Raw genomic sequence first — 53,462 nt, forward strand, 5'->3', positions numbered from 1 at the left:
CCGCTACAACACGATCCGGCGGCACTCCCGGCTCGGCCAGCTCAGCCCGATCGACTATGAGAAGACGACAGATAGCCTGAGGTCTGCCGCCTGAAATCGGTGTCCTCGTTCGAGGGGGAAGCCCCGTCCGGCACGGTCAGTACGGTGAGCCGGGGTAAGTGCCAGGACCATCCGCCCTGCGCCGGATCGGCGGCGTCGCGCGGGGCCGCAAATCCGCACGACTCAGTCGTACCGCCGGCTGCTCCACCTCGGTCACTTTTATCTTTCCCGCCCAGGACGCCGGGAGAAGTAATTTCTGCCACACGGCAGCGCGTTCCAGCCAAATACCTGCACCGAACCCCGATGGCCACGTCGCGGGAAGATAGTTTGTGGCGCAGGTACTGACTACTGCTGTCGAGCTCATTGATGGAAGAAAGTGGTATCCATGAACAACACACTTCGCAATATTCTGATCTCAACGGCGCTTGCCGCTGCGGCTCTGTCCGGAACAGCGGTTTCCCTCTCCGCGGTTCAGCCGGGTGAGCAGGCCGTTATGATCAGCTCCGACGGTCACCCCGGAGCCACTCCCAATCCCAATGACTGGGTGTGAGACGACGCGATAAACCCTCTTCCTTGGCAGGACGCCGCCGTGCGCCCTGCCTTCCCCCCAGGGAGATGACCGCTCGCGACATCGGGATCAGCGGGACTCCGTGAGCAGATGCACGACACCGGCCGGGTTCTTGATCCAGTGGGTCCTGGAATCTAGGTTCTCCAGGGGCTCGACCTCGTCACACGGGTGGATACCGCTGGCGGCCAGTTTGCCCGCTGCCGCGTCCAGGTCATCGGTGTGGAGCTGCAGCCACAGGTCGGGCCGGCTGTAGTTGTCGACGCAGTCGAGCCACAGCGTGTTGGGCCCGAACCGCACCGCATGAGTTCTCGAGACGGTCGGAGCGTAGGAGACGTCCTCCTCCTTGACGTCGAAGCCCAGAGTGTCGCGGTAGAAGGCCACGGTGGCCTCGTACTGCGCCTTGGGAATCTTCATGGCGAGGTTCAGGCCGGCGGTGAATTCAGGCTTGCTCATTGGTGCGTGACTCCTCGTTCGTGTCGGTGGCGTCCAGAGCGCCTTCCAGCGCGGACAGCCGGTCATCCCATCGGTTGGCGAGTCTGGCCAGCCACACCTGGGCTGTTCTAATGGCGGCTGGTTCCAGCCGGTAGGGATGGCGGCGGCCGGTCGGTTCGCCGGGGCTGATCAGGCCCGCCTCAGCGAGCTGGCCGAGGTGCTTGGCGACCGCCTGGCGGCTGATCGGCAACCGCCGCGCCAGATCGGTGACGGTTGCGGGCCCGGCGCGGGCCAGTTCCTCCAGCAGCGCCCGCCGCGTGGGGTCGGTGAGCGCCGCGAACACCGCGACGGCCTGGCCCTCCACCTCAGGCGGTCGCATCGAGGTAGGTCTTCAGATCGACGAGCTCGGCGTCCCATCCCTGACTGTTGGCCTTGTGGGCGGACCGGGCCACGTCGGCGGCGGCCTGCGCGAACCCGCTCTCCACCAGGCGCAGCCGGGTGCCGTCCGGCACCGGCTCCAGGGTGAAGTCCACCAGCGTCCGGAGTGCGTCATCCTCCGGCAGGCCCTCGATCGCCCACCTGAACGCGAAACGGTGTGGCGGGTCGACCACCGCGATCGTGGCGACGGATTCCTGGCCCAGGTCGTCCCAGCGGAAGAACGCGCGCCCGCCGACCCGCAGATCCATCTCCGCCACCGAGCCGAACCACCGCGAGAGCCCTTCCGCGGTGGTCAGCGCCGCCCACACCCGCTCGACGGGATGCCGCAGCACCGTCACCCGTACGATCGCGTCCGAATCCATGCCCACCCTCCTTCGCAACCTCACGGTTGCCATCAATAGGCAACCTACAGGTTGCGATCGCCGCCCACAAGCCCCGGGCGGCGACTTCGCCTCGGCGTACGCGTGCCGCGCAGCCGGGTCATCCCAGGGACGAGGAGCAGGCATGGCGGGATCACCAGCACGAGCCCTGCCGCGCTCATGAGGACGGCTTGGTTCCCGGTCAGGGCCGTCAGCGGCCCGGTGAGCGCTTGGCCGAACGGCATGAGGCCGAAGGTACTGAGCCAGGCCAGGGAGCTGACCCGCCCGATCAACTGATCGGGCACCTCGCGGTACATCGCGACGTCCCAGCAGAGCGCATAGGTCTCCACACCGAACCCGGCCACGACATAGCAGCAGAACAGCACCCAGATCGAGGGGGCATGAACCAGGCCGAGAGGGACGAGGGCATACAACGCCATCGAGCACATGGCCACGACCCCCGGGCGCCGCGGCCGCCACGCCATCATCGTCACGCTGCTGATCAGCCCGCCGATGCCATAGCACGCCAAGGCCGTACCGTAGGCCGTGTAGGAACCGAAGGTGTCCCGGCTCAGCACCGGCAGGAGCACCTGAGTCGGCGCGATGACGAACATGAGGCTGACCGGCGAGAACAGGAGAAGGGCCGCCAGCCACGGCCGGCGCCCCGCGTCGGCGACCCCGGCCATCGCCTCCCTGAGCAGCGAACGGCGGGCAAACGGCGTCCGCGACGGCTCCGCGACCCGGCGGAAGGTGAGCGCGCTGCCGGCGAACATGAGCGCCGCCAGCGCGAAGGTGAGCCTCTCGCTTCCGCCGGCGAGGAGCGTGCCCAGCACCGGGCCGACGATGACTCCCATCCGCGTACAGATATTGATCAGAGCACGGCCGGACACCCGCTGGTCCTCGTCCAGTGTGCTGGACAGGATGGCGTTGAAGGCGGGGCGGATGAACGCCTCGGCCGCGCCGATCACGAACAGGACGCCGGCCAGCAGCCACACCCGGGAGTCGCGCCCGGCCACGACGATGGGGGTGCCGGCCGCGACGGCGTTGACGGCGAGCATGATGGTCAGGATGTGCCGTCGCGACAGGCGATCGGACCAGACTCCCCCGATCAGGAGCAGGCACAACGATGCGATGCCCTTGGCGGCGAGCACGACGCCGACCGCGGCCGCGTCGCCCCCGCTGCTGAGCACCGAGACGGTGACAGCGACCGCCAGGACCTGCTCGCCCATCACGAATCCGAGCTGCGCCGGCGCGATCAGCCGGAAGGCCGGACTGCGCAGTGCCGTCAGATCGACGCCCGACCTTGCGAATCGCACGACGTCAGCCTCCGTCCATCCCAGCTCGAGTGCCTCGTCTCCTCACGATCGCCACCAGCCTCACGGGTGGCAGCCTCTGATCGCCCAAAGCGGAAGATGTTCGCCCATGGCGCAGCTGGCCATGGCACGCGAGGGTGTCAGGTGACCTCGCGCGGTGCCGGGCGAGGTGCTCCGGCCGGTGCACACCTGTCGAGAAGCCGGTGCCGATCGGCTGCGGGAGCGTCACGTGGTACGCGCCGGAGGCCAGGTGCTCGCGTACCTTGGCCGCGATCGCCGCTGGGACGCCGCGGCCGGAACCTCTCGCGGTGCTGCGCTCCGCCACCCGGGCCGACGATCGCAGCCGTCTCGTCGCCGCCTTCCGCAGATGCGCCGAAGCCCGTCTCACCGGCGGGCGTGATCCATCCCCCGGCTGACGATCCGGACCCCGTTCTCGGCTCCGTACCGGAAGGCCGTCAGCGGCGCGCGGCCAGCGCGGCCCTCAACCCGCGCGGGGGTGAGCGCCTCCCGCACCCGCGGCTCCTCAGACCAGCTCCTCGCTTCCTTGCCTGTCCCCCACGGCGGCGCTCACGGCCTCCTTCGCGAACGCGACGGCCGCTTCGCCCGCCCCCTCCTCCCCCAGCACGGGGCCGCTCGCGTGCAAGCCGTCGATGATCAGCATGATCTTGTCGGCCAGCGTACGCGGATCCCGCGCTCCCGCCCGCTCGGCGAGGTCGCGCAGGTTGACCCGCATGGCGGTGTGGTAGTCCAGGATGACCCGGCGTGCCGGATGGCCGGGGTCGGGAAAGCTGGGCAGGCTGTTACGAAGAGGGCAGCCGCGGAACCCGGGGGCGGCGGCCCGCTCGGCCACCCCGCCGACGATGGCGATGAGCTGGCCCGCCGGATCCTCGCGCCACGGCCGGGTCACCTCCTCGGTCAGGGCGTCCCACTCCTGCCTGCAACGGTCAAGGTAGGCGACCACCAGGTCATCCTTGCTGGCGAACTCGCGATAGAGCAGGTTCTTGCCGCAGCCGCACTCGTCGATGATCTGCTGCAGCCCCACCCCGTCCGGGCCGTACTCGCGGAACAGACGGGACGCGACATTCAAGATGCGGTCGCGCGTCCCCGGATCGGGCTTTCGTGCCATCTTCCCCTCCCCTGTCGAGCATAGCGGACCGATAGGTCCATAAAACGTGCGCAATACGGCGGGCTTGACATTCCATCAGCCCAGCTTCAAGGATAGGGACTGCTCGGTCCGGGACCGATCGGTCCGCCGAATGATCCACAGCGGTTCCCACGCACCACGACAAGAGAAGATGGACATGAATACCCAGCAAGTAGCACTGAGCCCTGGTAGAGCGAACCTCACCTTGGCCACGCTGTTCCTCGGCATGTTCGTGCTGGGCAGCGCCGAACTGCTCGTCGTCGGCGTCCTCGATCTGATCGCCACCGACCTGCAGGTCTCCATCGCCACGGCCGGCACGCTGGTGACGGCGTACGCAGCGGGCCTGGCCGTCGGCGGCCCGATCCTGACCGCGCTGACCATCAAACTGAACCGGCGGTTCGTCCTGGTCGGCGCCCTCCTCCTGTTCACGCTGGCCAACCTGCTTCTGGTGCTGATCACCGACTACGGCCTGTTCCTCGCCGCACGGGTCGTCGCCGGAGCCCTGCAGGGCTTGTTCATCGGCGCCGCGTTCACCGCCGGTATCGCGGTCGTCCCACCGGAGCGCGTCGGCCGGGCCATATCCGTGGTCATCTCCGGCGTCGCGGTATCGGCCGCGCTGGGCTCGCCCCTGGGCACGCTGGTCGGCCAGGCGCTGGGCTGGCGCGGCTCGTTCACCGCGATCGTCGCGCTCACCGTGATCGCGCTGATCGCCACCCTCGCGCTGGTCCCGGCAGTACCCAGCACCGGCCGAGGCGCCGCCGGCCAGGCCAGGCACGCCTTCGCTCCCCGCGTGCTCGCCGTGCTGGGCCTGACCCTCCTCCTGTACGCCGCGCTGTACGCCGCCCTGACCTATGTGGTGCCGTTCCTGCAGGACGTCACCGGCGTCTCCGGCGCGCTGATCAGCGTGTTCCTCCTGGCCTACGGCGCGGCCACGGCGGCGGGCTCGTTCAGCGGCGGCCGGTTCGCCGACACCAACGCCGCGCGCACCCTCGTCGTCGGGACCGCCGGCGTCGCGCTCTCCCTGCTGGCGCTCTACCTCATCGGCGCGACCCCGGCCCTCGCGGCGCTGGCACTGCTGGCCTTGGGCCTGTTCGTCGGTGCCATGACGCCCTCGCTGCAGTACCGCGTGATGAGCCTCGCCGGCCCCGGCGGTGCACTCGCGCAGTCGCTGCCGGCCTCCGCGGTCAACGTAGGCATCGCGTTCGGCTCGGCCGCAGGTGGCATGGCGATCGGCAGCCACACCGCCTCGTCCGCGGTGCTCACGGGCCTGATCATCGCCGTGATCGTCTTCCCGGTCGCCTTGGCCACGAGCTTCCTGAAGCCGCCGGCGATCCAGAGCGCGCCTGCCACCGCGGAGCCCGCCCCCGAGCCTGCGTGACACACCGGCCGCAAGGGTGTCTTCCATCGACACCGTTCACTGAAGGACACCGTTGGTTCAGCGTCCGTGGTGAGCAGCCCACGTTCACCCTGGGGCGCCGCTGCTGAGCTCACGCGGCGCTCCGGCCGGATCACCCGCCCGCCGCACAGGACCGGCACGGGATACAGCTCGAGTTCCAGGGCGGTCACCACCGCGCAGGTTCCGCCACCGCCGCGCGTAGCGTACGAGCGCCGCCACGTCATCGACGTCCGCGGCCGCCACCGGCTGCCTGACGGTCAGATTCCACGCCGTGGCCCCCCTGTTCGAAGCCGTCGTCACCGAGCAGGAGCACGCGCCCCTTCAGGACTCCGCGCGGAGACCACGCGGTTCACGTGATGCGCAGGAGCGCGCCATGCCGTCGCCGAGGTCGAAGGACACCACCGTCGCCGGCCGCCTGCGCTCGGCGACACCCGACGCCAGGAAGTACGGGCGGCGCGGCCTGCCGGTGAAGGCGCAGATCATGGTGCTGGGCCTGGGGCGCGTGGCCAGCTGCGGTGCGGTCGACACCGGGGCCGGAGCGGGAGCGCGCCTGGTCCCGGACGCCCGCCCCGCGGCGGCCCGGGGGTGACCCGCACCCTCCGGAGCCGCAATGATCATCCTTGGCGCGGTACTGCCGGCCGAACAGCTCGCCGCCTGACCGAGACCTCAGGAACGCCCGATCGACGAAAGCGAGAACGAGATGCAGGACGACAACGAGCAGGCCACCCCCGAAGTGCGGGCACGCATCCAGGAGAGTTTCGAACGCCAAGGACTCATGCGCCACCTCGGCGCACAGCTGACCCACATCGGCCCCGGCCGCGTCGTCATCACCCTGCCCGCCCGGCCCGAGGTGACCCAGCAGGACGGCTACGTCCACGCCGGAGCCACCAGCGCCATCGCCGACAGCGCCGGCGGCTACGCCGCCTTCACCCTGTTCCCCGACGACACCGCGGTCCTGACCGTCGAATACAAGATCAACCTGCTGGCGCCCGCCATCGGCGACCACATCGAGGCCATCGGCACCGTCCTCAAACCCGGCCGCACCCTGACCGTCTGTCGGCTGGAGGTCTTCGCGGTCCACGACGGACGACGCACCCTCGTGGCCGCGGGCCAGCAGACCCTCATCCGCCTGCCCCGACGTCCCGCCCCCGGACAACAACGCTGAGCCCGGCCCGGCGTTTCCTCAGCGTGGCCCCCGTGAGACCTGGCCCGCGAAAGCGCAGATGCCCGAAAGGCGCTGTGCCAAGGTCGAGAGGCCGGGCGGTTCCGCCGTCGGGCAGGAAGGAGGCCGGCGATGACCGGGACCTGGGGCTGGGATCTGCTGATCGGGCTCGTGGGCGCGCTGCTGGTCACGTGGCTGGTGCTGATCGCGACGCTGGCGATCGTCCGGCCGCGCGGCGGGTTGCTGCGTGAGGCGCTGCGGCTGCTGCCCGACGTGCTGCGCCTGGTGCGCCGCCTGGCCGCCGATCCCGGGCTGCCGCGCGGTGTCCGCGTCCGGCTCGCCCTGCTGCTGGCCTATCTGGCCTTCCCGATCGATCTGGTGCCCGACTTCATCCCGGTCCTGGGCCATGCCGACGACGCCGTCATCGTGATCGCCGTGCTCCGCTCGGTGGTGCGCCGTTCCGGGCTTCAGGCCGTGCGCCGGCACTGGCCCGGCACCGACGACGGCTTTGTCGTCCTGGTTCGGCTGGCCGGGCTCGGCAAGCCACCGGCCGTTTCCTGATCACGCCGGACCGGTGGCGATGGCCCTCGGGAGTTGACCTTGACGCATGGGTCAAGGTCTAGCGTCGGGCGGATGACACGTACACGGGAAATCCGCCTGGTGAGCTCCGCGACGGCCGGCTCGGCCGCGGACCGCCTGGAGATCGTCGAAACCGTCCTGCCTGACCCGAAACCGGATCAAGTGCTGGTACGCAACCGGATGATGGCGCTGCGGGCGGCCATGGGGCTGCTCCTGGCAGGCGGCGTGCCGGGCATGCCCAGTTACCGGGTGGGAGAGACCCTGTGGGGGCCGGCCGTCGGGGAGGTGGTGGCGGGGGCATTACCGCCGGGCACGCTGGTGGCCCATCCGCTGGGCTGGCGCGAGTACGCCGTCCTCGACTCGGCGCAGGCGCGTGTCCTGCCCGCAGACGCCGATCCGGCGCTGCAGCTGTCGCAGGCCGAGCTGGCCCATGCCGCGCTGAGCCTCGCGCCGCTGCGTGCGGAGGAGACGGTGTTCGTCTCCAGCGCGGCCGGGTCCATCGGCACCATGGCGGGGCGGCTGGCCCGGCTCCTCGGCGCGGGCCGGGTGGTGGGCAGCGCCTCGGCGAGCAAGGTGGCGTGGCTGACCGGGCACGCGGGCTTCGACGCGGCCTTCGACCGCGGGGACGCCGATCTGGTCGCGGCGCTGCGCAGTGCCGCGCCGAAGGGAGTGGACGTCTATCTCGACCTGACAGGCGGCCCGCAGTTGCAGGCTGTGCTGGAGGCCGCCAATCCCGGCGCCAGGATCATGGCGATCGGCACCCTGGACTCCCAGGACCGGGCCACCGGGATCGATCTTCCGACACTGGTCGCCAAGCGGATCACGCTGCGCGGATTCACCCCGCGTGACCATCCTGAGGCGCTGGCGCGAGCCGGCCAGGAGATCGGCGAGTGGTCGCGGCGCGGCCTGCTGCCCGTCGCGCAGGCGGTGTTCGACGGGCTGGAGCAGGCTCCGACCGCGCTGACCGGACTTCTGGAGGGCGCGCACACCGGTACGGTCGTGGTGAGACTGTAGAAGTCGTGGTGAGGCTGTAGAAATGGAGGCTTACCGGTGCTGATCGGTCAGGCGGCACGGGCCGCGGGCATCACCACACGGGCGCTGCGCTACTACGAACAGCAGGGCCTGCTGGAGACCCGGCGCACCTCGGCCGGATACCGCGACTACAGCGAGACGGACATCGCGCGCGTGCGCAACATCCGCGAGCTGCTGAGGAGCGGGTTCACCGTGGAGGACATCCGCATGTTCGTCCCGCTGCTGGACCGGCCGGTGCCCCTCACCTTCACCGTCCTGGACGCCGGGATGTGCGAGGTGGCGCTGCGAGTGGCCCAGGATCGGCTGGCGGTCCTGAGCGAGCGGATCGAGCGGCTGACGGACCTGCACGCCCGGCTCGCCGCCCGCCTGCACGACCAGGGCGGCGAGCCGGGCGGACGGGCGCCGTACCCGCTGGACCTGGTGGGCTGCCGAACGCCGACCGGCTAGCGTCCGGCGCAGGCGTTGCGGGCCCTGGACGACGGTTTCGCGTCTACTCCCCACCACTGAAGGGCGCCAGGACGGCTTGGGAGGTGAGCAGGGTCCCGTCGCGGACGACGGTGACGCCGACCGCCGTGCCCTCCGCGTGCTCGCGGCAGAAGAGCCAGACGTCGCCGATGCCGAAGACCGGCGCGGCGTTCAGCCGGACCACGATGTCGCCCTGGCGCAGCGCGGCCTTGTCGCCGGGTCCGCCGGGCGTCACGCTCACCACCTCGGGGCCGGCCGGCGTGTCGATCAGGTGCAGCCCCAGGTCGGCCCTGAAGGTGTTCATCCGGTCGAGCTTGACGCCCGTGCGCAGGTAGAGGTGCAGCCCCGCCAGACTGTGCGTCCACCCCTGGCGGGTGCCGTCGAGATGCCCCTGCCACGCGTCGCCGTGGCCGAATCCGGCCTCCTCGATGCGCACCCGGGTGCCGCCGGCGGTCTCCTCGAAGCTCACCGTCGTCCGGCGCTCGCTCGGGACCGCCGCGGGCGGCTCCAGCCACACCAGCTTCCTGTGCTCTTCCACGTGGTCGATCAGCCAGGTCAGCTCGCCGTGACCGGGGATGGCGAAGCGGATCCGGCCGCCGGGCCGGATGTCGCACTCCACGACGGCGCCGAGCCAGGCTTCCAGGTATTCAGGCGTCGTGAACGCCTGCCAGGCCCGCTCGACCGGCAGGTCGAGTTGGAACGTCAGCTGAAAGACGTGACCCATGGCGATCTCCTGATCGATGCGTGCCGGGCCGGGCCGTGGACCGGATCTCGGCCGGGTCGTCCACGTGACCGCAGCGGGCGCACACCGTCTGCTGGACGATGCCGGCACCGCACACCGAGTGCGTGTAGAGCCTGGGCGGTTCCCCGTCGGTCGCCCACAGGTCGCCCCACTCCGAGAGCGCGACCAGCGCCGGCGCGAGCGCCCGCCCCTTGTCGGTCAGCAGGTACTCGTACAGCTCGGAGTGCTCGGAATACCTGTGGCGCCGCATGATCCCGGCCTCGACGAAACCGTCGAGGCGAGCCTTGAGGACATTGGTCGCGATGCCCAGGTTGCGTTGGAAGTCGCTGTAGCGGGTCGCCCCTCCGAACAGGGCGTCGCGAACGAGCAGCAGGCTCCAGCGTTCGCCGATGACCTCCAGGCTGCGTGCTATCGAGCACACCTGGGATTCGTAGGTCTTCCCCAGCATGCGCCCACCCTACTGGACAAGCTTGCATCATGAAAGCGTCCACGACTAGGGTGCCTTGCATGATGCAAGCTATCGAGGACATCTGGTCATCTCAGGCCATGAGCACCGGATCGGGCGGCGCCCGATGACCACGATCACGGGCAAGAACGTTCTGGTCACCGGCGCCAACCGGGGGATCGGGCAGGCACTGCTGGAGGAGGCGCTGCGCAGGGGCGCCCAGCAGGTGTACGCCGCCGCGCGTGAACCCTTCACCCACCCGGACGAGCGGGTCGTCCCCCTGGTCCTCGACGTGACCGACGCGGCGCAGACGGAGCAGGCCGTCCAGCGGGTGTCCGCACTCGACATCCTGGTCAACAACGCCGGAGTCGCACGCTACGACGATCTCAGCGACCGCGCCGTGCTCGAACAGCATCTGGCCGTCAACCTGTTCGGCCTCCACGGTGTGACGCAGGCCCTGCTGCCCTTGCTGGTCCGCTCGCGCGGCGCCATCGTCAACAATCTGGCGGTGGCCGCCCTGGCCCCGCTGCCGATCATCCCGGCCTACTCGATCTCGAAGGCGGCCGCGTTCTCCCTGACGCAGGCGCAGCGGATGCTCCTCGCCGGCCAGGGGGTGACCGTCCACGCCGTCCTCACCGGCCCGACCGACACCGACATGAGCCGAGGGTACGACGCCCCGAAGGCCTCGCCGGAATCGGTCGCGCGAGCCATCTTCGACGGCGTGGAGAAGGAGGAGGAGGACATCTTCCCCGACGCCATGTCGCAGACCATGGCCGCCGGTTGGCACAGCAGCCCGGCCAAGGCTCTGGAACGGGAGTACGCCGCCATCGCGGCGGCCGGACGCCCCGGGTCCTGAATCGGGCGAGCGGGCGGAATCTGCCGGGGCGATGTCCTCGTACGGAACGGGGTCCTGTACGAGGGTGCCGCCGTGCGGGCTCCGCTCGGATGCCCCGGGGAGAATTGTCGGTGGCGTCCGGCATGATTCGGTCCGTGACCGTACGCCTCACCACCGTCCTGACCGAGCAGGAGAGATCGGAGACGCTCGGCGAGGCGCGTGCGTGTGCTCTTGTCCGTCCCTGCCCGCGCCACGCCCTCAAGGAGCGTCCATGACAGCCGACCAGCCACTCACCTGCCCGACCTGCCACGGTGTGACCGCCGGCGCGAGCACCGCCGCCTACACGCCCTCCCGGGGCCGGCTGATCATCACCAACGGATACTGCCGAGGTGATTGCTCCGATCCCGCGCCCCGCTCCGCGGGTCGCGATCCTGCCCCGGACACGGTGCTTCCCGAGCTGACCACTGACCGGCCCGTGTCCGCGACGGCCTCAAGATCCGAGTGACGCGTCGTTCCCGTGCTTCCGCCGCCGTCCCGCAGCCTGCCGGGCGGCGAGTTTGCTTGTAGCGGAACCGGGACGATGTTCTGTCGAGCTTGACCCCACGTGCGACATCCTCCCCCTATGACCACATTCGCTCTCCAGGCCAATCTTCCTCAGGTCGACTCCTGGACTGACCTCGCACGACGGTGCGAGGCCGCGGGCTTCGACGCGTTGCTCGCCGCCGACCACCCGGGCGTCACTGCCTCGCCGTTCGTCGCGCTCGCGGCAGCCGCGTCGGTCACTTCGAGCATCGGTCTCGGGTCGTACGTCTCCAACGCGGGCATTCGCGAGCCGCTGCTCCTTGCCGCAGATGTCGCCACGCTGGACGTTCTCTCCCACGGGCGCGCCCGCCTCGGGCTGGGAGCCGGGCATACACCCGGGGAGTGGGACGCGGTCGGCCGCAGCCGTCCCGACGTCAGCGGCAGGGTGGCGCGGTGCACCGCCGTGGCCGAAGCCGTCATGGCGTTGCTCGACGGCGAGGAGGTCAACGTCGACACGCCGGAACTGGTGGCCCGGTCCGCGCGGCTGAGCGAGCCGAGGCCTGTTCAGAAGAGGATCCCGCTGACCGTCGGAGGGGCCAACTCCCGCCTCCTGCGCTGGGCGGGCGCGCACGCTGACGTCGTCGGCCTGACAGGCTTCGGGCGCACCCTCCCGGACGGGCACAGTCATGAGGTGCGCTGGCGCCCGCACGAGATCGAGGCGCAACTGGAACACGTCGCGAACGGTGCCGCGGGGCGCGACAACCCGCCGGCCTTCGAGGCGCTGGTGCAGCACGTCCACGTGACGGACGACGCCGGCGCCTCGGTCGCCGACATCGCCCGACGCACCGGGATCGCCGAGGCCGAGGTGCTGGCCTCGCCCTTCGTCCTCGCCGGCACGGAGCAGGAGATCCTTTCCGCCATCCGGGAGCACGAGCGGCGCTGGGGCGTCACCCGCTACGTGGTCCGCGTGGGAGCGCTGGACGCGATCTCCTCGCTCCTGCCCAAGCTGAGCACGGCGTCCTGATCCCCCTGCCGAGCATGACCCGATCGGCCGGCGGACGACCCGTTCGTCCGCCGGCCGGTCTCAGGTCATCCGGCTATTCGACGCCCAGGCGGAGTTTCGCGGCCCCCGCCTCCGCGAGAGCTTCGCTCGCCGATTGCCGGGTGGGCACGGGGAACGGGTGGCCGGGGACCGAAACGTCTTGCGCGGGCAGCGCGCCCGTGACGAGATAGTCCGAGCCCAGCTGATTGGCCGCCGGATTGGCCTGGGCGAAGGGGCCGGCGAAGACGCCGTGCTTGCCCGCGTTCACCTCGGTCACCAGCCGCGACGACGGCAGCAGCCCGCGCAGGGCCTTCGCGCCCTCGTGAGGGGTCGCCGGGTCGCCTTCGGAACTGAAGATCAGCATGGGGGGCAGTTTCGTCGCGTCAGGCAGCGCCCGCTGCTGGGCGGGAACCGGCCACGCCGCACACGCGGCGTTGTAGAAGGAGTTGTACCAGACGGCGTAGCCCGGGTATCTGCCCGCGTGTTCTTCCGCATCCCGCTCCCAGGTGGAGCGGTCGGCCGGCCAGGGAGAGTCCGTGCAGCTCACCGCGTTGAAGAGGGCCAGGAAGCTCTCGGTGCCCGGTCCTCCCATGTTCGGCATGAGCGTCTTGAGCAGAGTGTCATCGTCGCGCTTGACGAAGTCGCTGATCGCTTGCGTCAGTCTCTGCCAACCGCTTTCGGTGTACATGTGGTCGAAGGTCATGATGATGAACTCGGCCGGTCCCCCGTGCCCGCGAGGAGCGCGCCGCAGCTCGGCGATCACCGTGTCCCAGGCTGCCCGTACCTCGTCCTTGGTCGTCCCCAGGCCGAAGAAGTCGTCGTAGCGGGCGACCCACTCGAAGTAGGTGTCACGCCGCTTGTGCATCGCCGCGTTCTGACCCAGCACGGCCCAGCCCCGATAGGCCATCTCGACCGGGGTCGGGTCCACGGCACTGTCCAGGATGACGCGGTCCAGACGGTGGGGGTAGGCCGAGGCGTAGGCGATGCCCAGATAGGTGCCGTAGGAGTAGCCGAGGTAGCTGATCTTGTCCTCACCGAGCGCCTCGCGGAGGCGGTCCATGTCGCGGGCCACGGTCTTTCCGTTCAAGAACGGCAGCATGTCGCCGGCGTTCCGCCGGCAGGACTCCGCGAACGCGCCCAGCAGCTTCCACCAGTTCTGCCGCTCCGACACGGCGTCGGGGTCGGGGAGCGGCGAGCTCCAGATGGCGGGATCACCGCAGGAGATCGGTGTGGAGTGCGCCACGCCACGGGGGTCCATCCCGATGACGTCGTACATCTCCAGGACAGGCGCGGGGATGCGGGTCTGGCCGGTGGACGACGGCAGGGTCAGCCTGCCGGCGTAGTCGGCGGCGCCCTGGCCGGGCCCTCCGGGATTCAAGAACAGCACACCCCGGCGCTTGGCCGGATTCGTCGCCTTCGCCCTCGACACGGTCACACTCACCTGCTCCCCGAAGGGGCGGCTGTGATCCAGCGGCACCTGCAGCGTCGCGCAGTCGAGATGAGGGTAGGCGCCGGCCAGGTCCTGCGGGCACGCGCCGAACCGCAGGCTCTCCTTCGTCTCTTCAACGAGCGACGCAAGCGAGGGGCTGCCGCTCATGGCGGTGCACAGTGCGATGACTCCGGCGAGCAGGGAGATACGTCTCATACGATTCCCAATCGACGTGCTGAAACTCCGGCATTATGCGTTTCTTCATGGCCACAGATCTGACAACCATCTGTCAGGCCCGCCGCGTGAGCAAGATCTCCCGCGCGTTCCTGGCAGATATGCGGTGACAATTGGCGCTCATCGTGCTCGTCGCCGGTCACGGGGAGATGCCATGCTGTCCGAGGCTGCAGACTCCACACTCAGGAAAATGCGAATTCCGGCGGCACAGCACAATCGACCGCTGTCGCCGCTGGTAAGTTCCAGCCGTCCTGTTCGTCATGACAAACGGAGCATGGATTTGTCGAAACGACAGTTAGTGGCACTGGCAACGGGAATCCTGCTGAGCACGGCCCTGCCCGGCGCCGCATCCGCGGGCGCCGGGACCCCGGTCGGCAACAGCGCTGGCGAACCGCGATTCTCTTACGCCGAGGCCATCCGCGAGACCGTTTACGTCGAGGCGCCGGTCGACGGCGACCGCGACGGACGCAACGATCGAATCGTCGCGGACATCATCCGCCCCAAGGAGACCGGGTCCGGTCTCAAGGTGCCGGTCATCTTCCAGGCGAGCCCGTACTTCGCGCCCGAAGCGGGTTCGAGCGCGCAGGCTCACGACAGGCGCTACCGGCCCGGCCCGAAGGACGATTACAAGGACCCCGAGGACGACGGCGTCCCGACCCGGTTCCCGGAGTACTACGACAACTACTTCGTGCCACGCGGCTACGCCGTGGTGCAGGTGGACATGCCGGGCACCCGCTATTCCGAAGGATGCGCGACGGTCGACGGCAAAGAGGTGATCCTGGGCGTAAAGGCTGCCCTGGACTGGCTGGACGGCCGGGCGAAGGCGACGGACAAGGCCGGCCGGCAGGTGGAGGCCACGTGGGACACCGGCAGGGTCGGCATGGTGGGCCGCTCACACCGCGGCATCCTGGCCAACATGGTGGCCACCATGGACGTGCCCAACCTGAAGACGATCGTACCGATCGCCACCTTCGGCAGCTGGTATCCCTACCTGCGCACCGGTGGCCTGCCCCGGTTCGTCGACTACCCGCGCTGGACCGCCCGGGCGGACGGCAACACCTCCAAACTGGACCCGCAGCGGTGTGCCGCCATCTACGACGAGATCCCCGCGCAGACCGACGAGGAGAACGGCACCTACACGTCGTGGTTCGCCGAGCGTGACTACCACGCCGCCGCCGCGAAGATCAAGGCCAGTGTCTTCATGGTGCACGGCCTCAACGACTGGAACGTCACCCCGGACACGGGTCTGGACTGGTGGAAGGCGGTCAGCACGGCCGGCGTGCCGAGCAGGCTCATGCTCACCGAGAAGGCGCACGTCGACCCGATCGACTCGCACCGCACGCACTGGCTGCCGCAGATCCACCGCTGGCTCGACCACTGGTTGCTCGGCATCGACAACGGCATCATGAAGGAGCCGAAGGTCCAGGTCGAGCGCACTCCCGACAGGTGGGAAACGTACGGTTCCTGGCCGGTCGCGAACGCGACGAAGAAGCTGTGGCTGAACGGGATGAGCGAGACTCTTCCCCCCGGTGCGCGGTACGCCTCCATCGACGAGAAGTACGAGCAGCGGGAAAGTGACATCGTGTCCGACCCCGAGCGCCAGTCCTCCACCAGGCTGGCTCTTCTGGGCCGGCCGCTGACCGAGGACCTGCGCATCAGCGGGACGGCCGAGGTGTCACTGACGGTGAAGGCCAGCGCGTCGGGCACCCCCCTGTCGGCGTTCCTGGTGGACTACGGCACCGACTCCTACACCATCGCCGACGAGGACACCTACAGCACCGGAATCAAGGAGACGACCGGCTCGGAGTGCATCGGGCGGGGTACCTCCTCCGACACCGGCTGCTATCCCGTCTACGAGCACGACGTCCAGACCCGGCCGTTCGAGATCGTGTCCAAGGTGACGATCGACACCGAAAACCGGGAGACCTTCCTCCAGGATGTGCCGGTCAGGCCGGACACGTTCTACACCTACAAGCTGAAGCTGAAGCCGGACGACTACGTGTTCAGGTCAGGGCACCGCCTCGGCCTGGTCGTCGCGGGCACGAACTGCACGATCATGGAGGTCCCTGGCACCGACTGGTGTTCGTACGCTCCCGAGCCGGGCAACGAGCCCTGGCCCCGGACCGTCTTCGACGTCGACATCAGCAAGAGCTTCATCACCTTGCCGGTGGTCGTGAAGTAATCGAGACCGCGCCAGGATCGCCCCCGTTCCCCGCCACAGGGGAACGGGGGCGATCCCTGTGACCTGCCGCTGATCGGGTGGACGCAGCCCCGCTCAGCGCTTGATGCAGGTGTAGGCGCCGTACACCGGCCCGCGGAACTTCACGGCCACGATCTCGAAACCGGCGGCGGCCAGCATCGGCTCCAGCAGCCACCGGAAGGTGCTGTGCTCCGTGCGGATGTGCTCGATGTAGTCGTCTCGCGTATAGCCCGCGCCCGGATCGGCGGAGGCGCCGTCGAGCCAGCGTTCGAACACCTCCTCCGCCTGTGACGGATGGAAGTCATAGATCAGATCGCACAGCCTCAGCACCCCGCCGGGCCGCAGCATCCGGGCGATCCGCTCCAGCGCGAGCGTCTTCCAGAAGTCCGGCAACTGGTGCAGGGCATGGCGCGAGAACACGCCGTCCGCCAGCGGGGCCGCGTGCTCGTAGCTCAAGAATCCCGCCTGCACGCATTCGAGATTCGACAGCGCGTTATCGGCGGCCCGCTGACGCAGCCGTTCCACCATGGCGGCCGAGACATCGACCGCCACGACCCGCCCGAACCGGGTGGCCGCCGCCAGCGCGAACTGCCCCGTCCCGGATCCGAGATCCACCACGGTCGCGTCATCGGCCAGGCCGTGATCGGCGAAGACCGCCAGATCCTCTGCGGGATCGGGATACCCCTGTTTACGGTCGAAGCCGGCGACGAACGCCGGGTCGAGGTGTTCCGGGCCCGCGTGCACCAGCTCGTCGAGCATCCATGACTCATTCATGCACCGAGTCTCTCCCAGCCGAAACCACGCCCGCCATCCATTTATCGCGTTTTCTCAAACATGCCGGATTCCGCCGGCAGCGAAGAAATGTTGACGCATAACACGAAGATCTGATCGGATAAACTTCATGCGAATTGCTGTCATCGGCGGGACCGAATTCATCGGGCGTCACCTGGTCGAAACCCTGGCCGCGCGCGGCGACGAAGTGGTGGTGATTCATCGAGGACGCACCGAGCCGGCCGATCTCGTGGAATGTGCTCATATTCACGTGGACCGCCGGGATTTCTCGACGGTCGCCGGCCAGGTGAAAGCATTCGGCCCGGACGCCGTGGTCGACACCATCGCGCTCACCCGCGGCGATGTGGACGCGGTTCTGTCCTATCTACCGGACGTTCATCTGGTCGTGCTCTCCAGCATGGACGTCTACCGCTCTTATGAGTTGTATCTGGCGGCCGACGACACACCGATGCCGGTCCCGCTCACCGAAGAAAGTCCGCTGCGCCACAGCCGCTACCCCTATCGTGGCACCGACAGGGAGGCGGACGACTACCACTACGAAAAGCTGGACGTCGAACCGGCCTACCTGGCACGTAACGGCACCGCGCTCCGGCTGGCGATGATCTACGGCCCGCGCGACCCCCAGCAACGCGAGGAGTTCGTGCTGCGACGGGTGCGGGCGAAGCGCACGCGCATTCCGGCCGGTCCCGGCGCCACGCTGCTTCCCCGGCTCCACGTCGACGACGCCGTGGCGGCCATGCTCCTCGCGCTGGACCGGCCGGCGGTCAGTGCCGGGGAGGTGTTCAACGTCGGTGAAGCGGCGACCTTCACCATCCGGGGCTGGATGCGGTCGATCCTCGCCGCGGCCGGGCACGAAGCCGAACTGGTGGACGTGCCGGACGACCTGCTGCCCGATGACCTCGACGTCACCCGCAAGACCGTCCAGCATCTGCTGGTGAGCAGCCAGAAGGCGCGGTCCCTCCTGGGTTTCGAGCCGGCCGATCCTGCCGTCGCCATCACCCGGTCCGTGCGCTGGCACCTGGAGCATCCTCCCGCGACCGCGAACACCGGCTTCGCCGCCGACGACAGGGCTCTGGCGCTGGTCGATGAACGAGCCTGAGCGAGCGTCAGCGTACGCGAACGCCGGCGCGGAAGACCGCGCGAACGTCGAGCAGGGAGGCGGGGTCGCGAAGGGGATCGCCGCCCACGACGACGAAATCGGCATCGGCGCCGGCACTGATCCGGCCCTTGCGTCCCTCGACGCCGCAGGCGATCGCCGCCTGGCTGGTCATCGCGGCCAAGGACGCCGCCGGCGGCAAGCCCAGGTTCCTCAACTCCTCGACGCTGTGCGGCAGGACGTCGTGCGGCTTCGACGGAAAGATGCCGGCGTCCGTGCCGACGACCACCCGGCCGCCCAACCTGACCAGCTCGCGATGCACCTTCCGCCTGCTGTCGAGCCGGGGTTCGAGATGTTGCCGCACCTCCAGCGGCAGAGTCCCGCGGGTGCCCAGCGTCAGGCTCAGGAAGGCGCCGCTACCGGCCAGACGTTCCACCAACGCGGCGTCCTCGTCGATCCCCTTCTCGCCCGAGAAGCTGACGTGCTCCAAGGTGTCCACCCCGGCGGCGAGGGCGTCCGTGATCGCCTCGTTGCCATGGGCGTGCGCGGCCACCGGCAGGCCCAGACGGTGAGCCTCGTCGGCGACGATCCGCAGGTCCTCCTGGCCGTACTGCGAGAGGTACGCGCGTGAGCCCCGCGTCATCTGGCCGCCGCTCGCCATGATCTTGACTACCGCGCAGCCGCGGTCGTGCCGTTCGCGGACGGCGTCGATCAGTTGGCCGCGGCCTTCCGCCTCGCCGTTCATGAAGTGGCAGTGCCCGCCGAACGTGGTGATCGGCGGCCCCGCGGCAAGGATCTCGGGCCCGGCCTCCGGAGTCCTGAGGGTCTCCTCCGCCACTGTCAGCGCGAGGAAATCCCGGGCGCCGAGATCCCGGACCGTGGTGATCCCCGCAAGCAGTGCCGTGCGTGCCGCTGCCCGCATGCCCGTCAGCATCCGCTCGTCGTCCGCCGCGACGAACGACGCCACGGGGTCGTTCCCGGAGTCGAAGGCCAGGTGCGTGTGGGTGTCGATGAGACCCGGCAGAAGGCACGCATCCGCGCCCAGGTCGACCACATACCTGTCTGACGGGCGTGAACCCGTCCGGTCCACCGCCGTGATCCGGCCTCCCCGCACATGCACCGTCGCCGGCCCCGACCTCGTGAACCCGTCGAACATCGAACCGGCGTGGACGGCGAATTCACCCGCCACCCCCTGAGGCGGGGCGACCGCGTCCGGGCGACCATGACGACTCACTTCGACTCCCTTTCAGCGAGTTGAGCCGGGCGAATCGGCCGCGCGTGGCTCACGTCACCCGTGGCGGAGGGACGGCATCCGCCATTCTGCTCGCCGTGCCGCTGACCTGCGGCGGCGGCCTGGCAGCCGGTGGCCGGATTGGCAGTAAAAGTGCTGTTATCGGCAGCACCGCTACTGTCGCTCCCCGGACCGGGCCTCCATGCTGTCATCGACATTTTCCACCTGAGAGGGCGACTCATGAGCGACCTTCCGGCCAGCAGGACAGCGTCGTACGTCGTCCTGTACGAGGGATACGGCAGCGACGGCGTGGCGAGCACGGTCGGATACGTCCAGGACGGCGAGATCCGCCTGGTGACCGATCCGGGCATGGTCAAGAACCGTTCGCTCATTCTCGATCCGCTGCGGGCGATGGGCGTGGAGCCCGAGTCCGTGAGCGACGTCGTCTTCAGCCATCATCATCCCGACCACACGCTGAACGCGGCGTTGTTCCCGGATGCCAGATTCCATGACCACTGGGCGATCTACCACGGTGACCAGTGGACCTGGCGTGACGCCGAGGGCTACGAGCTCACCCCGTCGATCAAGCTGATCAGGACGCCCGGGCACACGCACGAGGACATCACCACGCTCGTCGGCACCCCGGACGGGGTCGTCGCCTTCACCCACCTCTGGAACACCGCCACGTCCGCCGGGGACAGGCACGCCGTCGATCTCGACGCCCTGCATCTCGGCCGTGAGCGGGTACTGGCGGTGGCCGACATCGTGGTCCCCGGCCACGGCGCCGCGTTCGTCCCGAGCGCGGGCACGCCCCGCTAGCGCCACCGCCCGGACCAGCACGGCGGGCCCACCGGCCCGGCCACGCTACGGGTTGCGGACGGCCAGGGCGCGGTCGAGGAAAGCGGTGACGTCATCCAGGACCTCGTCCTTGTTGGTCTCGTTGAACACCTCGTGCCTGCCGCCGGGGTAGATCCGCTCGGTCAGGTCACTCCCCCGCACGGCGTCGATCCCGTCCCGGCTGGCAGCGATCGGCACAAGCTGGTCGTCCTCCCCGTGCAGCCACAACGTCGGCAGTGACCCGAACGTGCCGCCCTTGGAGATCGTGGTCAGGGCCTCGGCGAACGCCTCCAGCGTGGCCCGCTTGAACGGCCCGTGCCACACCAGAGGGTCGGCGGTGGCGGCCGCTCCCACCGACGGATCGCGAGACAGGATGGCCGGGTCGAGGGGCATGTCGGGAATCTCGTCGAAGGAGAGCAGCGTGGACACGAGCTCCCAGCTCCCGATCACAGGCCCGGACAGCACGAGCGCGGCCAGGCCGGTGCCGTGACGCTGGGCGTAGCGAGCGGCGATCATGCCTCCCATCGAGTGGCCGATCACCACCACGGGCACGGCGGGATGATCCGCCCGGGCGCGTTCCGCGAGCTCGTGCACGTCGGTGACCACGTCCTCGAAGTCCACGATCAGCACCCGGTCGCCCTCCGACTTGCCATGACCGACATGGTCCACGCCGTAGACCGCGGCGCCGTGCCGTACGAGCCGGTCGGCCACGTGCTCGTACCGGCCCATGTGCTCGCCGTAGCCATGGACCAGGACGGCCACGTAGCGCGGCCGGTCGTTGGACCATTCCCGGGCCATGTTGAGTCCCCGGACGCCGGCGACACCGTATTCTCGCGACTCGCTCATGCTCACTCCTCGATCGAAGTTTCGGTTGCGCGCAGGGGGCCACACGGCCGGAACCGCCGCTCCCCCACTGATGTCATGCGGGCTTGGGGATGCTGCCCGAGGTGGGCTCGGGCTGGAGGTCGGTCTGGGGCGCGGGTGGCTTGAGGAAGCTGGTGGCCCAGGCGACGGGGATGGCGATGACGGCGATGATGAGAGCGGTGATGATCGGGGCGGTGGCGGTGAAGTTGCCGATGGCGGCGCCGCCGGCGACGGAGCCTGCGGCGATGCCGACGTTGGCGGCCGAGGCGGGCAGGGAGGAGGCCAGTGCGCCTCCGGGGCCGGCCAGGCTGACGACGCGGTACTGCAGGGAGGGGACCATGCCCATGGCGAACAGCCCCCAGGCCAGCAGCGCGATGGCGACGAGGAAGGCGACCGCGCCGACGAAGTAGAGGGCCAGCAGGCTGAGGGCCACGCCCATGGTGGCGATGGTCAGGGTGCGGGCGGCGTTGCTGTCGGCGAAGCGGCCGCCGAGGATCGAGCCGGCCGCGCTGGCGACGCCGTACGCCAGGAGGAAGGCGCTGATCAGCGGGCCGGAGATACCGGTGATGTTCTGCAGGAAGGGCACGATGTAGGTCAGGGCGGCATACAGCGAGGCGAAGCCGAGGGCCTGCAGGGCGAGCAGGGCCAGCACCCGGGGGGCGAAGGCGTACTTGGCCTGGTTGCCCGCGCCGCCGCCGGTGCCGGCCACGGACGGGATGAGCGCCAGCGTGGCGATCAGCGCGATGACGGCGAGCGCGATCACGGCGACGAAGGAGCCGCGCCAGCCCAGCTGCTGGCCGATCAGCGTGCCGATGGGGACACCGAGGGCGCCTGATACGGCGAAGCCGCCGAAGACGGCGGAGATGGCCCGGCCCATCCGCTCGGGGGGGACGATGGAGGTGGCGACGATGAAGGCGACGGCGACGAACAGGCCGCCGAGCGCGCCGGTGATGACGCGGGCCACGACGAACAGGGTGTAGTCGGCGATCAGCACCGGAGCCAGGTTGCCGATGACGCACAGCAGGAGCGCTGCGGCCAGGACCGTCCGTTTGTTCAGCTTGATCGTCGCGGCGGCCAGGAGGGGCCCGCCGATGGCCACGCCGAGCGCGTAGGCGGTCACCAGGGCCCCGGCCGCCTGGATGGACACGTCGAGGTCGGCGGCGATCACGTTGAGCACGCCTACCGGGAGCAGTTCTGCACTGCCCAGCACGAATGTTCCGAGGAACAGCGTCGCCAGGGCCAGGGCGGTGTTGCCCTGGCCGCGCGCCGCTTGCTGGCTTGTCATGCGGGACCTTTCTTGTCGCATCGCACGCGGTTGCCGCGACGAGCTCGTTCATTGCCGGCGGGCGGGAGCTGAGCGGCGCCGCCAATGTTAGGGATCGTTCCCTTTCAGCTAGACTATAGGGAACGATCCCTAACATCGCAATCGGGAGGGGCGTCGTGCACAGAACCGCCGCGAAGACCAGGTCCCACGTGCTGCGAGTAGCTGGTGACCTCTTCTACCGAAAGGGCATCCGGGCGACCGGCGTCGACCTCGTCGCCGCCGAAGCCGACGTGGCCCCCACCACCCTGTACCGCCTGTTCGCCTCCAAGGACGGACTGGTCGGCGCCTACGTCGAAAACACCCACCAGGACTTCCGCCGGCAAGTGACCTCGGCGATGCGGTCGGCAGCACCCGACCCGCGCGACCAGATCCTGGCCATCTTCAACCTGGTCCTCGAACAAGTCAGCTCCGAGCAGTACCGCGGCTGCCCCATGCTGATGGCGCTGGCGGAGTTCCCGGACCCCGACCTGCCGGCCCACCGCAACGCCGTCACCGCCAAGACCTGGTTCCGCGACACCATGGGCGAACTGACCAGCCGGCTCGGCGCCGACGATCCCGCCGAGGTGGCCGACCACCTCACCCTGGTCTTCGAAGGCCTGCACGCCTCAGGCCAATCCCTCGGCCCGCACGGCCCCGCCGCACAGGCACGCAACCTCGTCGAAAAAATCATCGCCGGCACTTCGCCGAACGCCCGCCAGGCGGGAAAGGCGAGTTGAACCGGCGGCAGGCCCCCGCACTGCTGTGCGAGGGCCTGCCGGCGAATCAGTTCACGGTGCCACCTGAATCCAGAGCTCCACCCAGTACGTTCCGGGCCTGCATTCGAAGTCGTACCATTCGTTGTTATTGACTCCACGGTAGCCGCGGTCGTAGCACAGCCACCAGGGGTTGGGGCCGTAGTAAGTGTCATAGTAGCGGAGCGGCGTTTTCGCGACAGCGCTGGACGCACCGGCTTCTGCTGCTGCCTGAACGGGGGTTGCGGCTGCCACGCCGGCGGCGAGGAAAAGGCTTGCGGCGGCGACCGTCAGTAGTTTGCGCATGAACGACTCCGTTTCCCGAATTTTCGGATGCCGGGGCCAAGCATGACAAACAGGCGATTCCGAGAAGGGGTCAAATGCGGCCAGATTCAACCGAAATTCAGCCAGTTTCCCAGAAGGACATTGCCTGTTGCATTCGAGGCAACCGCGAATTCACCATATGCACAACTTCCAGGATCGAACCACGGCGACTGCATGCGGATCCTTGAGCGCTCCTATTGTGTCGGTGGGTGCTGCGATCATGCCGGGATGATCGCGACCCCTGACGACTACTCCTGGTTCTCCCCTGAGCGCTTCCCCGGCCTGGCGGACGCCTACTGCCTCACCTACGTCCGCGGCCTGACGCCTGAGGAAGTGGTGACCCGGCTCGGCGTCCGGGTTGGCGACTGCTCTCGCATGACGCTTGATGAGCTGGTCCGGCGGCAGACCTTCGGTGCCGTCGCCGTTGGGGACTGGGCGCTCCTCGTCGAGGCCTACAGCGGGCTCGGCGTCACCGAAGAGATCATCATGCCGCTGTCGGCGGGCACCCGGCTCGTCTCCCACTTCTACCTCGACGTCGACGACATGGATTACTTTTACTGGATCGACGACGGGAAAATCCGGTTCGAGTTCGCGTACCAGGAAGGCTATTCCCACTGGATCAAGGACGGGAAGATCCAGTTCATGTTCGGGCACCATGAGAGCTACTCGGAGCAGATGCCGGACGAAGTCGCAGAGACTTTGGAGCGGATCGACTCCCCCGTCTACCCGATCGCCGCCCCCCACGAAGGGCCGGCGTTCCTCTTGGCCGAGCGCCTCACCGGGATCACGATGACGGCGCGCCTGCTGGAGGAGTCCACCTACCTGTGCGGGGTCGTGCCCGGCTCGAGGTGAGCAGAACCCAGTTGGCCGTGGCAGGTGGATCACTTCGCTGCCTGCTCCTGCAGGCTCCACCGGGGGCCTGCCGTTTCAGACAATCTGGCCGGCCTGAGTCTCATGCTTTGGCTCTGGGACGTCACTGTCGGAGCGCGTGGGCCAGGCCGAGACGGCTGGAGGTGGAGGCGCGGTCGTCGACGATGAACCGTCCGACGCGGCTGGCGGCTGGTGGACGGCTGCGCCGGGAGGCGACAGCACGATCACCACACATCAGAATGCGCCGAACGTGAATGCTCACACCGGCCGGCGAGGTGTATGGCAGAAGTACTGCCAAGAGTGGCAGAAATGACGACATCCGCTGACTGTGGCATTGACATAATGAATGGTGTCGGAGTCCTACTTCGACGCGCCCACATCGCGAATGGAGAATGATGTCCACTGTGAAGCGTAGTTTCAGTGCGCTCGCACTGTCGCTGATGGCAGTTTCAGCCGTTGGCGTGCTGAGCGCGACTCCGGCGAGCGCGGAGGTGTTCCAGGCGCCTTACTCGGCCGACAGTTCCCTCGTATCAACGACGGGGGTCACACCGGACGGCAACGGCTGCGTGACGGCGGACAAGATCTGGTGTTGATCGATTCATCAGGGTTGAGGCCTGACCGCCGACCCTGATCACGGCGTTGCGCTCGCGGCTCCCGTCGATCATTTCTGTCACCCACGCAGAAGATCACAGCAGGGGCCGCGAGCGCAACAGACCGCCCACGCACGGGCCGCCGCCGTCGGCGCGGGCAGCACGCGGGCCCACAGTCAGCGCTTTCGTCTATTTTCGACTGCATATAGAGGCGCACCATCCGGGCTCGCTGACTGCCATTCTTCGCCGAATTCCTGCCTACCGACTCCGGGGGCTCCCTTTCGGCGGCTGTTGCGCATGCCGGAACAGCCGGCTCCTGGCGAGCGCGCGAGACCTTGCTCACGCGGCCAAGGGTCGATGTCCGGACTTTTTGTGAAATGGTCAGCAAGGGAGTTTGATCCATTAATCTTCCCTCCATGGACCTACCTGGCGTGGACCCCAGCGTGCCGAGCGCGGCGCGCATCTACGACTATTTGCTGGACGGCAAGGACCACTTCGCCTCAGATCGCGAGGCCGCCGAAACAGTGCTCCAGTCCGTGCCGAACGCGCGCAGGAACGCCAAGGCCAACCGCGCCTTCATGAGCCGGGCCGTACGCGCTCTCGTCGACGCGGGTGTCCGTCAGTTTCTCGACATCGGCGCCGGGTTGCCGACACAGGAGAACGTCCATCAGGTGGCCCAGCGCGCGGCGCCGAGCTCACGGGTGGTCTACGTCGACAACGACCCCGTGGTGCTCGTCCATGCCCGCGCGCTGCTCGCCGACAACCCCGACACGGTGGTCGCCCCGGCCGACATCCGCGACCCGGCCGCCCTCCTCCACCACCCCACGGTGCGAGGCCACCTGGACTTCACCCAGCCGGTGGCCGTGCTGCTGCTGGCCATCCTGCACTTCATCTCCGACGACAAGGAGGCGGCCCACATCGTCGCCGAGCTCCGCCGTCCCCTGGTGTCCGGCAGCCACGTGGCCATCTCCCACGGTCACCCCGGCGAGCTGACCGGTGACCTGGCGGAGAAGGGCCGCGAGCTGTACGGGCGCACCCGCCAGGGAGTCGCCGTCGGCCGCACCCGCGCGGACATGGCCGCGTGGCTCGACGGCTTGGAGCTCCTGGACCCAGGCATCGTCTCCATCCAGGGCTGGCGCCCCGAGGACGACTTCGACCCCATCCCCGACCCGACGGAACCCGGCGTCTTCGGCATGGTCGCGAGAGTCCCGTAGGGCTGGTTGGGCCCGTCGCAGGGACGGCGGGCAGATTCAGCGCTCGATGACCAGATCCCGCAGAGGCAGTCGTCCTTGAGGGATCGCCGGGGTGCCCGGCGGGGCTGGGGCCGGATGGCCGAGCGAGATCGCCGTACGGACGTGCCAAGGTTCGTGGAGGCCGGCGAGCGCGGTGGCCGTGCCGGCGTTCGCCTCGGGGAAGAACGAGGCCGGGCAGGTGCCGAGCCCCAGGGCGTGGGCGGCGAGCATGATGTTCTGGGCGGCCCTGCCCGCGTCGAACTCGGCGTCCTGCGTGCTCAGCGTGGCGTCCACGGCCAGCAGGATCGCCACGGGAGCGCCCGCCAGATGCCCGGCGTATGCGCCGAGCAGGCCGAGCTCCCGCAGCAGGGCCCGATCGCGGACCACCACGAATCGCCACGGCTGGCGGTTGCGGGCCGAGCCCGCCCAGCGTCCCGCCTCCAGCACCGCGATCAGGTGCGCGTCCTGGACGGGCGCCGCGGTGAACGTGCGAGTGGCTCTGAGACTCGTGATCAGCTCCGGCGACATGCGTGCCAGGCTAACTCCGCGGCGGACCGGGACCGGCAGGTCAGGCGCTGGCGTCCGCTCGCCAGCGTGCCAGAATGGCCGTGTCGTCCTGGTCTCCGTGCCAGGCGGCCGCCTCGGGGATGGCGAAAGGCAACCAGTCTGCGTAGTCGGGAGCGTCGGGAGCGATGTCGCGTGTCCCCTCGACCCGGGTGCCGTCCGGCAGCGTGGTCGGCTCGGGGACGCGAAGGACTCCACCGGCCAACATGATGGCGGTCATGAGCAGTGTCCCTTCCGTCTCACGCGTGCCCTTCCCTGCCCAGCATAGCGCGCGGGTCCGATCGTGAAGGAAGTCCTTCACCCGATCCCGTAACGGCCGGCCAGCCACATATGGGCCTGCTGGGCGGCATACTCGTCGCCGAACAGCATGATCAGCCGACGGGCCCGGCGGGTCAGGGCGCACGCGAACGCCTCGGCGAAGAGCTCGGCCACGTCCTGCCGATAGGGCGGCGCCAGGTGCTGGGCGCGAAGCCGGTGCAGCTCGGTCCAGAACTCGCCCCGGGACGGCATCCCGTCCAGATGGTCCGTGGCATGCCCGAGCTCATGACCCGCCACGCTCACCGACGGGGAGGGCACGCTCCCGACCCCGATCCGGCGCCGGTTGGGGTCGTACACCCCGGCGCTGCGCTCCCAGCCTCCTTGCTGCACCGGCAGCTCGACCCCGCGCAGTTCGCCGAAGCCGGGCAGGTCCGGCACGGCACCGGGCCCGACCACGACCCCGCCGGTCAGGTGAGCGGCCAGCCGCACTCCCAGCGCACGCGGCACCGCGGCCAGCGTCATGATCGCCAGCAGGACCTCGGCCGGCGGGAACGTGCCCGGGTCCCAGGCGCGCACCAGCCGTTCCTCGATCGCGCCGACATCCATCCAGCCCGGCCGTCCCCTGCTCTGGCTGGCCACACCCGTCTCCCCCGGTTGCTCACACTGGACGGCCGCAGGCCGCTCCCGCGTGCGAGCAGGGGGCGCCGGAACGGCGTCGATGATCGCGAACTCTAGCGGCGCCGGTAGCTTCGCGCAGCCGTGTTCCAATCAGGGGCCGGGGGACGTGCGGCGATCAGGTGGCCGGGCGCGTCACGCCTCCAGGAAGCCCGGGCGGCCCCGGTCGGCGGCGGCCCCTGCGAGGACCCGTCTGGCCGGGCCGGGTGGGCCACTGGCCGGCAAGGCGGCGTGGGCGATGGCGGCGCGTTCGGCCGCCTCGCGCTCGGCGGCTTCCTGTTCCGCTGCGCTGCGGTCGTCGTAGGCGGCGCGGGCCGCGGCGATGGCGTTCTGGTGTTCCTCGGTCCAGACGACGAGGGTGCGGATGGTGCTGTGCAGGGTCGCGCCCATCGGCGTCAGCGCGTAGTCCACGCGCGGCGGGACGGTCGGGTGCACCGTCCGGCTCACCAGCCCGTCGCGCTCCAGGTGCCGCAGGGTGCGGGTCAGCATCCGCTGGCTGACGCCGTCGATCGCGCGGCGCAGCTCGGTGAAACGCAGGCTGCGTTTGTCCAGCAGTGCGATCACCAGGAGCGACCACTTGTCCGCGATGCGGTCGAGGATCTGCCGCACCTCGCAGTCGGCGCGCTGGTCCCACTGAAGAACGTCGTCGTCGACGCCGGTATCCCCGCAGTAACCGAGGGACTCGAAAGTGCCGTCTTCCATGCTCACTGATGGTGCCCGACGATGCTGTCGGTTACAAGAGGGAACCGACGGGCATCCGGAGAACCACCCTGGGCCCGGTTCCCGCGACAAGAGGGAGCCGGGTACCGATGTCCAATTCCGTCACTGGATCCGCCGGTGGGCCAGTCCGTCTGGCGGGGCGTTCGTGGGGCGTGCTGCTGGTGCTGTGCGGCGCGATCTTCCTGGAGGGGATCGACGTGGCGATGCTGAACGTGGCGCTGCCGTCGATCCGCGCCGACCTGGGGCTGTCCACCGGGATGCTCAGCGGGGTCGTCAGCGCCTACGTGCTGGGCTACGGCGGGTTCATGTTGCTGGGCGGGCGCGCCGCCGATCTGCTGGGCCACCGCCGGATGTTCGTCCTGTGGCTGACGGTCTTCCTGGTCTTCTCCGGGCTCGGCGGATTCGCCACGGAGGGCTGGATGCTGCTGACCGCCCGGTTCGTCACGGGGGTCGCGGCCGCGTTCATGGCCCCCGCCGGGCTGGCGCTGGTCACGTCCAACTTCCCGGCGGGGCCCGCGCGTACCAAGGCGCTCGGTGTGTACGCGGGGACGGCGGCGGGCGGGTTCTCGCTCGGCGTGGTCGCGGGCGGCGCGCTCGCCTCGTTCGGCTGGCGATGGGTGTTCTTCGCGCCGGTGATCCTGTCGGCGCTGATCCTGGTGGCGGCCCTGGTCCTGGTCCGCGACACGGGCGGCGAGCGCCCATCGGGCGGCTTCGACCTGGCGGGGGCGTTCACCATAACCGGGGCGATGCTGCTGCTGGTGTACGGGGTCGTCCGGCTTGAGCACGCCGGCGACGGCCCCGGTCTGACCGCCGGCGTGTTCGCGGCGGGCCTGGCGCTGCTGGCGCTGTTCACCGCGATCGAGCGGCGGTCCTCGTCCCCGCTGCTGCGGCTGGGCATCCTGCGGACGGCGCCGCTGGTGCGCGTGAACGTGGCCGCGCTGCTGTTCCTGGCCGCGTTCGCGGGCTTCCAGTTCCTGGCCACCCTGTACTTCCAGGAGCTGCGCGGCTGGAGCACGATGCAGACCGGCCTGGCCATGCTGGTGATCGGCATCGACACCGTCCTCGCGCCCCTCCTGACGCCGCGCCTGGTGAACCGCTTCGGCAACACCCGCGTGCTGTTCGGTGGCATCGTCCTCGCGGTGGCCGCGTACGCGCTGTTCCTTCCCCTCGGGATGGACTGGACGTACGCCGCCATGCTGCCGGCGCTGGTCCTGCTCGGGCTGGCCTTCTCCCTGGCGTACGGTCCGCTGACCATGGCCGCCACCGACGGCGTCGCGGAGGACGAACACGGCCTGGCGGGCGGCCTGCTCTACACCTCCATGCAGTTCGGCACCGCGCTCGGGCTGTCGGCGGTCACCGCCGTCAGCGTCGCCGCCGGGTCGGGTCTGGACGCCCTGCGCACCGCGCTGATCGTTCCCGTGGTGGCGGCGGCGCTCGGCGCGATCGTCATCGCGTTCGGCCTGCGGGCGCCCGCCGTGCCGGACACCGCACCGCCGGACGCGACCACCCCGGCCGCCGCCTGAGCAGGGAAGGAGAGAACCGATGGCCACGCGAGTGATGTCGTTCGCCGAGATCAAGCCCCAGTTCGACACCTACATCGGCGACATCGTGTACGCGACCATGACCACCGTCGACACGAGGGGACGGCCTCGCGCACGGGTGCTGATCCCGGTCTGGGAGACCGTCGACGGCGCCCCGACGGGTTGGCTGGCCACGTACAAGACGCCGGTCAAGGCCGCCCACCTGGCGGGCAACCCGCACACCACGTTCTCCTACTGGACGCCACGGCAGAACGCGGTGAGCGTCGACGCCGTCGCCGCCTGGGTCGACGACCTGGAGATCAAGCGGCACGTGTGGGACCTGTACCGGCGGACGAGCCCGAAGGGGGCCGGGTACGACCTGGGCAACTTCTGGCACGACGGGCCCGGCGATCCGGAACTGCACGTGCTCCGGCTGGAGCCCTGGCGCATCCAGGTGATCAGGGGGGCTGACCTGCACAGCCGAATCTGGTACGCCCCGGAGAAGCCCTGACAGGAGGGCGGCACTTCACGGCAGACGTGCCACCGTGGCCCCGACCTGTCGCATGCCGGTCTGGTCACCGCACTCGCTACGCGACGCGAAGCGGTGACCAGATCGGCGGGCACACGCCCCTCCTGTCGAAGGCCCCGGGCAAGCCAGGCCCTCCGGCGTTGGAGGTGAATGCTCTTTCCGGGTGTTGTGCTTGCGGGATCCAGAAAGGTGCTCCCCTATGATCTTCTGTGAAGAAACGGCTCATCAAGAGGGCATCCAGCCAACCTTCGCCTGAATCCTGACTCCGCAGACGCCGCTTCGCCGTCGCCAGGCCGAGGCCGCTGCCATCGCCCGTCACTACGGCCGACCAGAGCGTCGAATGTGCCCATAGCTGCGGATTCTCCTCGCATGCTGGGATCGCCGGACGAGGCCCGGGGACCTGGTGCGACTGGGCCCTCGGGTGCAGGGGGCCGGAAGGGAGGCATCATCACGTCTCGCGGCGCGGGGCGTTGCCTTCCTCCTGCTGAATGAGGACGCTGACCTCGGCGGCTTCGGGGCTGCCGACCGCGGAGAACAACGCGAGCGCCTGCCGCCAGTAGGGCGCCGCAGCGCGGATTCCGCCCTCTTCGTGGAGCGCGTGCCCGAGCACCCGAAGGGCGCGGGCCTCACCGAGGCGATGGCCTGTCGCACGATGCAGGTCGATGGCCTGATTGACGTGGACGATCGCTTCGGCACGCGCACCACGGGCGATACCGGTTTCGGCGAGCGCCGTCAAGGCGAGCCCCTCCAGGACACGGAAGCATCGGTCGCGGGCGAGCGCGCAGGCCTGTTCGGCGTATGCGGCGGCTTCCGGGAGGCGGCCGAGGCTCCTGGCCGCCCTCGACAGGCCGATCAGGCTGGCCACTTCCGGATGACGGTTGTTGCCCTGCTTCGACGCGTCGAGCGCCTGCTGCCGGAACTCCAGGGCCTCGCGGTGCCGGCCGAGATCGTGATGGACCGCGGCGATGGCGTTCAGGGCGCCGGCCTCCAGGAGACGGTCCTCAAGGTCGTGACTCATCGCCAGCGCCTGAAAACCGAGATGGAGCGCCTCGGAATGGTGCCCGAGATCGCAGCGAACGGCTGCCAGCAGGACCAGGCACTCCAGCTCTACGCCACGGTCACCGGCCTGGCGGCTGAGGGAGATGCCCTCGTTGAGGTATCGGGACGCCTCGTCGAGCCGTCCCAGGCCGTGCTCGACCTCCCCCACGTTGCAGATGTAGACGGCAGGGTTGTCCTGGGCGAGTTCCAGGGCCTGATGGAGGTGGTCGAGGGCGAGTTTCAGCTGCCCCAGCTGGTTGTAGGCGACCGCCAGATTGTTGAGGTACGAGTCCAGGCCACGCTCCTGGTCCGTCCGCCGGGTGACGGCTCTGTTGAGGTGTTCGACCGCCTGCTGCGGATACCCCAGCCGCAGGTGGGCGTTGGCCAGCCCGTCAAGGGCGAAGGCCTGGCAGTCCAGCCAGCCGATCTCTTCTGCGAGCGACAGGGCGCGTGCGTACGGCTCCATCGACCGTTCAGGCCGGTCCTGGAACGTCTGGACGTTGGCCAGGCTCAACTGGATCACGGCCTCGGCCGCCGGGTCACCGGCTGCGACGGCGGCGGCGAGGGCGGCCTGGACGCAGGCGAGCCAGTCCTCCAGGCGTCTGCTCACCCAGAAGTGGCCGCGCAGCGCGTCGGTCAGCAGCCATACGTTCTCGTGCCGGCCGCGGCGCGACGCGTCATGGATCATCGCCACCAGGTTGGCGTGCTCCGTCTCCAACCAGGCCACGGCACGCTCCTGGGTGTCGAAGGTCGCCGGTCGCACGGCGCCCACGAGCGGCGGTGGCGGCAGACGTACCCAATGCGGATGGAGCAGGCGGGCGGCGGCCAGGACGCTGTGGAGGTGCCAGTCGTAGAGACGCTGCCGGGCCTCCGCCAGCTCGTCAGCGGTTTCGTCGGCGTGGGCGTGCTCGGCGGCGTAAAGGCGTAGCAGGTCATGGAAGGTATAGCGGCCGGGCGCGTGCGTCTGGATCAGGTGGAAGGAGGCGAGCAGGTCCAGCCTGCGTCTCGCCTCGGCTGTCGAGCAGCCCGCCAGGGCGGCTGCGCCCTCTGCGGTGAAATCCGTGCCCGGCATCAGCCCGAGCAGGCGGAACACCTTGCGCTGCGGCTCGGGCAGGGCCGTGTAGGACAGGCCCAAGGTGGCGCGCACGGCTGCTGCCTGGTCGCTCCCGGCTTCCAGGGCGGCCAACCGGTTGCCTTCGCGAAGCTCGTTCACGTAGTCGGGCAGGCTCAGGTGCGGGTTGGCGTCGAGATTGGCCGCCGCGATGCTGAGGGCCAGGGGCAGGCGGGAGCACAGTTCGCCGAGCTCGCTCTCCGCCAGCGGTGCCGCACGGAGGCGGTCTTCGTCCAGGAGGGAGACCAGCAGGGAATGGGCCTCATCCGGCGAGAAGACGTCGAGGGTGACGCGGAACGCGCCTTCCCGGGCGATCAGTCCGCGCAGCTGGTTGCGGCTCGTGATCAGCACCTGTGAATCCCCGCCGGGCAGCAGGGGGCGTACCTGTGCCTCGTCCCGGGCGTTGTCGAGCAGGATCAGCATGCGTCGCTGTGCCATCAGGGTGCGCAGCAGTGCCGACCGCGCGTCCAGCTCGGCGGGCAGCTCCGCCACCACGCCCAGTGCCCGCAGCAGCAGCTCCAGAGCGGCGGCAGGCTCGACCGGCGCACCGGGCCCGAACCCGCGGAGATCGACGTAGAGCTGGCCGTCGGGGAAGTGGCCGCTGGCCAGGTGTGCCCAGTGGATGGCCAGAGTGGTCTTGCCCACCCCCGCGGTCCCGTCGAGGATGGCCGGCCGCGGCGCCGGGCCGCCGGAGACGGGCAGGAGTCTCTTCAGCGTCGCCAGCTGGGCGAGGCGGCCGGTGAAGTGCGCGATGTCAGCGGGCATCTGCCGGGGAGGCGCGGCGGACGGCGCGGAGGCGGAGGAAGGTGCGGACGCGGAGCCACCGGTTCGCGATGGCTGTGCGGCCACGACGTTCAGCGGCTCGGGGACGACGGCCGTGCTGCCCGGCGTGGGAGGCATCAGCAGGGCTCGATCGCCGGTGAGGATGTCGTGATGCAGCTTCCGCAGCTCGTCACTGGGATCGACGCCCAGCTCCTGCCGGAGCACGTTGCCGACCGTGTGGTAGGCCTGCAACGCCTCGGCCTGCAGACCTGATCGATAGAGCGCCAGCATGAGCTGGGCCCACAGGCGCTCGCGCAGCGGATGCGCCGACGTGGCCGCCTTGAGCTTCACGACTATCTCATCGTGCCGCCCTGACCGCAGCCCCAGCTCGAACCAGCGTTCCAGCACCTGCACCCGCTGTTCGTTCAGCACCAGAACGTGATCGCGATACAGCGACTCCGAGGGCACGTCGACAAGGGCGGGGCCGCGCCACAAGGCCAGGGCCCGCTGGAGCAGATCGGCCTCACCTGCCTCGTCGCCCGCCTGGCTCGCTCTCCTGGCCTGGTTGACGAGATCGAGGAAGACGGTGACGTCGAGGTCCTCCGCCGCGAGCTTGAGGACGTACCCCTCCTCGCGGGTGTGGATCAGCTGCTGGTCGTCCCCGCGGTCGAGCAGGGTGCGGCGTAATCTGCCGATGTGCGTCTGGACGGCACCACGGGCATCGTCCGGGGCCTCCGGCCCGTCCCACATCCGTTCGGCGAGCAGATCGAACGACACGTGCTGATTGGCCCGTAAGAGCAGGGTGGCCAGGGCGATCCGCTGCTTGAGCGCCGGCACGGCCACCGGGAGCCCGTCACGTACTACCTCAAGGTCCCCCAGCAAGCCGAACCGCGTCCCCATGCGGGAACGATGCCACATCTGAGCGAGCGAAGACGCTTGACGACAGCGAAACGACGCCGGGATGACACCGGATGGCAGAAATGTGGGTTTTCGGGGGGCTCATTGCGATAAATGCGGCCTCTCGACGCCTCTCAAGCAACACCTGTTCGAAAGATTGAGGGTACTGATCGCGGAAGCGCACCGGAGGCCGCCGGCCGCGACCTACTTCTGAGCCGCCGCCGTACTCGCCGTGATCAGCAGGCTTCGTCAGTTACCTCAGGCTCGTAGGGGAAGGAGACTTCACGGTGCTCATTGGGGGACCACCATCGAGGCCATCTGTAAGCCGAGCCTGGCCGCAGCGACAGCCGCACGAAGGCCGTCAGCCACTCGAACTGTCCGTCAGGAAACCGCGGACCCCGTTCCGTTCCGTGGTCGCCTATGCCCCGTCCGGGGTCAGCGCCTTCGGGCTGAGCGCGGTCAGCGGCCTCTTCGCGGACCGCAGTCACCTGGGACTGCCGCCGTTCCATTTCTCCGTCTGCGCCGACAGAGCGGGCACCCTGATCACGGACTTCGGCATGTGCATGCAGGTGAAGCACGGGCTCGAGGCGCTGAGCACCGCCGATTTGGTCATCGTGCTGCCCAGCGAGCGCCGGCCGCTCACCGTGTCCACGGGTCTCAACCAAGCGCTGCTCGACGCGTTCCGCCGGGGAGCCCTCATCGCGGCCTACTGCGCAGGGTCGTTCCTGCTGGCCGAGACCGGCCTGCTCGAAGGCCTGCGCGCCACCACGAATCGGTCTTTGTCCACCTATCTGGCCCTCCGCCATCCGTCGGTCAGCGTGGAGGCCGACGCTTTGTACGTTGACGAAGGCCAGGTGGTCACCGGCGCCGGCGCGGCCGCCGGCATCGACATGTGCCTGCATCTTCTGCGCCGCGAACATGGCGTGGCCGTGTCCAACGCCGTGGCCAGGGAATGGATGGTGGCACCGCGTCGCGAAAGCGGGCAGACGCAGTACGTGCCCAGCTCCCCGGAGGCCGGCACCCGGTCGCTCACCGACGATGAGGACGCGCGCCTGGCCGAGCTGCTCGTCTGGGCCCGTACCCGGTTGAGTCAGCCCTTGACGGTCAATGAGCTGGCCCGACAGGCGCTGATGAGCTCGCGCACGTTCGCCCGCCGATTCCAGGCCGCGACCGGCACCACTCCCTACGCCTGGCTGACCGATCAGCGGCTTGACCTCGCAGAGGAACTGCTGGCGACCACCAACCTGTCGATCCGGGAGATCGCCGGACGCGTGGGGTTCCGCTCCAACGGCGTGTTACGCACGCAGTTCGTCAAGCGCCATGGCATCTCCCCGACCGACTACCGCCACCGCCAGCGGCGCGCGAACGGGCAAGAACCACGATAGTGAAGGCTTCCCGCCCGCCGCAGGATCCGTCACGACGACGCGGGCCGGGCGGGCCGGTCGAAGGTTGCCCCACCACCCGCGTCGGGTGAGTCATGCCGGAGACATCGCCTGCGCCGCGGGCTCCGCTTCGACCGCCTCGATGGCCACCGGCCGGCCGCAGCCATGGCAGACGGCCTGCTGGCGGACCTCGCCGCCGCACTCCTCGTGCCGGAAGGTGACGGGGGGATCGCCCGGCGCGGCCCAGCGGTCACCCCAGTGCGTCAGGGCCACGATGACGGGTTGCAGCTCGCGGCCCATGTCGGTCAGGACGTAGTCGTGGTACGGCGAATTCTCCGAGGACGGTTGCCGCTCCATCAGCCCCTCCTCGACGAACCGATCGAGCCGCGCGGCGAGGATGTTGCGCGCCACGCCCAGGCTGCGCTGGAAGTCACCGAAGCGGGTGATGTTCCGGAAGATCGCATGCCGGATGATCAGCAGGCTCCAGCGCTCGCCCACGATCTCGAGCGCCCGGGCCGCTGAGCAGTTCTGCGTTTCGTAGGTACGTCCAAGCACCGCTCCACCGTACCTCAGGGTGGTTGCATGATGATACTGCCTCCTGCTACGTTCCCCCTAGTTTCATCACGCAACCTCGCTGGTGAGCCCCGCCGGGCATGTGCGCGAGAGATCACCTGCCGGAAAGAAGCGGCAGGAACAGGAATTCCCCCGGACCCCCAGAAGACTTCGTCAGGAGAATCAGTGACCGCTCGTGATGTACGGATGACGTCCAAACAGGCATGGGTTCTGGGACTCGCCTCACTGGCGTCCTTCATGATGGCCCTGGACAGCCTGGTCGTGACGACGACGCTCGACTCGATCCGGAAGGATCTCACGGCATCGATCGAATCCCTCGAGTGGATCGTCAACGCCTACAGCCTGACGTTCGCGGTGCTGCTGCTGACCGGAGCGGCACTGGGTGACCGGTTCGGCCGCCGCCGGATATTCATCGCCGGGCTGGCGGTGTTCACGATCGCGTCGGTGGCCTGCGCGCTGTCGCCGGACATCGGCACTCTCATCGCGGCGAGAGCGCTGCAGGGGCTCGGCGCCTCGATGGTCCTGCCGCTGTCGCTCACCCTGATCAGCGCGATCTTCCCGCCGCAGCAGCGCGGCAAGGCCATGGGCCTGTACCTGGGCTTCACCGGACTGGCGACGTTCAGCGGCCCGTTCATCGGTGGCGTCATCGCCGAGGGACTGGCCTGGCAGTGGATCTTCTGGCTGAACCTGCCGGTCGGCCTGGTCGCGATCCTGCTCACCGCCCGTCGCGTCGACGAGAGCGTCGGCCCGAACAACCGCTTCGACGTGACGGGAGTCGTCCTCGTGACCCTGGGCGCGTTCGGCATCGTGTGGGCTCTGGTCCGCGGAAACGTGGCGGGCTGGAGCAGCGCCGAGGTCCTGACCGCGCTGGTGCTCGGTGTCGCGCTGGTCGTCGCCTTCGTGCAGTGGGAGCGACGCGCCCCCGCCCCGATGCTGCCGATGCGGTTCTTCAGGCTCAGGGCGTTCGCCACGGCCAACCCGGCGAACGCCGCCGTGTTCGCCTCGCTGTACGGCACCATGTTCTTCCTCGCACAGTACTTCCAGACGATGCACGGGGAAGGGCCGCTCGGCGCCGGCCTGCGGCTGATGCCCTGGACTGCCACGCTGATGGTGTGCGCGCCGATCGCCGGCCGGTTGGCGGACAAGGTCGGCGAGCGGAACTTCGTGGTGGGCGGGCTGCTGCTCCAGACGATCGGCATGTGCTGGATCACCCTGGTCGCCGACGCCGGCACCGGTTACCTCGAACTGCTGCCCGCGCTGATCGTCAGCGGTGCCGGACTGACCATGGCCATGCCCGCGGCGCAGAAGGCGGTGGTCGGAGCGGTGCAGCCTCAGGAGATCGGCCAGGCGTCCGGCGCCTTCATGACGATCCGCATGTTCGGCGGGGTGTTCGGCACCACCGTCACCGTCGCCGTCTTCGCCGGCGCCGGGGGCTACGCGTCGGCCGAGCAGTTCGGGCGAGGGTTCACGGCCGCGATGGGCGCCGTCACCGCGATCGCGTTCATCGGCATGCTCATCGCACTCGGCATTCCGGGCCGGCGGCCGCGCGCCGTCAGCGCGCCACCGCAGGCGGCAAGCGCCGTATCCCGGGGAGGAGGTGCCGCCTGAACGGCATTCGCCGGCAGTCGCCCATGGCGGAAAAGCGGCGAATGCCGGCAGTAATACGCCTTACCACTCGGGCGGGTCCATGAAACGATTGTCCCGTCACCTATCGCCATTCGGCGGCCCGGCCCCGTGTTTCCGTGGAGCGGGCGCATGCATAGAGCCATCGCCGACCACTTCAGATGGAGTTTCACATGCTCACCATCGGGCTTCTCCATGGCATGAGTAGCGTTGCGACCGTTGACTATTACCGGCGTATCAATGATCGGGTCAACGAACGCCTCGGTGGCCATGAACGCGCGGAGTTGCTGCTGTCGAGCGTCAACTTCGGCGTCATCGAACGGTACGTCAGGGCGCACGAATGGGACGCGGCCGGCGACTATCTGGCGAGCAAGGCCCGCGCCCTCGAACTCGCCGGGGCCGACTTCATCGTCTGCGGCAGCAACACCATGCATCGGGTGGCACCCGCCATCGAGGCGGCCGTTTCCGTGCCCTTCCTCCATATCGCGGACGTGGTCGCCGAGGCCGCGCATCAGCAAGGAGTACGTACGCTCGGCCTTCTGGGGACGCTGCCCGTCATGGAGGCGGACTTCTATCGTGACCGGCTCGCCGCATCGGGCCTGTCCGTCGTCGTCCCCGATCAGGTGGACCGCTACCTCGTCGATCAGGTGATCTTCGACGAGCTGACCCGCTACGTCTTCACCGATCAGTCGCGAGCCCAGTACCTGCGGATCATGGCGGACCTCGCCGCCCGCGGAGCGGACGCGATCATCCTGGGGTGCACCGAGATCACGCAACTGGTGGGTCCGCGGGACTTTCCCGCGCTGCCGCTCCTGGACTCGACCGGACTGCACGTCGAGGCCATCGTCGAGATGAGTCTGGCCACCGCGCGGTCCGAGCTGCAACGATCCTGAACCCGTTCGTACCGGCCGGGGTGCCATTCCCACCGCACCCCGGCCGATTCTTCACCGGTGGCCGAAGCCGATCCAGCCCCTCACCTTGAGGCCGATTTCTGCTGGGTCTGACACGGTGCGCCGGTATGCAGCGCGAGATGTTTGCGGACGAGCCCGAGGTACATGCATCCGTCCTTGGCGTTGGGCTCGATGACGCCGCCTTCGTGGAACTCGTTCCAGGCATAGATGCTGACGAAGTTGTCCACCGCAGAGATGCGCTGGGACCCACTGATGTCCTCGCGCACCCGCGACAGGGCCGCCCCGAACAGTTCTGGTGTCTGATCCTCGTAGTACCTGATCTTGCTACGGTCCGGAATCAGGTGCGGGAACCGAGGCCGCTCGTCGAAGTCCGACGCGGCACACCGCATGAACTGCGCCGGTCCGGCATCCATATAGGCGGGCATTTGAGACACGTAGTTCTCGTAGCTCTTGACACGGTCTATGCGCACGCCGCAGTACGCGCCGTCAGCGCCCCATCGGGCCGGGGCGCTCCTGTCGAGCATCGCCTCCCAGTTGCCGAGCACCAGCAGCTCTTCGCCCAGCACGTCACGCGCCTCGCGGCGGACGGCGTTCACGAACGCCTGCGTGTCCGCATCGCTGCCGTCGCCGACGCCGCGCCTGTCGCACAGGCTCAGGACGAGCCGTCCGTCGTTGGCCCGCAGATAGTTGGATCGGTCGAGGAACCCGCTCGTGAGGTGGCGGGCGACGGTGCCGAAATCCTCCTTGGGAATCTGCAGACCGCCCCACGGATGAGCGCAGATCGTCAGCGTGAAGTCGATGTCCAGTCTGTTGCGCGCCTGAGCGAAGGCGGCCAGCGAGGCCTTGAACACGGCGGGAGACTGCTTCTTCTCCGAATCCCAGTACCAGTAGAACTGGAAGAAATCCAGCCCGCCCGAAGTGGCTTGGGCGATGTGCTTCTCAAGCGTCTCCGGCCGGGAGTCGTCGTAGAATCCTATCTGCGGCTCCAGGTGCCGGAAATCGTCGTCCCAGCCCTGCGTGTTCTTCGGCACAGAGGGGTCTCCGCCGGAGAAATCCCGGACACCGCCCCACCAGTCGTCGTCCCGGCCATAGACATTCTTCGTCGCATTGATCATGTTCTTGGAGTCGGGATTGAACGTACCGAAGTAGATCGCCCCGGCACGAATCCATTGCGGGTAGATCCAGCCCAGTGGCCCATCGATGGAATAGCCGGCGGCGGTCATCTCGTGCGCGCGACTTTCGAGCGCCAGCCGCCAGACACCGGAGCGGCTGAAGCGCCACATCCGCTGCCTGCCCGGCGCTTGCTTGCTCCAGAGATGCCCCGCTACGCCTTCATAGGCGAACCGGCCCCCGGCAACGAGCCTGTCCCGCTCGGAGGCGGAGGCGGTGAGCAGGTAGGACGAGCCTGTCCGGAGCCGGTAGACCGGTTGCGAACCCGGGAATTCCGCTGTCCGCCAGTAGCCGGCCTGACCGTCCAAGCGGGTGAATCCATGGCGCGTCACCGCCGCTGTCGCCTCGCTCACCGACAATGTATACAAACGGCCGGCCCCGCCGGGCGCCAGTAATTCGAACATCGGAACAGGATCGGTGACCTGGGAAACGGGCGAGCCGGCGGCACGCGCGGGCCTTTCCGCGTCCTGCACCAACAGCATGCAGGCCATGACCAGTGCGGCGGCCCCTGCCATCCATGCCCTCAGCATCGTGAGAAGCACCTCTCAAATATGTCGGGAGAATACACGGCTTGCCATCGGGCCCGTTCCTGACCGCAGATCTTGTCACGATCTCCGCCCCCGGCGGCATGACGAGTACCTGCGGTTGGGAAATTCAGCGCTCTTTTCGTGGAGCGGCGCCGTGCCTTACCGCGGCATGGGGACCGTCCGCCGGGGCGGTCTCGTCGTGCAGTGCCTGCGCTCAGCTCGGGTCCCTGCGCGAGATGACGGTGCCATAGCCTTCGCCCGTGAACCGACGGCGGCAGAATTATTGGCAGGAAAAAGGCGATGCCTGTCATGACGACCTGAACGGATGGACCCCGAATGCGCAAACCCCTGGACCCGGTGGACAAGGAGATCGTCAGGCTCCTCGCCGCGCGGGGACGGATCAGCCACCAGGAGCTGGCACAGCGGGTGCGCGTTTCCCGGCCGGCCGTGCACGAGCGTGTCAAGCGACTGCAGCAGGACGGCGTGATCCGCGGCTATCGGGCGGTGGTCGACTGGTCCGCCATCGATCTCGGGCTGTGCGCCTTCGTGTCGGTGCAGGCCGAGCACGACCAGGTGGGCACCCTGGCGGACCGGTTGTTCGGCCTGGCGACCACCGAGGCGAGGGTCGAGGAGTGTCATCGCGTGACCGGCCAGTGGTGCGCCCTGCTGAAGGTCCGGGCGGCCTCTCCAGTCGCCCTGCAGCGGTTGCTCGACGAGATCGTGGCGATCGAAGGCGTCGAGGCCGTCGTCACCACCATCGTCCTCACCTCCTCCGAGGCAGTCGGCGGGGCGTGACCGGCTGACGAATCGTCAGCTCCGCACCCGGCGGACGACCGCGGTCCCGGGGTGCCGGACCGACGAATCGTCGCAGCTCACCACCATGCCTTGAGGCCGGCGTACGGACCGCCTACGGTTCCGAGCACCGAACCGGCCGACCCAGGGAGGACCTCGATGGCGCACACTCCCGCCATTGTGATTCCGGACGCGACGGGGGAGCCCGACGCCTATGTCGCATCGCTCCTCACGACACTCGGCGAACGCGACCCGCTCGACCAGCTCGCCGACACGCCAAAGGAGGTGCGCCGCCTCATCGACGGCCTGTCACGGGAGCAGTGGCTCGCCCAGCCGGACGGTGAGTGGTCCATCGAACAGAACGTCGGCCATCTCTTCGACGTGGACATCTGCTACGGCTTCCGTATCCGGCTCATCCTGAGCGAGGATCGGCCCAGCTATCCGGCCTACGACGAGAAGCGGCTGGTCGCCCTTCCCAAGCCGCCTCTGCCCGACCTGCTCGACGCGTGGGAGGCGATCCGCGGCGCCAACGTCGTGCTCTACCGGTCGATGGATTCCGCGCAGCAGGCCCGCACCGGCATCCACCCCGAGCAGGGCGAGGAGCCCGCGATCCGGCTTCCGCAGAAGATGGCCGGCCACGACATCGCCCATCTCAACCAGATCGTCCGCACCATCGAAGCCGTCGGCTGACGAGCCTCATCAGCCGTCCGAGCAGCGTATCCGTCAATCAGCGCCACTATCCTGCCAAGATCTACGGGCCGTGCTTCTCCGAGCTCGCCGCTGCGTAGAGTGCTGCCGACCTGCGGCCCTGTGACCGGGGCGTCGCCGTGAGCCCGCTGTCATCGAACACCGGCGAGCAGTACGCGCAAAAGCTACTCGAAGGGAATCACCTACATGGCCAGATCGTTCGGCCGCATGACCCGCCCCCTCGGCCTGGGCCTGGCGGTGACGCTGGGCACCTCGCTGTCCCTCGGCGTCGCCGCAACGCAGGCTTCCGCCGACACGACCGTCAAGAGCGGGTCGGCCACCACGGCGGCCGCTCAGCGGGTGAAGGTCTACGAACTGCTGACCAAGGATGGCGGCTACTTCTACACGATCAGCGAGTCGGAGAAGAACAACGCCGTCACCAAGCTCGGCTGGACGGTCACGGAGACGCCGCTGTACTACCTGTCGGCCAAGCCGTTCAACGGCGGCAAGCCGCTGTACCGGCTCCGCTGGCTGAAGAAGGCGTCCTACATCGTGACGGGGTCGGTCGTCGAGCGGGAGAAGCTGATGAGCTCGGGCAGCTTCCGCTACGAGGGAGTGCTCGGCTACGCGCCGGGCTCGGCCGAGGCGGGCGGCGACGTCAAGGTGTTCCGCCTGTCCAGCAACGGCCGGTGGCGCCTGGCCGTCGAGGCGCACAAGAACCGCATCCTGGTCAACGAGCCCGGCTGGGAGCTCAACGGCCCTCTGCTCTTCCAGTTCAAGCAGGCAAGCTGAGTATCCGAACGGGGACAGAGCATGCCGGGAAGCCACGGATGCTCTGTCCTTCCACCCGGTGCTGAGGCGGCCGGTGGCGCGAATCAGGCTGTATTTGGCCGGAACCATTCCTCTCTCACACCGGAGAAGCTGCCAAACTCGGTGGTTGCCTTACAGGTCACGACCGCAGCGGGGACGGTCGGCGAAGGCTTTCTCATGGGGGTGGACGGTGCCGAGACTAGGCGGCCTGCCGGGTGCGATGGCTCTGGTCGGGATGGCGGCGGCGGCATGTGGGCTCGCGCCGGTGGCCGCGCCCTCCCCCACGAGTCCCCCGCCCGCCTCGCCACCACACGAGGCCTCGCCCACGGCTGAGCCGTCCGCTGAGCCGTCCGCCAAATCCGTCCGGCTCGCGGTGCCCGGCAACCCCTGCCGCGTGCTCACCGCGTCGACCAGGTCGGAGCTCGGGATGCGACAGGGGAAGAAGGACCGTCTCGACCCGGCCTGCAAGTGGAGAAATAATCCCGGCGATGTCCCACCGTTCAGGTTCAGGGACCTCAGCATCGCTTATGACGCGGGCTTCAAGGAGTTCGCCGCCTCGTTGCAGGACGCGAAGCAGAGCTTCGCGACGAAGAGGAGAAGCGACTACCGGCAGCCCAGCGCCTTCGGCGGGGCTCCATCGGTGAAGGGCTCGATCCGGCAGGTCGGCACCGCCAACGCGGGCGAGCACTTCGACGAGGGCTACTACGTGTACTACGTCTACGAGATCGGCGAGGCCAAGCGCGGCGAGGGCAAAGCCGTCCTGCGCAAGGGCAACGTGGTGATCACCATCAGCTTCAGCGGCGCCGACGTGCCCGGGCGCAGCATGCGTGACGGCAAGCCCATCGGCAACGCCGCCGCTCAGGCTGCGATCGACCTCGTGGCGCCGCAGGCCATCGCCGCAGTGCGGTGACAGTGCCGCACCGCGCCCGCCCCGGTGCGTGCTCACCGCCGGCACCCGCGAGGGCGAGCGGGTGGCGAGGTCAGGACTCGGGCGGGGCCGGCGCGAGGTGGGCGAGCAGGGTCTCGCCGATGTCGCCGAGCTGCCGGAGCTGCTCGGGGGACAGGACGTCGACCAGGTGCTTGCGGACGCTCTCGACGTGGCACGGGGCCGCGGCGGCCAGCGCGGCCTGGCCGCTCTCGGTGAGCACGGCGACCCAGCCGCGCCGGTCGGAGGGCAGGTTCGCGCGCTTCACCCATCCGGCCTGTTCGAGCTTGCTGACGGCATGGGTGATGCGGCTCGGCTTGGAGTGGGTCCAGCGGGCCAGCTCGCTCATCCGCATCGTGTGCTCCGGCGCCTCCGACAGCAGGACCAGCAGCTCGTAGTAGGTGGGCGGCATCCCGGCCGCCTCCATCAGGTCCCGTTCGAGCCGGTCGGTGAGCAGCCTGGAGGCCAGGCCGTACGCCCGCCAGCTCCGTTGCTCCTCGTCGTTGAGCCATCGCGTCACCCGAAAAAGGTATCACGCTGGATAGTTGCGTACTGAAATATATTCGGCTACGGTCCTGAGGTATTCCAGTACTGAACTGTTCATTGCTGAACTCAGCCAGAGAGTGATCCACATGGACGTGAACATCGCCGTCGTCTACTACTCCGCCACCGGCACCATCGCCGACATCGCCAAGGAGATGGCCGAGACCGCGGAGAAGACGGGCGCGCAGGTCCGGCTGCGCAGGGTGGAGGAGTCGGCGCCGGCGGCGGCGATCGACAGCACCCCCGCCTGGGCCGCCAACGTCGCCGCGACCGCCGGCATCCCGGTGGCCGCCACGGAGGACCTGGTGTGGGCCGACGGCGTGCTGCTCGGCTCGCCGACCCGCTTCGGCAACGTCGCCGCGCAGCTCAAGCAGTTCCTCGACAGCCTCGGACCGGTGTGGCAGCAGGGGTTGCTCGCCGACAAAATCTACAGCGGCTTCACCTCGGCGGGCACCGGCCACGGTGGCCACGAGTCCACCTTGCTCGCGCTCTCCCACACCTTCCACCACTTCGGCGGGATCATCGTCCCGCCCGGCTACACCGACCCGGCCAAGTTCGCCGACGGCAACCCGTACGGGACCTCGCACTTCGACCAGGGCGGCACGGCCCCGGTCGACGAGACCACCCGGGCCGCCGCGCGCGTCCAGGCCGAGCGCGTGGTGCGCTTCGCCCGGGCCGTCAAGGCCGGAACCACGAGCGTGCCGATGTGACCGGGCTGCCCGCTACGTAGGCTGATGACCATGACGAACACCGCGCCGCCCTGCCCGATGTGCGCGAACGTGATGGAGGCGGGAGTCGTGGTCGGCAGGTCGCCGGGAGTCAAGTTCAAGAAGCAGATGGGCGTGCTGGGTGACATCGGCGGCATACGGCTGACGCGAGGATTCGGCTACCAGAGCGTCGAGGCGCTGCGCTGCGATGCCTGCGGCACCGTAGTCATACCGGGCAGTTGACGTGGCATCGGATTCGGCGCCGATTCCTTTCCTCCCCGCGCCCGGTCCCCATCTGTGACAGCGGAGGGTCGCGTACGAGGCGGCGCAGCGACCGAAGCTACCCAAATCCCTAATAAGGGGCACCCGTCCCGGTTTTGGGCATGCATTCGCCGAGTCAATACCGGATTCCAGTCGCTTCAGTCGCTGCCTGTCTGCTGGAACCGCAGGTCAGAGGCAGCGGGGCGACGCTCCGAGCGACTGAAGCGACGCGACGCGGGAAGCATCCCTCCCCACTGTGTTCCGGCCTCATGGGTAGTCGCCTCTGGTCGCTTCAGTCGCTCCTGATACGGCAGAATGGTCGGGCAGCTTCCGCAGGTCATCCACGGCGAACACCCGTCCGGGACGGGCTGTCCGCGGCGAAGCACACCCGCCATCAGGGCGACGTTCTCGCGGGGCAGCGACTCGGCCGGCATCGAATCAGGGGCGGGGAGGGAAGGCGTGACGCTGCACTCCGATCACCGCGGTCAGCGCGCGGCGCCCGCCCTTCCCCGGTCGCTGGCCGTCGCCCTGTGGTGCGCCGGCCAGGGATGGCCGGTGCACCCGCTGCGGCCGGGCGCGAAAACCCCTGCGGGAAACTGCCCGTCCTGCAGCGAGCGGGGCCACACCACGCGGGGATGCCCGTGTCTGAAGCAGGGCCGCTGGTGTCACGGGTTCCTCGCCGCCACTCTCGATGAGGACCTCATCACCTCGTGGTGGTCACACACGCCCGGCTTCGGGGTGGGGGTGGCCTGCGGGCCGGCGGGCCTGGTGGTGATCGACGTCGACGCCCATCCCACCCCGGTCCCCGACCGGGGGCGGCTCCTGCCCGGCATCACCATCGATCCCCGGGTCGACCTGTCCGGGCTGGCCAACGGTTTCCACACCATCGCCCTGCTCGCCGCGCTGCGCGGCGAGCAGAGTCCCGCCGACGACGCATCCACGCTGCGGGTGCGCACCCCTTCGGGTGGCCTGCATGTGTGGTATCGGGCGGCTCCCGGCGACAGGTTCCTGTGCTCCACCGGGTCGGGGCCCGGTCGCGCGCTGGCATGGCAGGTCGATGTACGCGCCACCGGGGGCTACATCATCGCGCCGGGGACACGTACGAAGGACGGCGCCTACGTCGCGGCCGGCGAGTGCAGAGAGCCCGCGCTCCTGCCCTCGTGGCTGCGTCACGAGCTGATCAGGACGGGACACCTGGCCTCCCCGGACCCCGCACCGGCGACACCCGCCGTGCCGCCGCGCGCCCGCCTGGCCGTGCTGGAGGCCGGCGGCGGCCCCGACGCCGTGGGCGACCGCACGTTACGACGGCTCGTCGCGGAGGTGGAGGCGTGCCGGCTGGTGCCGGAAGGAGCCGGCTTCAGCGCGAAGCTCAACCGGGCCGCCTACACCGCCGGTGGGCTCGTCGCCGCCGGCTATCTCACGCACGGCATGGCCCACGCCGTGCTCACCCGGGCCGCCCAGCACGCCCGGCCCGGCCAGGAACGACGGTTCGAGCGCATCATCGACTCCGGCCTGGCCGCCGGGCAGCGCCGCCCGTTCCATCCGCAGGAACGGCCATGAGCCCTTCCCGGGGGCGGGACGAGCTCGACCCGGTCGCCGCAGCCCGGCAGACCGTCGGCGATCATGGTCTGCTGCCGGACAGCCTGACCGACCGCGGCAACGCCAAACTGTTCGTACAGATCTATGGCCGCGACTTCCGGCACGTCCCCGGCATGGGCTGGTTCCGCTGGGAGCGACACCGGTGGGTGCTGGACGAGAGCGACGCCGTCATGTGGGCCGCGGGCGAGATGGCAGAGCAACTCACGGTCTTCGACCCCCGGGGTCGCCACAGCTCCGCCGAGTTGCGACGGCATCGGCGGCGCGCGCTCTCCACCACGGGGATGCACGCCCTGCTGGCCCAGGCCAAGGCGGCTCCGGGCATAGTCCTGGCGCCGTCCGCGCTCGACGCCGACCCCTACGCGCTGTGCACTCCGGCGGGAGTCGTGGACCTGCGCAGCGGCGTCATCTCGGCCCCCGATCCGCTGAAGCAGCCGCACTCGCGTTCCACCGCCGTCTCCCCTCAGCGGGCGGCCACGCCCCGGTGGCGGCGATTCCTGGAGGACACCTTCGGAAGTGACGACGAAGGACGCCAGACGATCGACTTCCTCCATGTACTGCTCGGCTACTCGATCACCGGAGACGTCGGCGCCCAGGTGATGCCGTTCCTGTACGGGCAGGGCAAGAACGGCAAGTCCGTGCTGGTCGAGGTGATGCTGCAACTGCTGGGCGACTACGCAGACGCGGCGCCTCCCGGCTTCCTGATGGCCAGGACCTTCGACGGGCACCCGACCGAACTGGCGGAGTTGCGCGGCCGGCGCATCATCGTGTGCTCGGAGCTCAAACCGGGCGACCGTTTCGACGAGGCCCGCGTCAAGCTGCTCACGGGCGGGGACAAGATCAAGGCCCGCCGGATGCGGCAGGACTTCTTCAGCTTCGACCCCACCCACCACCTCTGGCTGCTCGGCAACCATCGTCCCGAGGTGATGACCGGCGGGTTCGCCTTCTGGCGCAGGCTGCGCCTGATCCCCTTCGACCGGGTCGTGGCCGAGGACCGCAAGATCGACAACCTCGCGCGCATCCTCGTCCAGGAAGAGGGACCGGGCATCCTGGCCTGGCTGATCGAGGGCGCCGGCCGCTACTTGAACGGCGAGAAGGACCTGTCCGGGCCGCAACGCGTGCGGTTGGCGACCGACGCCTACGAGGCCACGGAAGACGTCGTCGGCCGGTTCGTCACCGAAGCGTGCAAGCTCGACCCGGCCCTGCGAGCCGAGCAAGCGAGCCTCTACAGCGCTTACACTCGTTGGTGTGGTCACGAAGGAGCAACCCCCGTCTCGGCTCGCGCCTTCGCAGCCCGCGTGCGCGACGCCCTGGGAATGGCCTCGCCGAGGGAGATGCTCCTGTCGAACTCTCGCAAGTTCTATCCAGGGCTTGGCTTGATCTCCGATCTTGACGGTGAGGAGTTGCAGCGGTGAGCGCTTCGATCACACCCGACAATCTCGCGCACGAGACCGAGTTGGTATGGCTCGAGGACATCCAGGACCTCGACTACGTCCGCCAATGCCTCGACCGGCTGCCGACGCGCGGCCGCAAGCCCGCCTACTACCGCAACGGCCGGATGGTGGGCTACGCCGTCCTGGGCACGACCGCCAAGGGCTCCCCCGCCTCGGGGACCTTCCTGCGCCGGGTGTTCTGGCTCGCGCCGCATGACCGCGACCAGCAGCCGCAGGGCTTCTACAGCACAGGGGCCCCCGTCGAAGCCGTCGATCCCCGCACCCTGGCCCCACGCGTGCCCGGCAGGAAAACCGAACGTTCGGAAGGCGGCCCTCCCTCCCCCGCCATGGTCGAACTCGGCATCACCCTCGACAAGGCGTAGCGAAGACTCCGTCGACCGCGGCACGGCGTGACCTCCGGCTACCCTGCCGGCTGGAATGCTCGCGGCCGGACCTGCACGTCCGCGAGGTCGACGTCGTCCTCGCAGGCGGCACACCGGATCTCGTGCTCGACCTCCGTGTCGCACCGCTGGTGCACGAACTCCACGGGCCCCGGGCCGATCCAACGATCACCCCACCGCGTCAGCGCGACGATGACCGGCTTGAGCGACTGGCCCATCTCCGTCAGCAGGTACTCCTGGTGGCCCGGCCGGGACTCAAGAGCATGCGTACGCAAAATCCCAGCCTCGACCAAGCCGCTGAGGCGCTTGGCCAGGATGTTCGGTGCGATGGCCAGGCTGCCCTGAAACTGGGAGAACCGGGTGAAATGCCGAAAGAGCGCATCGCGCAGGATCAGCAGACTCCAGCGTTCGCCGACCAACTCCAGCGCCCGCGCGGCCGCGCAGTCCTCGCCTTCGTACATCCGACCCAGCATGCACCCCTCCCCCCTCCTTGCATGATGAAAGCACTCTAGCTAGCATCACGCTACCATCTCGCTCGAAGGAGGGAGCCACCGGCACGGCCGCCGGCGACGACTCCTCACCACCTGACAAGGACGACACCCATGAGCAGCCGGCAGGCGTCATCGGCCAGGGGGCTGGCGAGCCCACGCTCATCCTAGGAGATCTCGCCTGGGCGGGTCCGGCCTGCCCGCCACGACATAGCCCCGCTGCCCGCGCGGCCGCCACACGCACCCATCCGTGAGAAAGAAGAACCAGATGAGCGACTCATCCAGCCGGACCACGACCGCCGAGGATTCCTCCGGCGTCACGGGAGCCGCCGCGTCCGGTGCGACCACGCCGAAGCCGGAACAGGCCGCGGCGCTGCGAGGACTGCACGTGCCAGGCACACCCGTGGTGCTCCCCAACGCCTGGGACGCGGCCTCGGCACGGATGGTGGAGGCCGCGGGCTTCTCCGCCGTGGCCACGAGCAGCGCCGCGACCTCCCAGATCCTCGGATTCGAGGACGGGGAGGCAGCTCCGGTGCAGGCGGTCCTGGACGCGGCACGGCGGATGGCGCAGGCGGTGAAAGTGCCGCTGACCGTGGACTTCGAACGCGGGTACGGGCTGGCGCCGGCGGAACTGGTCGAGCGGTTCGCCGCGACCGGAGCGGCCGGCCTGAACCTGGAGGACTCAGACCCGGCGAGCGGGAAGCTGCTGAGCGTCGGCGAGCAGGCGGACTTCCTGGCCGCCGTCCGCCAGGCGGCGCGGTCGCTGAACGTGGACCTGGTCATCAACGCCCGCACGGACGCGTTCCTGCGCCAGGCGGGAACTCCGGAGGAGCAGCTGGCCACCAGCCTGGAGCGCGGCGCGCGCTACCTCGAGGCCGGCGCGGACTGTGTCTATCCGATCGGCGTGGGCGACCCTGCCATGATCAAGACTCTCACCGAAGGCATCTCCGGCCCCGTCAACGTGGCCTACGGCCGCGGCGCCCGCTCCCTGTCGGAGCTCGCCTCCCTCGGAGTCGCCAGAGTGACCTTCGGCCCCATGTTCCAGCGGCATCTCTACAGCATGCTCGAATCCACACTCCTTCCCGCCCTCGCCGCCGGCGACAACCCCTTCCAGCTCGGTCCCACGTGACCCCGGCCGGCACGTGCGCGGACGCCCCTACTCACGGCCATCTCGATGAAACCAACCAAAGGAGCCCGAAATGATCACACCGAAGCCCGGCAGCATCCTGATCGGCACCACCCGCCCCGCGGAGCTGCGTGACTGGTACCGCAAGGCGCTCACACCCGGCCACGACGGCGAAGGAGTGATCGACCTGGGCGGCTTCTGGCTGATCATCGAAGAGCGCGACGACGTGGACACGAAGAACAACGAGCCGGGCCGGATGATCCTCAACTTCCACGTCGACGACTTCGACGCCGTCGAGGCGCAGCTGCGGGCGGCGGACGTGGACTGGATCGCTCCCGCCGAGGACCGCCCCGGCGGCCGCTTCGCGACGTTCGCGGATCCCGACGGGAACTACCTCCAGATCATCCAGCTCAAGCAGGAGCCCTAGATTCCGGACGTCACCACGAGGAACACCACCGCTCCGTAGATGCGACGAGCTTCTCTCAAGAAGCGCTTTCCGTGGTGTTCGTGCCCACCTGTTCGACGGTTCTCGGCCTGCCTGGCTCGGTGCGGAAGTCCGCGGGTCGCCGGGCGGTGACCTGGCCGGCCAGGAGCCGTAGCGCGTCGGCCGAGGCGCCGTCACCGGCCGTGAAGATCTCGAGCCGGTGGTCGGGACTGTCGGGCTGGAGCCACACCTGGTAGTCGACGTCGACCCTTCCGACGGTGGGGTGTCGCAGGCGCATCGTGCCGACGGTGCAGTCCGCGACGTCGCCTGTGGCCCACAGCGTGGCGAAGTCGCCGCTGCGCATGGCGAGCTCGCCGATCAGCTCCGCGAGACGGGCGTCGGTGGGATACCGGCCGGCGGTGAGCCGCAGGTAGGCGACGTGGATGCGGGCGAGCTCGTCCCAGTTCCGATGCAGGTCGCGCATCAGGGAATCGAGGAAGAACATCCGAGGGACAGACGGTCGCCGCGCGAGATCCCGGGGCGCGTCGAAGTCGACGTGCTCCGCGAAGAGCGCGTGTCCGATGCGGTTCCAGGCGAGCACGTCGCCGCGGCGGCCGAGCACACGGGCCGGCGTGGTCTCCGCCACAGATTCCAAGAGCGCCAGCACCCGGGGTTGCGGTGTCTCGGGGCCGGGGCGTACCAGGCGTGATGCGCTGCTCTGACGGGCGAGGTTGTGCAGGTGGGCCGTCTCGGCCGAATCGAGCTGGAGCACGCGGGCGAGCGCATCGAGCACCTGCTCGGACGCGGTGCCGGCCTGGTCCTGCTCCAACCGGGTGTAGTAGCCGACGCTCACGCCGGCGAGCTGGGCGAGCTCCTCACGGCGCAGGCCCGGCACGCGGCGGGCGGTGCCGTAGGTCCGCAGGCCGACGTCGGTGGGCCTGACCCGGTCGCGACGGGATTTCAGATACGTCCCGAGGCTCTCTAGCTCCATGGGCCCAGCCTAGGCGGGACGGTCCGGGCCTGGGTGTCCCTGCGGGGTGTACCCATGGCGCGGGTATGGCTGTCGGGCGGCCGGCGTCCCACCGTCGAGGACATGAACGAACGGCATGCTCCTCACTCAGCCGACCTGCGGGCGTGGCTCGGCCTGCTGGTGATCCTCGGCCCCGTACTGCTGGTGGCGATGGACGGTTCGGTCCTCTTCCTGGCGATGCCCAAGATCACCGAGGCCCTGTCCCCCACTGCCGATCAGGCCCTGTGGATCCTGGACGTCTACGGATTCGCCGTTGGATCGCTGCTCATCGCGTTCGGCAACCTCGGCGACCGGTACGGGCGGCTGAAACTGCTGCTGATCGGCGCAGCGGTGTTCGGGCTCGGCTCAGCCGGAGCGGCATTCGCGCCCACCCCCGCGCTGCTGATCGCCTTCCGGCTGCTGATGGGCGTCGCCGGGGCCACGCTGCTGCCCTCGGCACTGGCGGTGCTCAGCGAATTGTTCACCGACCCGCGCCAGCGGTCCAAAGCGATCGGGATCTTCGCGGCCACCTTCGCCGCCGGCTTCGCGATCGGACCCGTCGTCGGCGGACAGCTGCTGAGCAGGTTCTGGTGGGGGTCGGTCTTCCTGATCAATCTCCCCGTCGCCCTGCTGTTCCTGCTGCTGGCCCCGATCCTGCTCCGCGAGGTCCGCGCCACCCGGCCGGGTCGCCTCGACGCCTTGAGCGTCCTGCTCTCCGCCGCGGGCATCCTGCTGAGCGTGTACGCGATCAAGCACGCCGCCGCAGAGGGCTTGACGGTGACCTCGGCGGTCACCGGGGTCGCCGGCATCACCATCCTCGGGTGGTTCGTCCGGCGGCAGGGCCGCCTCGACCAGCCGCTGATCGACTTCCGCCTGTTCCGCGACCGGATGTTCACGATCGCGGTCATCACCGGGCTGCTGCCCCTGGCCGCCTGGTCGGCGACCGCCTACCTCGCCGGCGTCTACCTCCAGTCGGTCCTCGGCCTGTCCGTGCTGCACGCCGCCCTCCTCGCCCTTCCCGGCGCGGCGGTGCTCACCGTCACCTGCGTCGTCACACCGGCGCTGGTCGAACGCATCGGCAAACGAGCAGCGCTCATCGCCTGCCACTTCTGCATCGTCGTAGGTCTGCTTGTGCTGATGCCCATCGGCCTGTCCGGCGGGATCGGCTGGTACATCGCCTCGACCGTCATCGCCGGCGTCGGCTACGGCATCTCCTTCAGCGTCGTCGCCGACACCGCCGTCGCCGCGGTCCCTCCGGAACGCGCCGGTTCCGCGGCGGCGATCGCCGAAACCAGCAACGAGATCGGCAACGCCCTCGGCATCGCGCTCCTCGGCTCGCTCGCCGCCCTGCTCTTCCGGCTCCAGGGGCCGGACCTGGCCGGCACGCTCGACGAGACGCTCCAGATCGCCGACCTGGCGCCGGCGGTGGCCGGTGAGGCGAAGGCCGCGTTCGTCACGGGTCTGCACGCCGCCGCCCTCACCGCGGCCGTCCTTCACGGCGCGCTTGGCGTCCTCGCGCTGCGCTGGATACCGAGGGCGCCCGGCATGGACGAGGTCGGCGCCGTCCAGGAGACGGTCCGGTGACGGGTGCGCTCCGGGGCGGCCGGGACGAGACGCACTACCGCAGGAAACCTTCGTAGTTGCGCTGCTGCAGCTGGCTCTCGATCTGCTTGACCGTGTCCAGGCCGACACCAACCATGATCAGGATGCTCGTCCCTCCGAACGGGAAGTTC

General features: G+C 69.2%; 55 protein-coding genes. 32 read left to right on the top strand and 23 right to left on the bottom strand.

Translation table 11 applies throughout. From position 1 onward, the window contains the following. Positions 1-424: 424 nt before the first annotated feature. Positions 425-589, top strand: coding sequence for a hypothetical protein (locus ADY59_RS50200; protein WP_156325663.1), 165 nt, complete (start codon positions 425-427; stop codon positions 587-589). An 87-nt stretch (positions 590-676) separates the two neighbouring features. Here ADY59_RS50200 and ADY59_RS22665 read toward each other — a convergent pair whose 3' ends face one another. From ADY59_RS22665 to ADY59_RS22685, 5 genes are all read right to left on the bottom strand, one after another. Continuing rightward, entirely contained in the window at positions 677-1,060 is a 384-nt protein-coding gene (locus ADY59_RS22665; protein WP_049565251.1) for a VOC family protein, read from the bottom strand. Continuing rightward, positions 1,047-1,418 (bottom strand): ArsR/SmtB family transcription factor, encoded by a 372-nt coding sequence (locus ADY59_RS22670; protein WP_049565253.1) that lies wholly within the window; start codon positions 1,416-1,418, stop codon positions 1,047-1,049. The genes ADY59_RS22665 and ADY59_RS22670 overlap by 14 nt, the downstream gene beginning before the upstream one ends. Next, a complete protein-coding gene (locus tag ADY59_RS22675) occupies positions 1,405-1,839 on the bottom strand; it encodes an SRPBCC family protein (protein ID WP_049565254.1) in 435 nt (144 codons plus the stop codon). Before ADY59_RS22675 ends, ADY59_RS22670 begins: the two co-directional genes overlap by 14 nt. A 44-nt stretch (positions 1,840-1,883) precedes the next feature. Next, complete coding sequence (locus ADY59_RS22680) at positions 1,884-3,152, bottom strand: MFS transporter (RefSeq protein ID WP_049565255.1); 1,269 nt, start codon at positions 3,150-3,152, stop codon at positions 1,884-1,886. Between the two features lie 520 nt (positions 3,153-3,672). After that, positions 3,673-4,275: a TetR/AcrR family transcriptional regulator gene (locus tag ADY59_RS22685; protein ID WP_063780742.1), complete on the bottom strand. Its 603-nt coding sequence runs from the start codon at positions 4,273-4,275 to the stop codon at positions 3,673-3,675. Between the two features lie 223 nt (positions 4,276-4,498). Here ADY59_RS22685 and ADY59_RS22690 point away from each other — a divergent pair, with 223 nt between their 5' ends. The 6 genes from ADY59_RS22690 (at position 4,499) to ADY59_RS22715 (ending at position 8,909) form a co-directional block, all read left to right on the top strand. Continuing rightward, the gene (locus ADY59_RS22690) at positions 4,499-5,671 is read left to right on the top strand and encodes an MFS transporter (RefSeq protein ID WP_197093790.1); all 1,173 of its coding nucleotides are present in this window, start codon (positions 4,499-4,501) and stop codon (positions 5,669-5,671) included. A gap of 289 nt (positions 5,672-5,960) precedes the next feature. Beyond that, positions 5,961-6,278, top strand: a complete 318-nt coding sequence (locus ADY59_RS22695; protein ID WP_156325664.1) for a hypothetical protein — start codon at positions 5,961-5,963, stop codon at positions 6,276-6,278. 111 nt (positions 6,279-6,389) lie between these two features. Next, the gene (locus ADY59_RS22700) at positions 6,390-6,854 is read left to right on the top strand and encodes a PaaI family thioesterase (protein WP_049565258.1); all 465 of its coding nucleotides are present in this window, start codon (positions 6,390-6,392) and stop codon (positions 6,852-6,854) included. A gap of 129 nt (positions 6,855-6,983) precedes the next feature. Next, positions 6,984-7,412: a YkvA family protein gene (locus tag ADY59_RS22705; RefSeq protein ID WP_049565259.1), complete on the top strand. Its 429-nt coding sequence runs from the start codon at positions 6,984-6,986 to the stop codon at positions 7,410-7,412. Positions 7,413-7,484: 72 nt separating this feature from the next. Beyond that, entirely contained in the window at positions 7,485-8,444 is a 960-nt protein-coding gene (locus tag ADY59_RS22710; protein WP_063780743.1) for an MDR family NADP-dependent oxidoreductase, read from the top strand. A 36-nt stretch (positions 8,445-8,480) separates the two neighbouring features. Next, complete coding sequence (locus ADY59_RS22715; RefSeq protein WP_049565261.1) at positions 8,481-8,909, top strand: MerR family transcriptional regulator; 429 nt, start codon at positions 8,481-8,483, stop codon at positions 8,907-8,909. A 43-nt stretch (positions 8,910-8,952) separates the two neighbouring features. Here the strand turns inward: ADY59_RS22715 and ADY59_RS22720 are convergent, their stop codons facing one another. Together ADY59_RS22720 and ADY59_RS22725 are read right to left on the bottom strand one after the other, a co-directional pair. Then, on the bottom strand, positions 8,953-9,651 hold the full coding sequence (locus tag ADY59_RS22720; RefSeq protein WP_049565262.1) for an SRPBCC domain-containing protein: 699 nt from the start codon (positions 9,649-9,651) through the stop codon (positions 8,953-8,955). Continuing rightward, on the bottom strand, positions 9,575-10,117 hold the full coding sequence (locus tag ADY59_RS22725) for a winged helix-turn-helix transcriptional regulator (RefSeq protein WP_082310322.1): 543 nt from the start codon (positions 10,115-10,117) through the stop codon (positions 9,575-9,577). Before ADY59_RS22725 ends, ADY59_RS22720 begins: the two co-directional genes overlap by 77 nt. 124 nt (positions 10,118-10,241) lie before the next feature. Here ADY59_RS22725 and ADY59_RS22730 point away from each other — a divergent pair, with 124 nt between their 5' ends. Beyond that, complete coding sequence (locus ADY59_RS22730; RefSeq protein ID WP_049565263.1) at positions 10,242-10,970, top strand: SDR family NAD(P)-dependent oxidoreductase; 729 nt, start codon at positions 10,242-10,244, stop codon at positions 10,968-10,970. A 601-nt stretch (positions 10,971-11,571) separates the two neighbouring features. After that, positions 11,572-12,495: an LLM class flavin-dependent oxidoreductase gene (locus ADY59_RS22735; protein WP_049565264.1), complete on the top strand. Its 924-nt coding sequence runs from the start codon at positions 11,572-11,574 to the stop codon at positions 12,493-12,495. A 73-nt stretch (positions 12,496-12,568) separates the two neighbouring features. Here the strand turns inward: ADY59_RS22735 and ADY59_RS22740 are convergent, their stop codons facing one another. Continuing rightward, positions 12,569-14,158, bottom strand: coding sequence for an alpha/beta hydrolase (locus ADY59_RS22740; RefSeq protein ID WP_049565265.1), 1,590 nt, complete (start codon positions 14,156-14,158; stop codon positions 12,569-12,571). A gap of 172 nt (positions 14,159-14,330) precedes the next feature. On the opposite strand from ADY59_RS22740, the gene ADY59_RS22745 reads away from it, so the two are divergent. Beyond that, positions 14,331-16,358 (top strand): CocE/NonD family hydrolase, encoded by a 2,028-nt coding sequence (locus ADY59_RS22745; protein ID WP_197093791.1) that lies wholly within the window; start codon positions 14,331-14,333, stop codon positions 16,356-16,358. A gap of 93 nt (positions 16,359-16,451) precedes the next feature. Here ADY59_RS22745 and ADY59_RS22750 read toward each other — a convergent pair whose 3' ends face one another. Further along, on the bottom strand, positions 16,452-17,135 hold the full coding sequence (locus ADY59_RS22750; RefSeq protein ID WP_197093792.1) for a class I SAM-dependent methyltransferase: 684 nt from the start codon (positions 17,133-17,135) through the stop codon (positions 16,452-16,454). 142 nt (positions 17,136-17,277) lie between these two features. Here ADY59_RS22750 and ADY59_RS22755 point away from each other — a divergent pair, with 142 nt between their 5' ends. Then, entirely contained in the window at positions 17,278-18,267 is a 990-nt protein-coding gene (locus ADY59_RS22755) for an NAD-dependent epimerase/dehydratase family protein (protein WP_082310323.1), read from the top strand. Positions 18,268-18,274: 7 nt separating this feature from the next. Here ADY59_RS22755 and ADY59_RS22760 read toward each other — a convergent pair whose 3' ends face one another. Further along, a complete protein-coding gene (locus ADY59_RS22760) occupies positions 18,275-19,453 on the bottom strand; it encodes an amidohydrolase family protein (protein ID WP_063780744.1) in 1,179 nt (392 codons plus the stop codon). Between the two features lie 282 nt (positions 19,454-19,735). On the opposite strand from ADY59_RS22760, the gene ADY59_RS22765 reads away from it, so the two are divergent. Further along, a complete protein-coding gene (locus ADY59_RS22765) occupies positions 19,736-20,314 on the top strand; it encodes an MBL fold metallo-hydrolase (protein ID WP_049565270.1) in 579 nt (192 codons plus the stop codon). A gap of 45 nt (positions 20,315-20,359) precedes the next feature. Here the strand turns inward: ADY59_RS22765 and ADY59_RS22770 are convergent, their stop codons facing one another. Then, positions 20,360-21,178: an alpha/beta hydrolase gene (locus ADY59_RS22770; protein ID WP_049565271.1), complete on the bottom strand. Its 819-nt coding sequence runs from the start codon at positions 21,176-21,178 to the stop codon at positions 20,360-20,362. 73 nt (positions 21,179-21,251) lie between these two features. Then, positions 21,252-22,481: an MFS transporter gene (locus tag ADY59_RS22775; protein ID WP_049565272.1), complete on the bottom strand. Its 1,230-nt coding sequence runs from the start codon at positions 22,479-22,481 to the stop codon at positions 21,252-21,254. Between the two features lie 155 nt (positions 22,482-22,636). Here ADY59_RS22775 and ADY59_RS22780 point away from each other — a divergent pair, with 155 nt between their 5' ends. Beyond that, a complete protein-coding gene (locus tag ADY59_RS22780; RefSeq protein WP_156325665.1) occupies positions 22,637-23,236 on the top strand; it encodes a TetR/AcrR family transcriptional regulator in 600 nt (199 codons plus the stop codon). Positions 23,237-23,287: 51 nt separating this feature from the next. On the opposite strand, the gene ADY59_RS50205 is transcribed toward ADY59_RS22780, so the two are convergent. Further along, the gene (locus tag ADY59_RS50205; protein ID WP_156325666.1) at positions 23,288-23,557 is read right to left on the bottom strand and encodes a hypothetical protein; all 270 of its coding nucleotides are present in this window, start codon (positions 23,555-23,557) and stop codon (positions 23,288-23,290) included. Positions 23,558-23,803: 246 nt separating this feature from the next. Between ADY59_RS50205 and ADY59_RS22785 the strand changes: the two genes are divergently transcribed. After that, positions 23,804-24,427: a DUF6461 domain-containing protein gene (locus ADY59_RS22785; protein ID WP_049565317.1), complete on the top strand. Its 624-nt coding sequence runs from the start codon at positions 23,804-23,806 to the stop codon at positions 24,425-24,427. A gap of 1,024 nt (positions 24,428-25,451) precedes the next feature. Beyond that, a complete protein-coding gene (locus ADY59_RS22790; RefSeq protein ID WP_049565276.1) occupies positions 25,452-26,249 on the top strand; it encodes an SAM-dependent methyltransferase in 798 nt (265 codons plus the stop codon). A gap of 36 nt (positions 26,250-26,285) precedes the next feature. Here ADY59_RS22790 and ADY59_RS22795 read toward each other — a convergent pair whose 3' ends face one another. The 4 genes from ADY59_RS22795 to ADY59_RS22810 form a co-directional block, all read right to left on the bottom strand. Next, positions 26,286-26,795 carry a nitroreductase family protein gene (locus tag ADY59_RS22795; RefSeq protein WP_049565278.1) on the bottom strand — a complete coding sequence of 170 codons (510 nt, stop codon included), beginning with the start codon at positions 26,793-26,795 and terminating at the stop codon, positions 26,286-26,288. A gap of 40 nt (positions 26,796-26,835) precedes the next feature. Next, entirely contained in the window at positions 26,836-27,051 is a 216-nt protein-coding gene (locus tag ADY59_RS22800; protein ID WP_156325667.1) for a hypothetical protein, read from the bottom strand. 77 nt (positions 27,052-27,128) lie between these two features. Next, entirely contained in the window at positions 27,129-27,728 is a 600-nt protein-coding gene (locus tag ADY59_RS22805; protein WP_156325668.1) for a hypothetical protein, read from the bottom strand. 171 nt (positions 27,729-27,899) lie between these two features. Further along, positions 27,900-28,466 (bottom strand): winged helix-turn-helix transcriptional regulator, encoded by a 567-nt coding sequence (locus ADY59_RS22810; RefSeq protein WP_082310324.1) that lies wholly within the window; start codon positions 28,464-28,466, stop codon positions 27,900-27,902. A 170-nt stretch (positions 28,467-28,636) separates the two neighbouring features. Between ADY59_RS22810 and ADY59_RS22815 the strand changes: the two genes are divergently transcribed. Further along, positions 28,637-30,007, top strand: coding sequence for an MFS transporter (locus ADY59_RS22815; protein WP_231618838.1), 1,371 nt, complete (start codon positions 28,637-28,639; stop codon positions 30,005-30,007). A gap of 19 nt (positions 30,008-30,026) precedes the next feature. After that, entirely contained in the window at positions 30,027-30,515 is a 489-nt protein-coding gene (locus ADY59_RS22820) for a pyridoxamine 5'-phosphate oxidase family protein (RefSeq protein WP_049565285.1), read from the top strand. 466 nt (positions 30,516-30,981) lie between these two features. Here ADY59_RS22820 and ADY59_RS22825 read toward each other — a convergent pair whose 3' ends face one another. Next, complete coding sequence (locus ADY59_RS22825) at positions 30,982-34,344, bottom strand: AfsR/SARP family transcriptional regulator (RefSeq protein ID WP_197093793.1); 3,363 nt, start codon at positions 34,342-34,344, stop codon at positions 30,982-30,984. 407 nt (positions 34,345-34,751) lie between these two features. On the opposite strand from ADY59_RS22825, the gene ADY59_RS22830 reads away from it, so the two are divergent. Continuing rightward, the gene (locus ADY59_RS22830) at positions 34,752-35,726 is read left to right on the top strand and encodes a GlxA family transcriptional regulator (RefSeq protein WP_197093794.1); all 975 of its coding nucleotides are present in this window, start codon (positions 34,752-34,754) and stop codon (positions 35,724-35,726) included. Between the two features lie 90 nt (positions 35,727-35,816). On the opposite strand, the gene ADY59_RS22835 is transcribed toward ADY59_RS22830, so the two are convergent. Continuing rightward, positions 35,817-36,278: a winged helix-turn-helix transcriptional regulator gene (locus tag ADY59_RS22835; protein WP_049565289.1), complete on the bottom strand. Its 462-nt coding sequence runs from the start codon at positions 36,276-36,278 to the stop codon at positions 35,817-35,819. A 183-nt stretch (positions 36,279-36,461) separates the two neighbouring features. Between ADY59_RS22835 and ADY59_RS22840 the strand changes: the two genes are divergently transcribed. Beyond that, a complete protein-coding gene (locus ADY59_RS22840; protein ID WP_197093795.1) occupies positions 36,462-37,904 on the top strand; it encodes an MFS transporter in 1,443 nt (480 codons plus the stop codon). A 188-nt stretch (positions 37,905-38,092) separates the two neighbouring features. Next, positions 38,093-38,812, top strand: a complete 720-nt coding sequence (locus ADY59_RS22845; RefSeq protein ID WP_049565292.1) for an aspartate/glutamate racemase family protein — start codon at positions 38,093-38,095, stop codon at positions 38,810-38,812. An 80-nt stretch (positions 38,813-38,892) separates the two neighbouring features. Here the strand turns inward: ADY59_RS22845 and ADY59_RS22850 are convergent, their stop codons facing one another. Then, positions 38,893-40,542, bottom strand: coding sequence for a glycoside hydrolase family 99-like domain-containing protein (locus ADY59_RS22850; protein ID WP_049565296.1), 1,650 nt, complete (start codon positions 40,540-40,542; stop codon positions 38,893-38,895). A gap of 321 nt (positions 40,543-40,863) precedes the next feature. On the opposite strand from ADY59_RS22850, the gene ADY59_RS22855 reads away from it, so the two are divergent. The 4 genes from ADY59_RS22855 to ADY59_RS22870 all read left to right on the top strand — a co-directional run bounded on the left by ADY59_RS22855 (position 40,864) and on the right by ADY59_RS22870 (position 43,726). Continuing rightward, entirely contained in the window at positions 40,864-41,322 is a 459-nt protein-coding gene (locus ADY59_RS22855) for an Lrp/AsnC family transcriptional regulator (RefSeq protein ID WP_049565297.1), read from the top strand. Between the two features lie 156 nt (positions 41,323-41,478). Further along, positions 41,479-42,009: a DinB family protein gene (locus ADY59_RS22860; protein ID WP_082310326.1), complete on the top strand. Its 531-nt coding sequence runs from the start codon at positions 41,479-41,481 to the stop codon at positions 42,007-42,009. Positions 42,010-42,213: 204 nt separating this feature from the next. Beyond that, on the top strand, positions 42,214-42,798 hold the full coding sequence (locus ADY59_RS22865) for a hypothetical protein (RefSeq protein ID WP_049565299.1): 585 nt from the start codon (positions 42,214-42,216) through the stop codon (positions 42,796-42,798). Between the two features lie 445 nt (positions 42,799-43,243). Continuing rightward, positions 43,244-43,726 carry a hypothetical protein gene (locus tag ADY59_RS22870; protein WP_197093796.1) on the top strand — a complete coding sequence of 161 codons (483 nt, stop codon included), beginning with the start codon at positions 43,244-43,246 and terminating at the stop codon, positions 43,724-43,726. A 70-nt stretch (positions 43,727-43,796) separates the two neighbouring features. Here the strand turns inward: ADY59_RS22870 and ADY59_RS22875 are convergent, their stop codons facing one another. Next, positions 43,797-44,261, bottom strand: a complete 465-nt coding sequence (locus tag ADY59_RS22875; RefSeq protein ID WP_049565302.1) for a MarR family winged helix-turn-helix transcriptional regulator — start codon at positions 44,259-44,261, stop codon at positions 43,797-43,799. Between the two features lie 112 nt (positions 44,262-44,373). On the opposite strand from ADY59_RS22875, the gene wrbA reads away from it, so the two are divergent. The 5 genes from wrbA (at position 44,374) to ADY59_RS22900 (ending at position 48,664) form a co-directional block, all read left to right on the top strand. Then, positions 44,374-44,994, top strand: a complete 621-nt coding sequence (wrbA, locus tag ADY59_RS22880) for an NAD(P)H:quinone oxidoreductase (RefSeq protein WP_049565303.1) — start codon at positions 44,374-44,376, stop codon at positions 44,992-44,994. A gap of 30 nt (positions 44,995-45,024) precedes the next feature. Next, positions 45,025-45,234, top strand: a complete 210-nt coding sequence (locus ADY59_RS22885) for a PF20097 family protein (RefSeq protein WP_156325670.1) — start codon at positions 45,025-45,027, stop codon at positions 45,232-45,234. A gap of 477 nt (positions 45,235-45,711) precedes the next feature. Next, positions 45,712-46,812: a bifunctional DNA primase/polymerase gene (locus ADY59_RS22890; RefSeq protein WP_197093797.1), complete on the top strand. Its 1,101-nt coding sequence runs from the start codon at positions 45,712-45,714 to the stop codon at positions 46,810-46,812. Continuing rightward, a complete protein-coding gene (locus tag ADY59_RS22895) occupies positions 46,809-48,263 on the top strand; it encodes a DNA primase family protein (protein ID WP_049565305.1) in 1,455 nt (484 codons plus the stop codon). Before ADY59_RS22890 ends, ADY59_RS22895 begins: the two co-directional genes overlap by 4 nt. Beyond that, positions 48,260-48,664 (top strand): DUF6009 family protein, encoded by a 405-nt coding sequence (locus ADY59_RS22900; RefSeq protein WP_049565306.1) that lies wholly within the window; start codon positions 48,260-48,262, stop codon positions 48,662-48,664. Before ADY59_RS22895 ends, ADY59_RS22900 begins: the two co-directional genes overlap by 4 nt. 38 nt (positions 48,665-48,702) lie before the next feature. On the opposite strand, the gene ADY59_RS22905 is transcribed toward ADY59_RS22900, so the two are convergent. Next, entirely contained in the window at positions 48,703-49,143 is a 441-nt protein-coding gene (locus tag ADY59_RS22905; protein ID WP_197093798.1) for a winged helix-turn-helix transcriptional regulator, read from the bottom strand. 295 nt (positions 49,144-49,438) lie between these two features. On the opposite strand from ADY59_RS22905, the gene ADY59_RS22910 reads away from it, so the two are divergent. Beyond that, positions 49,439-50,299, top strand: coding sequence for an isocitrate lyase/PEP mutase family protein (locus ADY59_RS22910; protein ID WP_082310328.1), 861 nt, complete (start codon positions 49,439-49,441; stop codon positions 50,297-50,299). A 70-nt stretch (positions 50,300-50,369) separates the two neighbouring features. After that, positions 50,370-50,723: a VOC family protein gene (locus tag ADY59_RS22915; protein ID WP_049565310.1), complete on the top strand. Its 354-nt coding sequence runs from the start codon at positions 50,370-50,372 to the stop codon at positions 50,721-50,723. Between the two features lie 55 nt (positions 50,724-50,778). Here ADY59_RS22915 and ADY59_RS22920 read toward each other — a convergent pair whose 3' ends face one another. Next, positions 50,779-51,711 carry a helix-turn-helix transcriptional regulator gene (locus tag ADY59_RS22920; protein WP_049565312.1) on the bottom strand — a complete coding sequence of 311 codons (933 nt, stop codon included), beginning with the start codon at positions 51,709-51,711 and terminating at the stop codon, positions 50,779-50,781. Positions 51,712-51,765: 54 nt separating this feature from the next. Between ADY59_RS22920 and ADY59_RS22925 the strand changes: the two genes are divergently transcribed. Beyond that, the gene (locus tag ADY59_RS22925; RefSeq protein WP_231618839.1) at positions 51,766-53,313 is read left to right on the top strand and encodes an MFS transporter; all 1,548 of its coding nucleotides are present in this window, start codon (positions 51,766-51,768) and stop codon (positions 53,311-53,313) included. Positions 53,314-53,462: the final 149 nt, after the last annotated feature.

This window comes from Nonomuraea sp. SBT364 (assembly GCF_001083785.1).
Classification (GTDB): Bacteria; Actinomycetota; Actinomycetes; order Streptosporangiales; family Streptosporangiaceae; genus Nonomuraea.

Bases quoted from the DNA above. Each gene is read 5' to 3' on its own strand.
- ADY59_RS22665 (WP_049565251.1), bottom strand. From the start codon at position 1,060: ATGAGCAAGCCTGAATTCACCGCCGGCCTGAACCTCGCCATGAAGATT.
- ADY59_RS22765 (WP_049565270.1), top strand. From the start codon at position 19,736: ATGAGCGACCTTCCGGCCAGCAGGACAGCGTCGTACGTCGTCCTGTAC.
- ADY59_RS22725 (WP_082310322.1), bottom strand. From the start codon at position 10,117: ATGCTGGGGAAGACCTACGAATCCCAGGTGTGCTCGATAGCACGCAGC.
- ADY59_RS22685 (WP_063780742.1), bottom strand. From the start codon at position 4,275: ATGGCACGAAAGCCCGATCCGGGGACGCGCGACCGCATCTTGAATGTC.
- ADY59_RS22915 (WP_049565310.1), top strand. From the start codon at position 50,370: ATGATCACACCGAAGCCCGGCAGCATCCTGATCGGCACCACCCGCCCC.
- ADY59_RS22855 (WP_049565297.1), top strand. From the start codon at position 40,864: ATGCGCAAACCCCTGGACCCGGTGGACAAGGAGATCGTCAGGCTCCTC.
- ADY59_RS22870 (WP_197093796.1), top strand. From the start codon at position 43,244: ATGCGACAGGGGAAGAAGGACCGTCTCGACCCGGCCTGCAAGTGGAGA.
- ADY59_RS22720 (WP_049565262.1), bottom strand. From the start codon at position 9,651: ATGGGTCACGTCTTTCAGCTGACGTTCCAACTCGACCTGCCGGTCGAG.
- ADY59_RS22895 (WP_049565305.1), top strand. From the start codon at position 46,809: ATGAGCCCTTCCCGGGGGCGGGACGAGCTCGACCCGGTCGCCGCAGCC.
- ADY59_RS22925 (WP_231618839.1), top strand. From the start codon at position 51,766: ATGGCGCGGGTATGGCTGTCGGGCGGCCGGCGTCCCACCGTCGAGGAC.
- ADY59_RS22810 (WP_082310324.1), bottom strand. From the start codon at position 28,466: ATGGAAGACGGCACTTTCGAGTCCCTCGGTTACTGCGGGGATACCGGC.
- ADY59_RS22845 (WP_049565292.1), top strand. From the start codon at position 38,093: ATGCTCACCATCGGGCTTCTCCATGGCATGAGTAGCGTTGCGACCGTT.
- ADY59_RS22860 (WP_082310326.1), top strand. From the start codon at position 41,479: ATGGCGCACACTCCCGCCATTGTGATTCCGGACGCGACGGGGGAGCCC.
- ADY59_RS22700 (WP_049565258.1), top strand. From the start codon at position 6,390: ATGCAGGACGACAACGAGCAGGCCACCCCCGAAGTGCGGGCACGCATC.
- ADY59_RS22735 (WP_049565264.1), top strand. From the start codon at position 11,572: ATGACCACATTCGCTCTCCAGGCCAATCTTCCTCAGGTCGACTCCTGG.
- ADY59_RS22770 (WP_049565271.1), bottom strand. From the start codon at position 21,178: ATGAGCGAGTCGCGAGAATACGGTGTCGCCGGCGTCCGGGGACTCAAC.
- ADY59_RS22920 (WP_049565312.1), bottom strand. From the start codon at position 51,711: ATGGAGCTAGAGAGCCTCGGGACGTATCTGAAATCCCGTCGCGACCGG.
- ADY59_RS22750 (WP_197093792.1), bottom strand. From the start codon at position 17,135: ATGCTCGACGAGCTGGTGCACGCGGGCCCGGAACACCTCGACCCGGCG.
- ADY59_RS22785 (WP_049565317.1), top strand. From the start codon at position 23,804: ATGATCGCGACCCCTGACGACTACTCCTGGTTCTCCCCTGAGCGCTTC.
- ADY59_RS22905 (WP_197093798.1), bottom strand. From the start codon at position 49,143: ATGTACGAAGGCGAGGACTGCGCGGCCGCGCGGGCGCTGGAGTTGGTC.
- wrbA (WP_049565303.1), top strand. From the start codon at position 44,374: ATGGACGTGAACATCGCCGTCGTCTACTACTCCGCCACCGGCACCATC.
- ADY59_RS22825 (WP_197093793.1), bottom strand. From the start codon at position 34,344: ATGGGGACGCGGTTCGGCTTGCTGGGGGACCTTGAGGTAGTACGTGAC.
- ADY59_RS22800 (WP_156325667.1), bottom strand. From the start codon at position 27,051: ATGACCGCCATCATGTTGGCCGGTGGAGTCCTTCGCGTCCCCGAGCCG.
- ADY59_RS22675 (WP_049565254.1), bottom strand. From the start codon at position 1,839: ATGGATTCGGACGCGATCGTACGGGTGACGGTGCTGCGGCATCCCGTC.
- ADY59_RS22820 (WP_049565285.1), top strand. From the start codon at position 30,027: ATGGCCACGCGAGTGATGTCGTTCGCCGAGATCAAGCCCCAGTTCGAC.
- ADY59_RS22865 (WP_049565299.1), top strand. From the start codon at position 42,214: ATGGCCAGATCGTTCGGCCGCATGACCCGCCCCCTCGGCCTGGGCCTG.
- ADY59_RS22790 (WP_049565276.1), top strand. From the start codon at position 25,452: ATGGACCTACCTGGCGTGGACCCCAGCGTGCCGAGCGCGGCGCGCATC.
- ADY59_RS22745 (WP_197093791.1), top strand. From the start codon at position 14,331: ATGCTGTCCGAGGCTGCAGACTCCACACTCAGGAAAATGCGAATTCCG.
- ADY59_RS22710 (WP_063780743.1), top strand. From the start codon at position 7,485: ATGACACGTACACGGGAAATCCGCCTGGTGAGCTCCGCGACGGCCGGC.
- ADY59_RS22755 (WP_082310323.1), top strand. From the start codon at position 17,278: ATGCGAATTGCTGTCATCGGCGGGACCGAATTCATCGGGCGTCACCTG.
- ADY59_RS22670 (WP_049565253.1), bottom strand. From the start codon at position 1,418: ATGCGACCGCCTGAGGTGGAGGGCCAGGCCGTCGCGGTGTTCGCGGCG.
- ADY59_RS22775 (WP_049565272.1), bottom strand. From the start codon at position 22,481: ATGACAAGCCAGCAAGCGGCGCGCGGCCAGGGCAACACCGCCCTGGCC.
- ADY59_RS22730 (WP_049565263.1), top strand. From the start codon at position 10,242: ATGACCACGATCACGGGCAAGAACGTTCTGGTCACCGGCGCCAACCGG.
- ADY59_RS50200 (WP_156325663.1), top strand. From the start codon at position 425: ATGAACAACACACTTCGCAATATTCTGATCTCAACGGCGCTTGCCGCT.
- ADY59_RS22910 (WP_082310328.1), top strand. From the start codon at position 49,439: ATGAGCGACTCATCCAGCCGGACCACGACCGCCGAGGATTCCTCCGGC.
- ADY59_RS22885 (WP_156325670.1), top strand. From the start codon at position 45,025: ATGACGAACACCGCGCCGCCCTGCCCGATGTGCGCGAACGTGATGGAG.
- ADY59_RS22740 (WP_049565265.1), bottom strand. From the start codon at position 14,158: ATGAGACGTATCTCCCTGCTCGCCGGAGTCATCGCACTGTGCACCGCC.
- ADY59_RS22795 (WP_049565278.1), bottom strand. From the start codon at position 26,795: ATGTCGCCGGAGCTGATCACGAGTCTCAGAGCCACTCGCACGTTCACC.
- ADY59_RS22705 (WP_049565259.1), top strand. From the start codon at position 6,984: ATGACCGGGACCTGGGGCTGGGATCTGCTGATCGGGCTCGTGGGCGCG.
- ADY59_RS50205 (WP_156325666.1), bottom strand. From the start codon at position 23,557: ATGCGCAAACTACTGACGGTCGCCGCCGCAAGCCTTTTCCTCGCCGCC.